The following is a 57671-nucleotide window of genomic DNA, read 5'->3' on the forward strand; positions in this document are numbered from 1 at the left end:
GCAACGGGTGACTGGGGTGGTGGGCTCACCGCCATCGTGTGGCGAGGAATCACGCGCGGCGCGTGGCGCACACGATGGCGGTGAGCCCGGCTCGTGGCAGAGCGGTCATCCCTGCGCGAGCAACCGCGGTCAGACCTGCGCGAGCAGGGCGGCGAGGCGTGCTGCCACGGGTGGGGCGTGCAGGTGGAGGCGGGCCACGTTGATCGCATCGGCGCCGACCACGGAGAGCAGGGCCTGCGGGCCGACGGCGTACACGGAGAAGTAGCCGGCCTGGTTGCGGACGGTGGACTGCTGGAACTCGCCCTGGCCGAGTCGGAGGCTGACCTGCCGGCCGAGGCCGAAGGTCGCCGCCGCCATCGCGGCCAGGTCGTCGGGGTCCAGCGCTGGTGGTACGTCGTGGGTGATGCGCAGACCGTCCACGCCGCCGAGGACGCTTCCCTGCACGCCGGGGATCTGTAGGCGCAGCTCGGCGAGTTCGGTGCCGATGGCCGGGTACGGCAGACGCGGGTTGCCGGCCAGGGACGGCGGGAAGGCGGGCGGTGGTGGGGCGGCCGGGCGTTGCGCGGTGCGGCGGGGCAGGAAGGTCTCGCTCACAGTTCGAGGCGCTCCTCGATGCTGCGCAGCTGGTGCCGGGCGAGAGCCAGGTTCGAGCGGCTCTTGCTCAGCATCAGATAGAGGAACAGGCCCTTGCCGTTCGAGCCGTTCAGCGGCCGGATGATGTGGTACTGACCGCCGAGGGTGATCAGCATGTCCTCGATCTCGTCGTTGAGCTTGAGCATCTCGATGGTCCGCATCTTGGCGCGTACCACGTCGGTGTTGCCGGCGGCGGCGATGGTGAGGTCGATCTCCGGTGTGCCGCCCGCGACGCCGAGTGTCATCCCGCTGGTGTAGTCGACGAGCGCGACGCCGATCGCGCCGTCGATCGTCATGGCATCCTTGAGGGCGGTGTCGAGGTTGGCCATGGTGCCTCCAGGTTCGACTGGCGTCCGAGTCCGCGCCAGCTCGTGGTCTTCACGGGGCCGGGCCCCGGGTGAGCAAATCTCGGACGAGGGTGGCACACGTGACCTGCGGTGTGCACCCGGGGCAGCGCGATCGGACTGAGTGGGCCACGCTGGGTGACCGGCGGGCCGGTGGAGTTCGTCGCTGCGGCTGATGTCTCGCTGCCGATGTGGTCTGCTACTCAGTCTGCGACCTGGGCATCACCGGCCAGCCGACCTCTTTTCGGGGAGGCGGCGGGTACCCGGGGACGAGCAGGGAGTACCCACCGACCGAACCGGGCACCGCATGTCGGTTGCCCGGTGCCGTCGCGCCCATAGTTTGGGTGGCGCAAGGAAGGAGGCACCGGGTGCTGGAGCGACTCAACCAGGCCATGGAGCACATCGAGCGGCATCTCGACCGGCCGGTGGACGCCGGTGAGCTGGCGCGGATCGCGGTGACGTCGGAGTACCACTTCCGGCGGCTGTTCTCCGCGCTGGCCGGTGTCCCGCTCTCCGAGTACGTGCGGCGTCGCCGGCTCACCGTGGCGGGCGCGGAGGTGGTCGCGGGGGAGCGGACGCTGCTCGACATCGCGGTCCGCTGGGGGTACGGCTCGGCCGAGGCGTTCGCCCGCGCGTTCAAGGCGGTGCACGGGGTCGGGCCCGGCGAGGCCCGGCGTACCGGCGCGGTGTTGCGGGCTCAGCCCCGGATGTCCTTCCGACTGACCGTCGAAGGGAGCAGCAGTATGCGATACCGCATCGTGCAGAAGGAGCCGTTCCGGCTCGTCGGTCGCAAGGCCCGGGTGCCGCTGGTGCACGAGGGCATGAACCCGGCCATCGTGGCGTTCGTCAAGAGCATCGAACCGGCGACCCGGGATCGGATCGAGGCGCTGTCCGACCAGGAGCCGGCGGGTGTGGTCAACGTCGGCGACGGCCTCGCCGACAGCCGCGCCGAGGGCACCGAACTGGACTACTGGTACGGCGTGGTCACCGGCGCCGACGTGCCTGACGACCTGGACGCCATGCCGGTGCCGGCGGGGACCTGGGCGGTCTTCGAGACCTCCGGAACCGTTCCGGAGGCGGTGCAGGACCTGTGGCGGGACGTGTTCACGCAGTGGTTTCCGTCCAACCCGTACCGGTCCCGGCCCGGGCCGGAGATCTCCCGTACCCGGATCTCGGCCGACGGCAGCCGTGTCGACGCGGAGCTGTGGATCCCGGTCGAGCCGGTCGCGGCCTGAGCGCTCAGGCCGGCGTACCGGTGAGGTCGGCCAACACCCGGCGTTGGAAGGCGCGGGCCTGTGGGCCGGACGGGGGTGGGCCGCCGTCGCGGGCAGCGATCGACCGGTTCACCAGGGCGGTGGTCGCGGCGTCGACGAGCGGTCCCCCGTACCAGAACAGGCCGTCGGCGGGCGGCCGGTCGGCCGGGCCGTACGACACCCGGAAGTCCAGCCGAGCGGCGCAGACCAGCGCCACGTCCACGTCGCTGCGCCCCGGCTCGTACGCGCCCAAGCCCACCGAGCCCGCCGCGTACGCCCCGCGCAGGTCGTCGCCGAGCACCTCGTGGGCGGCGGCGACCAGGTCGGTCAGGTAGCGCAGCGGCGCGTCAGGCATGTTCGAGTTCGCCCGGCTCGCCCCAGAGCATCCCGGCGGGCAGGAAGAACGCCGACACCTCGGTGCCCAGCGCGTGCCGGATCACCATCCGGGCGTGCTCGTCCAGGTCGGGCAGTCGCCCCGGGGCGAACCACCGCACGTCCGACGACTCGTCGTCGTCGCCCCGCAGGTCGCCGCCGAGCAGACGGCAGCGGAAGCCGAGGTTGAGGTACTCGCAGCGGTCCCCGTTCGGGTACGTGCGTGGATGCGTCACCGTGCTGCTCAGGCGCAGCGGCTCGACCTCCAGGCCGGTCTCCTCCAGCACCGCGCGGACCACCGCGCTGGCCGGCTGCTCCTCCGGTTCGACGAAGCCACTCACCACCGACCATCGTCCGTCGTCGGCGAGTCGGGAGAGCAACAGCTCGCCCGCGTCGCTTCGGACCACCGCGCTGACGCTGGGTAGCCAAATCAGCTCGTGTCCGACGTGTTCACGCATCCGCAGGATGTATTCCGGTACGCCCATCCGGCGACCTTAGCCGGGTGCCGATCGGCCCTCGCATCCGGTCAGGACGAAGCGCCGGATGGCCCGATTCCCCTGGCAGGCATGGATTTCGTGAACGCCGGACGCGCTTGGTGGCCGTACGGTCGCGGGGTGCCGACATCGTGCCGCCGGCGTCCACCTCCGTCGTCGCAGTGACATCCATTCGTGTACGGAGAGTGATAGGGGTGTCGCGACATTCTGTGTTTTTCGCTGTTTTTGCACATAAAGCCACATGCATGTCTACTGTGGAAAAGCCTGGTGACTTGCAGTGTTCCGGCGGCGGGCGGTCGCATCCCGATGCACAGTGATCCCATGAACGACAGCGGACGTGGGCGCTACTACTGGTGTACGCGGCACCACCGGGTCGAGCACGAAGCCGACGTGTGCCCTGCCCGGCACGTCCTCGGCCCGTACGCCTCGGCGCCCGACGCGGAGAACGCCCTGCAGAAAGTGCGGGAGCGCAACGAAGCGTGGGAGGCCGAGGACGCCCGTAGGGCCGAGGAGGACGGGGAGGAGAAGTAGCCCGATGCGGGACGACCTCGCGTCGCGACACCACGTGCGCCGCGAGGGCGGTGGCACGTCCCCAAGGAGGAACCGAGATGGCCGAAGCACGACAGGCCACCCGACCGGCCGCGACGCGTACGCCCGCCCGGCAGACTGCGGCCACGGACCGCACCGCCGGCCTCGCCCGTACGCCGACCACCCGTCGCGCGGACGGCGCCGCCCCGGCCACCCGTACCGCGTCCGGTGGCGCCGGCCGGGCCCCGGCCTCCAAGCGCACCGCCGCCACGACCCCGGCCACCAGGCGCACCACCCCGGCGACCTCGGCCGCGAAGGCGACCGCGTCAGCGATCAGCGCGGCTACCCCCGCGCGCAAGCGCGCCGCCGTGAAGGCCCCCGCGAGCCAGATCACCGCGGCGACCCCGGCGGCTGCCGGTAGGAAGACCGCGCCCGGGGCCGTGAGGAAGACCACCGCCGCGGCTGCGAAGAAGACCGCCGCTGCCGGTGCGGCGAAGAAGACCACGTCGGCGCGGACCGCGTCGAGCGGAGGCCGGACGGCTCCGGCGCGCAAGACGACAGTGGCGAAGCAGGCGCCCGCCAAGAGGGCCACGACAGCGACGGCAACAGCGGCCCGGACCACGGCGGCGCGGAGCCGGAGCACGGCGGCTCGCACCACGGCCGCGAAGGCGTCCGCGAGCGTGGCGACCCCGGCACGCAAGGCCAACCTCGCCAAACGAGCCACGACCAAGAGCGACCGGCAATAGGGCGGTGGAGGCGAGGCGGGTCCTGGCCGACGACGACAACGCCGCCAGCCGACGTGCCAGGGCTCGCCGCAGCCCCGCCAGTCCTATTGCCGGTCGCTCCAAGTAGCCCCGCCCGTCCGCGCCTCCGGGCACTGCCGGTCCGCCCGTCGTACGGGTGGCGGATTCCGGGTGCGGTACGCGATAGCGGACGTGGCCGCGCACGTACGCACGGGTGGTGTGTTGGAGGAGGAGACCTGGCGGCGGGGGCAGACGGTCTACCTGCCCGACGGCAATGTGCCGTTGCATCCGCACAGTCTCGGTGAGGGGGCGGCGAGCCTGCTGCCGGACGTCGACCGGGCGGCGGTGCTGTGGACCATCGACCTGGACGCCGACGGCGCCACCACGGGGGTCTCGCTGGAGCGGGCGCTGGTGCGGAGCCGGGCCCAGTTGGAGTATCCGGGGGTGCAGGCCGACGCGGAAGCGGGCCGGTTGCCGGAGCCGATCGCGCTGTTGCCGGAGATCGGTGCGCTGTTGACCGCCCGGGGTCTGCGCCGGGGCGCGATCAACCTGCCGATACCGGAGCAGGACGTGGAGGCCGACGGCGACGGGTGGCGGCCGCGTACGCGCATGTGACGGCGCCACTGCGCCGGCTGGCCGACCGGTACGCCACGGAGGTCTGCCTGGCCCTGCACGACGGCCGTGCGGTGCCGGACTGGGCTCGGGAGGCGTTGCCCCGGTTGCCGGCGGTGATGTCGGCGACGGACCGCGCCGCGTCGGCGGCCAGCCGGGGTGCGATCGACCTGGCCGAGGCGGTGTTGTTGGCGCATCGGGTGGGGGAGACGTCCGACGCCGCCGTGTGGACGTCGATGCGCCGCCGAACGGCACGGGGCGCGCGAACCGTCCGCCCGGCGGTGCGGTGGCCCTGGACGACCCGCCGGTACGGGCCCGGTGCACCGGCGAGTTGACGCTCGGCACCCGGGTCCGGGTCCGGCTGGTCGCGGCCGACCCGGCCACCCGCACGGTCACCTTCGCCCTCGCCTGAACCGACCCGCCACCCCCACCGAGGCCGCCCAGCGGGATTTGTCACAGCTCAGAGCGCTGATGCGCAGCCGCTGGATTTGCGAGGATGGCGACCATGGCATATGACGCGAGTGACCTGCCCGACGTTTCCGGGCTCACCGTCGGCATCATCGGTGGCACCGGCGACCAGGGCCGGGGACTCGCCTACCGGTTCGCCCGGGCCGGTCAGACGGTGCTCATCGGATCCCGTTCGGCGCAGCGTGCGGCCGAGTCGGCCGCGGAGATCGCCGCCCTGCCCGGAGTGCCGGCCGACGGCAGCGTGACCGGGGCCGACAACGAGGAGGTCGCCCGGCGCAGCGACGTGGTGATCATCGCGGTGCCGTGGGATGGGCACGCCGCCATCGTCGCCGCGCTCGCCGTACCGCTCGCCGGCAAGATCGTGGTCGACTGCGTGAACCCGCTCGGCTTCGACAAGCAGGGGCCGTACGCGCTGCCGGTGCCGGAGGGCAGCGCCGTCCAGCAGGCCGCCGCGCTGCTGCCCGACTCCCGGGTGTGCGGTGCGTTCAATCACGTCAGCGCGCCGCTGCTGGCCGACCCGGAGATCGACCGGATCGAGCTGGACGTGCTGATCTGCACCGAGGAGCGGGAACTGGTCGGCATCGTCGGCGCGCTCGCCGCCCGCATCCCCGGCATGCGGGGCATCTACGCCGGTCGGCTGCGCAACGCGCACCAGATCGAGGCGTTCACCGCCAACCTGATCGCGATCAACAAGCGCTACAAGGCGCACGCGGGCGTCCGCGTCACCGACGTCTGAGCAGCCCGTACGCAGGGTCAGAAGACGACGTCGCCGCCGGCCTTCTCGTCGGCGGCGTCAGGTGGCCGGTGAGGTGTCGCTCGACTGGACCGCCTTCATGAAGTCCGACCGTGGTCGAGGGTGGTACGGCGGTGGTGGAGGGCGGTGCGCGTCACGGCCCGCGAGGGCGCCCCACGGGCCGTGACGGTCCGGTCAGAAGGTGTGTTCGGCGCCGGGGAACTCCCCGCCGCGTACCTCGTCGGCGAAGCGTCGGGTGGCCTCGCCGAGCACGCCCGCGAGGTCGGCGTAACGCTTGACGAACCGGGGGGCCCGGCCGGTGCGCAGCCCCGCCATGTCCTGCCAGACCAGCACCTGGGCGTCGGTTTCCGGGCCGGCGCCGATGCCCACCGTCGGGATGCTCAGCTCGGCGGTGATCCGCTTGGCGACCTCGCCGGGCACCATCTCCAGCACCACCGCGAAGGCGCCCGCCTCGGCCACCGCCCGCGCGTCGGCGAGCACGTCCTCGGCGGTGTCGCCCCGGCCCTGCACCCGGTAGCCGCCGATGGTGTGCTCGCTCTGCGGCGTGAACCCGATGTGCGCCATCACCGGGATGCCGGCGCCGACGATCGCGGCGATCTGGTCGGCGCAGCGCCGGCCGCCCTCCAGCTTGACCGCGTGGCAGCCGCCCTCCTTCATGAACCGGACGGCGGTCCGCAGGGCCTGGGTGGGCCCCTCCTCGTACGAGCCGAACGGCAGGTCGCCGACGACGAGTGCCTGCCGGGTGGCCCGGACGACCGCCCGGACCAGCGGCAGCAGCTCCTCGGCGGTCACCGGCAGGGTCGTCTCGTAGCCGAACACGTTGTTGGCGGCCGAGTCGCCGACCAGCAGCACCGGGATGCCGGCGGCGTCGAAGATCGAGGCACTGTACTGGTCGTACGAGGTGAGCATGGGCCACTTCTCGCCGCGCTCCTTGGCGGCGATCAGGTCGCGGGTGCGGACCCGCCGGGTGGCCGGGCCGCCGTAGAGGGCGGTCACCTCGGCCGGGGTGGATTCCACCATGACTGTCTCCTTCCTCGAGGCCGCGTACGCGGTCCCCGGGCTCTGCCGCGATCGTCGCACCGGCGGCCCCGGTCGCGGCAGAGCGCAGTGGAGGATGTCACTCGGCGGTGGTCAGCCGTCCTCGCGCCACCGGTTGGTGATCGGCAGCCGGCGGTCCCGCCCGAACGCCTTCATCGAGATCTTCGCCCCGGGCGCGGACTGGCGTCGCTTGAACTCGGCGGTATCCACCAGCCGGAGCACCTTGTCCACCACCGCCGGGTCGTGCCCGGAGGACACCAGGCCGTCGCGGCCCAGGTCGCCGTCGATGTAGCCGATCAGGATCGGGTCGAGTACGTCGTAGTCGGGCAGCGCGTCGCTGTCGAGCTGGCCGGGGCTCAGCTCGGCGCTGGGCGGCTTGCCGATCGAGTTCTCCGGGATCGGCGGCGTCCCGCCCCGCCGGGTCGCCTCGGCGTTGCGCCAGGTTGCCAGCCGCCAGACCAGCGTCTTCCAGACGTCCTTGATCGGGTTGAAGCCGCCGACCGAGTCGCCGTAGAGGGTGGAGTAGCCGACCGCCAGTTCGCTCTTGTTGCCGGTGGTGAGCACGAGGTGGCCCTCCTGGTTGGACAGGGCCATCAGGATGACGCCGCGTACCCGGGCCTGGAGGTTCTCCACCGCCACCCCGGACAGCGACATGTTCGCCAGGAAGGTGTCCACCATCGGCTGGATGGGCTCGATCCGGTAGTCCAGGCCGGTGCGCTTGGCCAGGTCGGCGGCGTCGGAGCGGCTGTGCTCGGAGGAGTGCTGGCTGGGCATGGAGAGGGCGACCACCCGGTCGGGACCGAGCGCGTCCACCGCGATGGCGGCCACCACCGCCGAGTCGATGCCGCCGGAGAGCCCGAGCACCACGGAGGGGAAGCCGTTCTTGTCGACGTAGTCGCGCAGGCCCAGCGCCAGGGCCTGCCACACCTCGGCCTCGTCGGCGACCGGCTCGATGATCCCGCCCCGGGCGGGCGGGCCGTCCGGGGCCGGCGGAAGGCCGTCGATCGCGCGTCGCACCATCCGCAGCCCGCCGGTGAGTTCCGCGCCGTCGCGGGCCCCGCCCAGGGTGGCGCCCGGACCGCTGCCCGCCTCCGGCAGTTCCACGTCGTGCACGAGCAGGTGCTCCACGAACTGCGGTGCGCGGGCCAGCAGTGTGCCGTCCGCCGCGACGATCATGGAGTCGCCCTCGAAGACCAGCTCGTCCTGGCCGCCGACCATGTTGACGTACGCGATGGTGGCCTCGGCCTCGGCGGCGCGCCGGCGGACCACCGGCAGCCGCAGGTCGTCCTTGTTCAGCTCGTACGGCGAGCCGTTGATGGTGACCACCAGCCCGACCCCGGCGTCGCGGGCGGCGGCGAACGGGCCGCCGGCCTGCCACAGGTCCTCGCAGATGGTCAGCGCCACGTCCACCTCGCCGAGCCGCACGACGGTCAGTGTGTCGCCGGGCACGAAGTAGCGGTCCTCGTCGAAGACGCCGTAGTTGGGCAGGTGGTGCTTGAAGTAGGTGACCACCACCTCGCCCCGGTGCAGCAGCGCGGCGGCGTTGCGGGCCCCCTTGCCCGGCTCGGCGTCCGGGCTGACCTGGGGCGGGCCGTCGGCGTCGAGGTAGCCCACCACGACCGGCAGGTCACCCAGCCCGTCGGAGGCCAGGTCGGCGGCGAGCCGGTGCAGCGCCGCCTGCGACGCCGCGACGAAGGACCGCCGGAACACCAGGTCCTCGACCGGGTAGCCGGTCAGCGCCAGTTCCGGGAACAGGACGAGTCGGGCGCCGGCGTCGGCGGATCTCCGGGTCCACGAGCGGATCATCCCGGCGTTGGCGGCGATGTCGCCGACCCGGGGGTTGACCTGACACAGAGCGAGACGCAGGGTGGGCATGTCCTCATCTTGCCCACGGCGGGCGGCCTCGACACGTGGTGTAGGCGCAGAGCACGCCACCCGGCGACCGCCGGTCGGGACTGGGCGGGACGCGGTGCCCGCGGGTCGGTTAACGTCTGCGTAATCGGGTCAGTGGAGACTGGTCGGTCAGGTCGGGTAAACACCGTCCGAAGCCGGACATAGCGTGTCGCGGAAGGTTGGGGCAGTGGACCGTCAGCAGGAGTTCGTCCTCCGCACGCTCGAAGAGCGGGACATCCGTTTCGTCCGGCTGTGGTTCACCGACGTGCTCGGCACGCTCAAGAGCGTGTCCGTCGCCCCCGCCGAGCTGGAGGCCGCCTTCGAGGAGGGCATCGGGTTCGACGGCTCGGCGATCGAGGGCTTCGCCCGGGTCTTCGAGTCGGACATGGTCGCCATGCCCGACCCGACCACCTTCCAGGTCTTCCCGTTCGAGGGCGGGGTGAGCGGCGAGAGCGCCCGGATGTTCTGCGACATCCTGCTCCCCGACGGCGGTCCCTCCTGGGCCGATCCGCGGCACGTGCTGCGCCGGGCGCTGTCCCGGGCAGCGGAGAAGGGCTTCACCTTCTACACCCACCCCGAGATCGAGTTCTTCCTGCTGGAGAACGGCCCGATGGACGGCAGCGTGCCGGTGCCGGTGGACAGCGGCGGCTACTTCGAGCACACCACGCACGCGGTGGCCCGCGACTTCCGCCGCCAGGCGGTGCTGTCGCTGGAGCGGATCGGCATCTCGGTCGAGTTCAGCCACCACGAGGTCGCCCCGGGCCAGCAGGAGATCGACCTGCGTTACGCCGACGCGCTGACCACCGCCGACAACATCATGACCTTCCGGCACGTGGTCAAGGAGGTGGCGCTCTCCACCGGCGTGCAGGCCACCTTCATGCCCAAGCCCTTCACCGACCAGCCTGGCAGCGGCATGCACACCCACCTGTCGCTATTCGAGGGGGAGCGCAACGCGTTCCACGACGCGGGTGACCCGATGAAGCTCTCCAAGGTGGCCCGGGCGTTCATCGCCGGGCTGCTGGTGCACGCCCGGGAGTACACCGCGGTCACCAACCAGTGGGTCAACTCCTACAAGCGGCTCTTCCCGCAGGCGCTGCCGGACCGGGTCACCGAGAGCCCGGCGTACGTGTGCTGGGGGCACCTGAACCGGTCCGCGCTGGTCCGCGTCCCGGCGTACGGCAAGCCGAACTCGGCCCGGGTGGAGATCCGCTCGCCCGACTCGGCCGCCAACCCGTACCTCGCCTTCGCGGTGCTGCTCGGTGCCGGGATGAAGGGCATCGAGGAGGGGTACGAGCTGCCGCCGGGCGCCGAGGACGACGTCTGGTCGCTGACCAGCGCCGAACGCCGTGCCATGGGGTACGAGCCGCTGCCGGAGAACCTCGCCGAGGCGATCGACGTGATGGCCGGCTCGGAGCTGGTCGCCGAGGTGCTCGGCGAGCACGTCTTCGACTTCTTCCTGCGCAACAAGCGCGCCGAGTGGGAGCAGTACCGCCGCGAGGTGACCCCGTACGAGCGCCAGCGGTACCTGTCGTTGTAGACCACCGCCCGGGCGGACGTTGCGCGGTGCCGCTATCGTCTCGATCACCGTGCCGGCGCCCGCCGGCCGCAGACGGTGGGGAGGCAGTCGGTGCTGGAGGATCTGCTCAGCGGAGCCTGGCAGAGCGTGGTGTTCGGGGTGGTCGGGGTCGGGCTGATGGCCGCCGGTTTCGTCCTGGTCGACCTGCTGACCCCGGGCAGGCTGCGGGACCTTATCTGGGTACGCCGTAACGCCAACGCCGGCCTGCTGCTCGCCGCCAACCAGCTCGGCGTAGCCGGGATCATCTTCACCGCGATCCTGACCAGCTACAGCGACTTCGCCAAGGGGCTGGCCTCGACGGTCCTGTTCGGACTGATCGGTCTGGGCATCATGGCGCTGGCCTTCTTCGTGCTGGACCTGATCACTCCCGGCAAGCTGGGCGAGGTGATCTGCTCCGACGAGCCGCATCCGGTCGCCAAGGTCAGCGCCGCCACCCACTTCGGCGCCGCGCTGATCGTCTGCGCCTGTATCGCCTGAGCTGACCCTCGCATCACGACCCCGGTCGGGCCCGTTGCCCGGCCGGAGGCGGGCGCGCTGGGGCGTGGTCGCCCTCGTCGCCGGCCTGCTGCCGGTGACCGCGGCCTCGGCCGCCAACACCGTCACGGTCTACTACCAGCCACCGGCGGCCTGGGGCGCGTCGGTCAACATCCACCACGGCGTCGACGGTGCCGCCTGGACCCCGAGCAACAACCGGGGTGGCAGCCAGCACGTCCGCTCGGGCAACGCGGCCAACGACGACCCGATGTTCCGCGGCGACTTCCGGGGGCTCATCGACAAGCTCGACTACGTCAAGGCGCTCAACTTCTCCGCCCTCTGGATCACCCCGGTGGTGCTGAACCGCTCCGACTACGACTTCCACGGTTACCACGGCTGGGACTTCCACGAACGCGCTCGCGAAGGGGCGGACGTACACCGGTGACCTGTGGTCGTCGCAGGCCCCGCCCGGCAACCGCTGCCGCTGGTCAAGCACGTCCAGCGACTCAACCAGATCCGCCGGGCCATCCCGGCGCTGCAGAAGGGACAGAAGGGGCAGTACTCCACCGAGGGGATCAGCGGCAACCAGCTCGCGTACAAGCGCCGGTACACCGGCGGCGGGGTGGACAGCTTCGCGCTGGTCACCGTCTCCGGCGGGGCCACCTTCAGCGGCGTACCCGACGGCACCTGGACCGACGCCGTGACCGGGGACGTCAAGGTCGTCTCCAACGGCACCCTCACCGCGTCGGTCAGCGGCAAGGGCAACCTGCGGGTCTACGTCCTCGACCGGCCCGGCAACCCGGCGCCGGGGAAGATCGGCGACACCGGTCCGTACCTGCGCTGACCGGCGTGCGGGGCGCCGGGCGAACCGGACATGCGGGCGGTTCAGCGGACGGCGGCGTCGACGGTCACCGTGCCGGCGTCGGCGTCGAGGACGGCCCGGGTGCCCACCGGCACGCTGAGCTGACCGGGCCCGTGCCCGATCGGCAGCCCGCCCAGCACCGGTACGCCCAGATCACCGAGGCGTTCGGTGAGCACGTCGGCGACCCCCACCGTCCAGCCGTCCGCGCAGTCGGTGAACTGGCCCACCGCCACCCCGGCCAACCCGTCCAGCGCGCCGGCCCGACGCAACTGGGTCAGCATCCGATCGACCTTGTACGGCGGCTCCTGCATGTCCTCCAGCAACAGCACCGCCCCGGTCAGGTCGGGCATGTCTGGGGTGCCCAGCGAGGCCACCACCAGGCAGAGGTTGCCGCCCAGCAACCGGCCGACGGCCCGACCCCGGGTGCGTACCGGGAAGGTGTCCTCGCGCTCGACCGCGTGCACGGTGACCGGTGCGGTGCTGGTCAGCGCCGCGTGTAGGGACTCGGCGGAGGCCAGCGGGGTGCGCGCGTCCCGCCAGGCCGCCCCCGGCCCGTGCACCCCGGCCAGCCGGGCACCCCGCCACAGCGCCAGTTGCAGGGCGGTGACGTCGGAGAACCCGGCCACCACCTTGGGATCGCGCCGCACCGCCGCCATGTCGATCGCGTCCACCACCCGCTGCGCGCCGTACCCGCCCCGGGTGCAGATCACCCCGCGTACCGCCGGGTCGCCGAAGGCGGTGTTCAGGTCGGCCGCGCGCAGCGCGTCGGTGCCGGCCAGGTAGCCCTGTCGCGCGTACACGTGTGGGGCGGGCACCGCCCGCAGACCCCAACCGGTGAGCAGTTCGATGCCCCGGGCCACCCGTTCCGGACGGGTCGGCCCGGACGGCGAGACCAGCATCACGGTGTCACCGGGACGCAGCGCCGGCGGGCGTACGACGTGATCGGGCGCGGTGTGGTGGGACACAGCGGGAGAGCCTAGTCCCGCGCGCCGGGTCCGTCGGCGAGACCGGATAGCCTCGACGGCGTGGCAACCGCGTTGGTGATCGAGAACGACCCGACCGACGATGCGCGAAGGCTCGGCGAGTGGCTGACCGAGGCCGGTCTGGAGCTGTCGGTGATCCGCCCGCACGCGGGCGACCCGCTCCCCGCCGACCTCGACGGGTACGCCGCACTGGTGGTGCTCGGCGGCGACCAGCAGGCCTTCCCGTACCCGGACGGCAAACCCGGCGCGCCCTGGCTGCCGGCGGTGGAGGGGCTGCTCCGCAAGGCCGTCCGGCACCGCGTCCCGACCCTGGGGGTCTGCCTCGGCGCGCAACTGCTCGCCACCGCGCACGCCGGCACGGTCGAGCGCAGCCCGTCCGGGCCGGAGGTCGGCCCCGCCGTGGTGGGTCGGCGCGACGCCGCCGAGAACGACCCGCTGTTCCGGTACGTCCCGCTGATCCCCGACGTGCTCCAGTGGCACACCGACGGGATCACCGAACTGCCGGCCGGCGCCACGCTGCTGGCCGCCTCCACCCGCTTTCCGCACCAGGCGTTCCGCCTCGGCGACCGGGCCTGGGGTTTGCAGTTCCACATCGAGTGCGACGCCGACATGATCGCGCAGTGGGCGACCGACTCGGCGGTGCTGGCCGAACTCGACTACGACCCGGAGCTGGTCGTCGCCGCCTGCGCCGCGGTGCTGGCCGACATCGAGGACGTCTGGCAGCCCTTCGCCGCCAGGTTCGCCGCTCTGGCCCTGGGTGAACTGGACGACAGCGGGTCGCGCCGAACCCTGCCGCTGCTCGGGCACTGATGGGCCGCCCGACCAACGCCACCGGCCGGCTCGCCCGGTACGGCTTCGGCATCACCGACGACGACGCCGGTGCCCGCGCCGCCGACCTGCTCGGACCGGAGGGGCTCGACCTGTGGCGCCCGCAGACCCAGGAACCCACCGGCGACCAGGCCCGGGAGCTGCTCACCGCGCTGTCCCGGGCCGCCGACCCGGACCTGGCGCTGCGCCAACTGCACCGGATGGTGGAGGCCGAGCGCCGCGTCGCCGCCGCACCGACCGGCAGCCTCGGCGCCGGATCGCAGCTGCTGGTCGCGCTGCACGACGACCCGGGCCTGCGCCGTCGACTGATCGCCGTGCTGGGCGCCTCCTCGGCGCTCGGCGACCACCTCGTCGCCAACCCGGACCAGTGGACGGTGCTGCGCACCGAGTCGGACGGGCTCGCCCCGACCGCCGACGGGCGGCTGGACCTGACCGGCGAGGGCAACCCGGTGGCGGTGCTGCGCCGCGCGTACCGGCTGGCGTTGCTGCGGGTCGCGGCGGCCGATCTGACCGGCGGGCGCGGCCTGGAGCAGACCATGGCGGCGCTCTCCGCGCTGGCCGACGCCACCCTCACCGCCGCGTACGCGATCGCCGTGGCCGAGCTGCCCGAGGGCACCCGGAAGCCCCGCCTGGGTGTGGTGGCGATGGGCAAGTGCGGCGGCGGCGAGCTGAACTACGTCTCGGACGTCGACGTGATCTTCGTGGCCGCCGAGGACGACGACCTGGCCGCGGCCACCACCGTGGCCACCCGTCTGATCCACATCTGCGGGCTGGTCGCCTGGCCGGTCGACGCCGCACTGCGGCCCGAGGGCAACCGGGGGCCGCTGGTGCGTACGCTCGCCAGCCACCTGGCGTACTACCGGCGCTGGGCCCGCACCTGGGAGTTCCAGGCGCTGCTCAAGGCCCGCCCGGCCGCCGGTGACCTGGCGCTCGGCCGGGAGTGGATCGACGAGCTGGCGCCGCTGCTCTGGCACGCCGCCGAGCGGCCCGAGGCGGTCGAGGACGTCCGGGCCATGCGTCGGAAGATCATCGACAACATCCCGGCCAAGGAGCAGGAACGCGAGATCAAGCGCGGCCCCGGCGGCCTGCGCGACATCGAGTTCGCGGTGCAGTTGCTGCAACTGGTGCACGGCCGGGGCGACGAGACGCTGCGCGCACCCGGCACCATCCCCGCCCTGCGGGCGCTGGTCACCGGCGGCTACGTCGGCCGTGCCGACGGGGAGGCGCTGCTGCGCGGCTACCGCTTCCTGCGCGGCGTCGAGCACCGCCTGCAACTCCAGGGCCTACGGCGCACCCACACCGTGCCGACCGAACCGGGTGCGCTGCGTTGGCTCGCCACCGCGCTCGGCTACACCGCCACGCCGGGACGCAGCGCCGTCGAGGAGTTCCGCGCCGAGTGGGTCACCCACGCCACCGAGGTACGCCGACTGCACGCCAAACTGCTCTACCGGCCGCTGCTGGAGTCGGTGGCCCGGGTACCCGCCGACGGCCTGCGGCTGACCCCGGAGGCGGCCCGCAACCGGCTGGAGATCCTCGGTTTCGCCGACCCGGCCGGGGCCCTGCGTCACCTCCAGGCCCTCACCGGCGGGGTGAGCCGCACCGCCGCCATCCAACGCACCCTGCTGCCGGTGCTGCTCAGCGAGTTCGCCGACGCCCCGGAACCTGACCGGGGCCTGCTCAACTACCGCCAGGTCTCCGACTCCCTCGGCAGCACCCCCTGGTATCTGCGGCTGCTGCGCGACTCCGGTCCGGTGGCCCGCCGGCTGGCCCGGGTGCTCTCCTCCTCCCGGTACGTCGCCGACCTGCTGAGCCGGGAACCCGAGTCGCTGCGTCTGCTGGCCGAGGAGAGCGAGCTGACCCCCCGGCCCCGCGAGGTGCTCGGCGACGGGTTCGCCGCCGCGGCCGCCCGCCACACCGACCCGGTCGAGGCGATCCGGGCGGTCCGCGCGCTGCGCCGCCGGGAACTGCTCCGGCTCGCCTGCGCCGACGTGCTCAGCCGCGCCGGTTCGCTGACCCCCACCCGCCCCGACACGGAGCGGTCGACGCTCGGCGACATCACCACCGTTGGCACCGCACTGGCCGCCGTCACCGACGCCACCCTGGCCGCCGCGCTGCGGACCGCCCGCGCCGCCCAGCCCGCCATGCCCGACCTGACGTTCGCGGTGATCGGCATGGGCCGCCTCGGCGGGTACGAGTCGAACTACCTCTCCGACGCCGACGTCCTCTTCGTCTACGAGGCCCCCGAGGGCGTCGCCGAGAGCGCGGCGAGCGCCGCCGCCCACGCCGTCGCCGAGGAACTACGCCGGTTGCTCGGCATGCCGGCGCCCGACCCGCCGCTCGGCGTCGACGCCGACCTGCGCCCCGAGGGACGGCAGGGACCATTGGTCCGCAGCTTCGCCGCGTACCAGCAGTACTACGCCCGTTGGTCGCGGGTGTGGGAGGCGCAGGCCCTGCTCCGGGCCCGCTGCGTCTGCGGCGATGCCGACCTGGGCACCCGGTTCGAGAAGCTGGTCGACCCGGTCCGGTACCCGGCCGACGGCCTCACCCGGGAACAGATCATCGAGATCCGCCGGATCAAGGCGCGGGTGGAGACCGAACGGCTGCCCCGGGGCGCCGACCCGGCCACCCACACCAAACTCGGCCGGGGCGGCCTCGCCGACGTCGAGTGGGCGGTGCAGTTGCTCCAGTTGCGGCACGCCGGTGCACACCCGTACCTGCGGGGCACGCGTACCCTCGACGCGCTCACCGCCGCCCGCAAAGCCGGCCTGATCGACCCGGCGGATGCTGAGGCGATGGCGGCCGGCTGGACCCTGGCCGCACAGGTCCGCAACGCGCTCATGCTGGTCCGTGGCCGGGCCGGCGACCAACTGCCCCGACACGGCGTGGAACTCGCCGGCGTGGTCCGACTGCTCGGCCGCGACGACCCGGGCGAGTTCCTCGACGAGTACCTGCGCACCGGCCGCCGCTCCCGAACCGCCATGGAACGCGTCCTGGAGATGTAAGGAAGGGCACCTTATTAACGCCTGCGGTAGAGCAAGGGCCCCCTGTTAACACCCGACGACCGCAGTGCCCGATCAGCTCCCGAGGGTGTACGTGCCGGCGCGCGGCACCGTGACCGCCGTCCAGTCTCCGTTGGTGGAGACGGTGGCGCCGCCGGACGCGGTCAGCCAGCGGCTGTGCCGCACCCGGACCGGCACCGTGCCCGCGTCCGAGGTGCGGAAGGTGACCGAGGCGCCGCCCGCCCGGACCAGTTCGGCCGGGGCACCGACCAGGGGAGTCGGGTCGGTCACCGCGTACAGCCGCCAGTCGGGGTCGGACCAGACCTCGTTCAGGTACGGCAGGCCGTCCGTGATCAGTTCGGCTTCGGCCCGGCCGACCCAGGACAGTGGTGCGTCGGGTACCGCGACGTACTGCACGGCGTACTCGTCGAGCCAGGCCCGGTAGCTGTCGGCGGTCAGCGGTACGCCGGTGCCGGCGGCCCCGGGCACGGTGGTGAAGAAGATCGGGTTGCGGTCGATGTCCGCCTGCCGCAGCCAGCCCCGGGCCAGCGGCACGTCACCCATCCGGGCCGCCTCCCAGTAGTTGCGGGTCGGCGGCACCTCCACCCGCCCGGTCAGCCCGCGCCGGTCGAGTTCGGCGCGCAGTGGCGCGTAGTAGCTCGGCTGGCTGGTCGGGTCACCGATGCTGCGTAGGTCGGCGGAGACCACCGGTGGCTGCCACCACCACACCGCCGCCAGCAGCACGGCGAGCGCCGCCGCCGCCATGCCCCGCCGCTTCGGCCGCGCCGCCGCCTCGGGCCGCCCGGTGACCTCGGGCCCGTCGGTGACGTCGGGTCGCCTGCTGACGTCGGGTCGGACGGCGGTGTCGGGTCGCGGCGTGACGGTGAGGTGTCGTGCCGATCGGACCAGCCAGGCGGGGGGACGGGCGGCGGCGGCCAGGACGGGCAGGGCGAACATGGTCGCCAGGCGGGTGGCGTTCAGCCCGACCGGGGTGTGCACCAGCGCCGCCGCTACCACCCCGCCCGCGGCCAGCAACGCACCCGACCGGACCGGGCGGTAGCCGACCAGCACGGCCACCAGCAGGGCGGTCACCGTCGCCCGGATGGTGTCGGTCCGGCTGATGTTCATCCAGCCGCCGTCGCCGAACAGCAACGCGGTCACGCCCAGCGGCACCGCCGCCGCGACCGCGACGGTCAACCCGTCGGCGTACCGGCCGGACAGCAGCACGGCCACCCCGGCGAGGCCGACGAAGAGCCCGGCCACCGGACTGGCCGCCGACGCCAGCAGCGCCGCCGCCCCGGCCACCACGAGCGGTCGCCACGAGCTGCGGCGCCAGGTGAGGGCGAGTATGGCGGCGAGGCCGAAGGCCACCCCGAGGCCGTACGTCACCCGGCCGGAGACCAGGTTCCCGGCGATGGTGACCACCCCGACCAGGCTGCCGAGCAGCGGCCGGGGCACCCCGGTCCGTACCAGCAGCGCGGCGAAGTGGGCCGCCGCCGCGACCACCGCGATCACGCCGGTGAGGCGTACCCCGAGCAGGGCCATCACCGGCTGCGCGAGCAGGCTGTAGCCGAACTGCTGGACCCCGGCGTACCAGCGCAGATCGACCGGGGTCGCGCCGTGGGCGGCGAAGAAGTCGGCCCGGGCCACCTGCGCGGCCAGGTCCGAACCCATCGCCGGAAGAATGAGGTACGCCACACCGAGCGCCCCGGCGCACGCGGCGGCCACCGCCACCACTCGACTGCCCCGCATGCCCACCTCCGTACCGCGCTCACGGTACTGGCAGCATGTCGGACGTGCCCCATCACCTCGTGCGCTGGACCGGACTGGCCGGATCGATCATGCTTGCCGTGGCGGCCTTCCTCGGGGGCGCCCTGCCCGGCGGCGATCTCCGGCCCACTCCGGTGCGGATCTGGCAGGGGCCGGACGGGCCGCTGATCATCGCGTTGTGGCTGTTCGGTACGGCCGCCATGGCGGCCGCCTGGTGGACGCTGCGGGACCGGGTGCCGTCGGTCCGCTGGGCGCTGGTCACCGCCGGGCTGTGGATCGTGCCGTTCCTGTTCACGCCGCCGCTGGGCAGCCGGGACGCCTACGCGTACGCCTGTCAGGGGGCGAGCTTCGCCAACGGCATCAGCCCGTACGAGTACGGCGTCTCCACGTTGCCGTGTCCGTGGCTGGACACCATGTCCTTCATCTGGCGGGACACCCCGGCACCCTACGGGCCGCTGTTCGTGGTGCTCTCCGGCGCGATCGTCGCCGCGACCGGCTCGCTGATCGCCAGCATCGCGCTGTTCCGGGTACTCGCGGTGGCCGGTGTGCTGTTGACGGCGGTCAGCCTGCCGGTGCTGGCCCGCCACTGCGGGGTGCCGGTCGGCCGGGCGCTCTGGCTGGCGCTGGCCGGGCCGCTGGTGGGCGTACACCTGATCTCCGGGGTGCACAACGACGCGTTGATGATCGGGTTGATGGTGGCCGGTCTGGCGATCGTGGTCAGCCGGCCCACCCGGCCGTGGCCGCTGCTGGCCGGCGGGGTCGTGCTCGGCATGGCCGCCGGGATCAAGGTGACCGCGCTGGTGGTGGTCCCGTTCGCGGCGCTGCTCGCGATCGGCGGTGGGTTCTCGCTGCGGGGGCTGCTGCGCCACGGCACCCCGGTGGTGGGCGGCGCGGTGGCGACCCTGGTCGGGGTGACCCTCGGCGCCGGGCTGAACCTCGGCTGGATCACCGGCCTGTCGCACGGCAACGAGGTGGTCGCCTGGACCTCGCCGCCGACCGCCGTCGGGCAGACCGTCGGATACCTGCTGCTGCCGTTCGGCCTGCACGTCGACGCGCTGCCGGTGACCCGGGGGATCGGCATGGTCGTGCTGGCGGCGCTGCTGGTGTGGCTGTGGTTCCGGGCACGTCACCGGGAGCCGCTCTGGCACGCCGCGCTGGCGCTGACCGCCACGGTCGCGCTGGCCCCGCTGTTCCACCCCTGGTACTGGTTCTGGCCGCTGGCGCTGCTCGCCGCCACCGCCCACCGCACCTGGTGGTTCAGCGCGGTGACGGTGTTCGCCGCGTTCCAGGTGATGGCCGACGGCACCGGCCTGCCCCGATACACCAAGACGGTCGGGGCGCCGCTGATGACGCTGTTCGTGATCTGGGTGGCGGTCCGCTTGATACGGTCGGCTCGGGCGGCCCGCCGCCCGGTTCCCGTCGACTGAGGAGAGGCACGCCGGTGACCGAGACCGGCGTCCGACCCACTTCCACCCGGGACCGCCGCGTACGGTACGTCGGCCTGCTGGGGGCGGTGGCCCTCACCATCTCCGCCTACACCGGTGGTGCCCTGCCCGACGCCACCACCAACCGGGTCTGGCACTCCGAGGGCGGGCCGCTGACCGTGCTGCTGTGGCTGCTCGGCACCACCGCCATGGTGGGTGCCTGGTGGGCGTTGCGCGGTGGCGCCCCGTCGACCGGGTGGGCGGCGCGCACCGCCGCCCTGTGGACGGTGCCGCTGCTGTTCAGCGCACCGCTGGGCAGCCGGGACGTCTACTCGTACGCCTGCCAGGGCTGGGTGTACGCCGACGGCGGCGACCCGTACGCCACCGGTGTGGCCGAGGCCGGCTGTCCGTGGCTGGACGCGGTCGCCCCGGTGTGGCGGGACACCGCCGCACCGTACGGCCCGTTCTTCGTGCTCCTCGCCGCGCTCGCCGTGGTCCTCGGCGGCGGCCTGGCCGGCACACTGGTGTTGCTGCGGATACTGGCGTTGGCGGGGCTGCTGCTGGCCGCGCTCTGCCTGCCCGGCCTGGCGCGGGCGGCAGGGGTGCCGCCCGCGCGGGCGACCGGGCTGCTGCTCGCCTGCCCGCTGGTCGGGGTGCACCTGGTGTCCGGTGCGCACAACGACGCGGTGATGCTCGGTCTGCTCCTGCTCGGTCTGCTCCTACTCGTCCGACGCCCCGACCGGTCCGTCGGACCGCTGCCAGGCGCCGCAGGGTCGTCGGTGGTCGGGGCGGGGCCGGGTGCTGCTGGGTTGCCGGTGGTCGGAGTACTGCTGGTCGCCGGGGTGTTGCTCGGTCTGGCGGTCTCGGTGAAGGCGACCGCGGTGGTGGTGCTGCCGTTCGCGGCGCTGGCGGCGGTCCGTGGCCGGTACACGGTGTCGGCGTTGCTGCGCGACGGCGGCACGCTCGCCGCCGGTGTGCTGGGCGCGTTGCTGGTGTCCTCGCTGGTGTCCGGTCTCGGGCTGGGCTGGATCGGTGGGCTGGGCAGCAGCGGCGACTCCGTGCAGTGGACCTCACCGCCGACCGCCGTCGGCATGATCGTCGACTATCTCGGTGGACCGGTGGGTCTGCCGCCCGTCGGTGTGCCGGTGGCGCGGGTGGTGGCGCTGGTGCTGCTGGCCGTCCTGTTGGTGCTGCTCTGGTGGCACACCTGGTCGGCCCTGCGCCGCTCCGGTGACACCGCACTGTCCGGCCTGCCTGGCGCCGGCGCGCTCGGTGTCGGCTCGTCCAGTGTCGGCCTGCCCGCTGAGGCCGGTGCCGGTGCGATCGGTGTGGGGGAGGGCCGACACCGGGTGGTGTTGCTCGGTGCGGGGCTGGCGCTGGCCTTCACCGTCGTCCTCGCGCCGGTGTTCCACCCCTGGTACGCGACCTGGCCGCTGGCGGTGCTCGCGGTGGCAGCGACCCGGACCACCTGGTTCGTGGTGCCGAGCGCGCTGGCGTCCTTCCTCGCCCTGCCGGACGGTACCAACCTGGCCCGGTTGGTGAAGGCGCCTGGCGCGGTGGCGATGACCCTGCTGGTGGTCGTCCTGGCGGTCCGGTTCCTGCCCCGGTTGCGCCGGGCCCGCCAGTCGCGCTGAGCCCTCGTCGCCGCGAAGCTGGCCGCACGCCCCGGGCGAGTCGCCTGGCCGGAGTTGGTGAGTGGAATGGTCACACCCTATTGCTTAATGAAAACCATTTCTATTACGATCGGTGGCGCTCTGATGCTCCTCTGCATTGGCTTGATATGTCCAGAAAGGTGCTTTGATGTCACGTACCTGGCACAGAGTTAGGCGCCCACTTGTGGTGGGGGGTGGCGAGGGTAGACGGGGTTCTGGCCGCCGCCGTCGCTTGACTCGTCTCGCAGCGACGACGCTGGCGTTGAGCATGGTGGCGCTGGCGGTTGGACCGTCGGTGGGGACCACCGGGGCGCAGGCTGCCGAGGGACCGGCCCCTGAGCCTCGCGAATACGTCGTGGTGAGGGGGACGCACGCCGACGCGATCGCGACCTTCCTCGGCAATCCGGACTTCAACGACGGCGCGTTCGCGCTGGAGTCGAAGTACGACACTTCCGAGCAGACCGGCATCCCGATCACGGCAGAGAACGCGTGGTTCGTGGTGGACGACGGTCTGAAGCAGAACGTTCCTGCGGGCTACGAGTTCATCGGCGAGGTGGGCACCAGTATCTGGCTCGCTCCCGAGGTCCGCTCGGGAGAATCGCTGTGGCCCGGCTTCTCGACCGAGTCGGTGCCCAACAACGCCATCGACGGCAACACCACAAAGCTCACGCTCGTGGACGTCGACGGGCCGGAGGGCGCTAACTTCGAGCTGTGGGCGTCGTCGAGCAACCTCGGTGCGCCGATCGACCGGCTCTGGTCCGCCAGCGACGAGGACTTCAAGTCCTGGACGCTGGGTCGGGTACACAAGCACGCCAGCTGGGCGTTCACCAAGGCCGGACGCTATGACCTGACCGTCGAGGCCGAGGTCGCCATCGACGGGCAGAAGGTGACCGACACGGCGGTGTACACCTTCTTCGTGGGTGACGACTCTCTGCCGGCCGCGCAGGAGACGCAGACGTCGACGGCCCGGTCCGACACGACTGCGGCCGTGCTCGGCGAGCCGGTGCAGTTCAGCGCGTCGGTGCTTCCGAGAACGGCCCAGGGGTGGGTCGAGTTCGTGGACACGACCGGCGGCGAGGAGACCGTACTCGGCCACGCCGAGATCGACAACGGGGACGCGTCGATGACGGTGTCGAGTCTCGAACTCGGCACCCGTGACGTGATCGCCCGCTTCGTGCCCGAGGTCGTCAACTACTTCACCCCGTCTACGGCTTCGGCGCCGCTGCGCGTCACCGTCACTGCCGAAGCGGGCGGCGACGAACTCGGCATCTACCCGAACAAGCAGGTCTACGAGCCCGGTGACGAGATCGTCCTCGAGGTACGCGGCATGCCGCTACAGGGGCGTGAAACGATCTGGTGGCGCATGTGGACCGGCAACCAGCCGGATGGCTCGTACATTCTGATCTGCGGTTACAACAACCCGTGCCGAGGGACCACGGTCAGTCTCGGCCCGGCCAGTGCCACCCTCGACGGCGCCCGTGTACAGGTACTCGCGATGGCCGGCTTCTCGTTCCTGGACGCGAGGGTCAGGACCGACATCGTGCTTCAGGTGTCGGACGGCACCTGGACGGGCGAGCAGATCACCTTCGATGGCCTTGAGGATGAGTACTACAGCGGCGATCCCGCCAACGTGACGGTCGATCATCGCGATCTCGAAGACGGGGAGTCCGCTCGCTGGGTGCGGCGTGCCGTGCGAGCCACGGACTGGAGCCCGGTCGAGGTGGTCCAGAACGACGGCGTCTACAGCATCCCGACCACCTCCGGCGGGTTCCTCGACCGTGAGTACGCCTACCAGATCCTCGGTGCCGACCAGAACGTCATCGGTCAGTCCGCCGCCATCCAGCCGCGGGTGCTCGCGCGCGACGTGACCATCGTCGATCTGGCCGGCGTCTACCGCGACGGCCAGCCGATCAACGCCAGAGCGAACGTCTACCCAGCACTCGAAGGCGTCACCTACCAGTGGGGAGTCAACACCAACCCCAACCCGAACAACTTCGGTGCCATCGCAGGTGCGACCGACGTGACGTTCGGCCTGGACGCGCGTCTGTCGTGGAACCGTGGCACCCTCAAGGTCCGGGCGTTCGACCCGCTCAACGGGGCGCAGATCGCCCAGGGCCAGCAGGAGTTGCTCGTCGTGGAGGACAACCCCGCGAACCCGCTCGTGGTGATCGGAACCCTCAACACCCACGGCGATCACCTCCACTCGACCGACCCCCTGAGGTTCCGGGCATCGGCTGTGCCGGAGCCGGCGAGCAACGACCGGTTCCAGTGGTACTGGAAGCTGCCCGGTGAGGACGAGTTCGCCGAGATGCCCCGTGGGAACCAGGCGAACGTCGACGGCTACTACGGTGAACAGGGACTCAGCAACACCCAAGTCTACGTCGTGCACCGCAAGGAGAACGGCGAGGAGATCGCCCGGAGTACGACCACGAGTTTCATCGTCTACGATCACGGATCGCCTCCCCCGCAGCGAGTCTCCGTGAAGGGGGCTGCGCCTGCCGTCAGCGTCGGTGACGAAGTCACGCTGACCGCAGAGGTGACGCTGGACGCAGCGCCACAGGGATATCAGGGGCCCGCCACGCACTTCGAAGGCCGGCAGTGGTTCGTGAAGCTGCCAGGTCAGGCCACGGCCGAACCGATCGAGGGCGCGACGGACGGTACGTACACCTTCGTCGCCTCGCAGGATTGGGACGGCGCGCAGATCACTGCGGCGGTGGTCCGCGGCGACGGCAGGGTCCTGTACGGACCGTCGCAACCGGTCACCGTCCACGTCGATGACGAGGCCGTTCCCGGTGACGGGGGAGCCGCCCAGACGATCACCGCCGAGCTCGACGCCCGAGATGGCGCGTTGGTGATCTCGGTCGATCCTGACGACCGCGTCCTCAACCTGCCGACACTCGAACTCTCTGCCGACGGCAAGTCGTGGGGGACCACCGGTGAACTGCGTCCGGTCACGGTCACCGACACCCGTCCGGGGACTCCGGGCTGGAGCGCATCGGGCCAGGTCGGTGATTTCACGTCAGCCAACGCGAGCTTCGATGGCGCTTACCTGGGTTGGGGCCCGAAGGTGCTGAACCAGGCCGCTGGTCAGGGTGTGAACGTCGGAGATGTCGTGGCGCCGGGCTTCCCGGACGGCGATGGACTGTCGGCCGCACGCACGCTCGCATCTGCCGACACCGGTAAGGGGAAGGGAACCGCACGCCTCGGTGCCGACCTTGAGCTGCGCGTCCCGACGGACACGCCGCCAGGTCTCTACCAGGCGATCCTGACCTTCACCGCAATCTAGAAGAACCAGCAGGCGGCTGCGGTCTCGTGATCCACGCGAGGCCGCAGCCGCCAACTACGAGACGGCGGTGTCCGCCGCAGGTCGGGCAGGGTGCGGCAGGCTCGGGGGCACGACGGCGGCGCAGGTGAACGGCAGGAGTTGCTCGGCGGTCCAGCCGTACCAGCCCCAGTACGACTGCCCGATCGGGAAGGTCGGTTCACGTAGCGGTGTGTCCATGCCCGCTGTATATCGGACGCGAAGGTATACGGTGGCCCCTGACGCGCGCGGGCCGGCTCCGCGGATGCGGAGCCGGCCCGAACGGCGCTGATCGTGATCAGCAGTCGAAGTACATGGCGAATTCGTGCGGGGTCGGACGCAGGCGGACCGGGTCGACCTCGTTGCTCCGCTTCCAGTCGATCCAGGTCGAGATCAGGTCGGGGGTGAAGACGCCGCCGTCGAGCAGGTAGTCGTGGTCGGCCTCGAGCGAGTCGAGAACGGCGGGTAGGGAGCCGGGGACCTGCTTGACGTCACCCCACTCCTCCGGCGGGAGGTCGTAGAGGTCCTTGTCGATCGGCGCCGGCGGCTCGGTCTTGTTCTTGATGCCGTCCAGACCGGCCATGAGCATGGCGGAGAAGGCGAGGTACACGTTCGCCGACGGGTCCGGCACCCGGAACTCGACGCGCTTGGCCTTCGGGTTGCTGCCGGTGACCGGGATGCGGGTGCAGGCGGAGCGGTTGCGCTGGGAGTAGACCAGGTTCACCGGTGCCTCGTAGCCGGGCACCAGCCGGCGGTAGGAGTTCACCGTGGGGTTGGTGAACGCCAGTAGGGACGGAGCGTGGTGCAGGAGGCCGCCGATGTACCAGCGGGCGGTGTCGGACAGGCCGGCGTAGCCGGTCTCGTCGTAGAACAGCGGTTCGCCGCCGCGCCAGAGGCTCTGGTGGGTGTGCATACCGGAGCCGTTGTCGCCGAAGAGGGGCTTGGGCATGAACGTGGCGGTCTTGCCGGCGGCCCAGGCGGTGTTCTTCACGATGTACTTGAACAGCTGCAGCTGGTCACCGGCGTGCAGGAGGGTGGAGAACTTGTAGTTGATCTCCGCCTGGCCGGCGGTGCCGACCTCGTGGTGCGACCGCTCCACCGTGAAGCCGGTGTCGATCAGCTGGCGGACGATCTGGTCCCGCAGGTCGGCGTAGTGGTCGACCGGCGGCACCGGGAAGTAGCCGCCCTTGTAGGGGGTCTTGTAGCCACGGTTGCCGCCGGGCTCCTCACGGCCGGTGTTCCAGGCGCCCTCGATCGAGTCGATGTAGTAGTACGCCTGGTGGGCGGAGGTTTCGTGGCGGATCGAGTCGAAGATGTAGAACTCGGCTTCGGGGCCGAAGTAGGCGGTGTCGGCGATCCCCGACGCAGCCAGGTAGGCCTCGGCCTTCTTGGCGACGTTGCGGGGGTCGCGGGAGTAGGCCTCGCGGGTGAACGGGTCGTGGATGAAGAAGTTCAACGCAAGGGTCTTCTGTGCCCGGAACGGGTCGATGAAGGCGGTGGCGACGTCCGGGAGCAGGAGCATGTCCGACTCGTGGATCGCCTGGAAGCCCCGGATCGACGACCCGTCGAACGCGAGACCATCAGTGAAGAAGTTGTCGTCGACGGACTCCACCGGCAGATTGAAGTGCTGCATCACGCCGGGCAGGTCACAAAAGCGTACGTCGACGAACTTCACGTCCTCGTTCTTGAGGTAACGCAGGAGTTCCTCGGGATTGGCGAACACTCGTCCTCCTGGCACGTCCACGGGGTAGCTAGGCTCCTGGCGACGCTATGGCCGTGCGGTTGCCCGGCCATGTCTCCAGTGTTTCTGCCGTGTTACGTCCCTCGCGTTGTGTCATGTTCCCAGGTGGGAACGGACGCGATACGCGACGGACTGGCCCGGCTGTGCCAGTGTAGTGAAGATTGCTGCTATCGACCCTTTTTGCGGCTACCTGCCGGACCTGCGTAGGGCCCGCACCGCCGCGCTGGCTAGTCTTGTCCGCTGTGACCACCGAGCCACACCGCCCGCCGCCGCCCGCCACCGACCCCACCTTCGTCCCAGCCGACCTGGGACGCCGGTTCGGGGCACTGGTCATCGACTGGGTGCTCTGCCTGCTCGCGTCGGGCCTGTTCGCCAGCCCCACCGGCGACCCCTGGGCGCCGGTCGTCGTGCTGATCGTGATGTACGGCTTCTTCCTCGGCCTGTTCGCGCAGACCCCCGGCATGTACCTGACCCGGATCCGCTGCGTCGCCTGGGCCGACGGCGGACGGATCGGCCTGGTCCGGGCCCTGCTGCGCGGCGTGCTGCTGGCGCTGGTCGTCCCGGCGCTGGTGATGGACCAGCACCGTCGGGGCCTGCACGACCGCGCCAGCGGCGCGGTCGTCGTCCCGGCCGTACGCGCCGCGCGCTGACCGCCCGCCCCGGCCTCAGCGGCCCCGGCTCTGCCGGAACGCACCGCGCGGCGGGCGCAGGTTCTTGGGGATGGCGCCCTTGGGCATCTGCGGCCGGGCGGTGAGCGCCTTGAGGCGCTTGTCCAGCGAGTTGACGTCCTTGCCGCTGAGGTTGCGCGGCAGCCGCATCAGCGTCATCCGCAGCTTGCGGATCGGCAGCTCGCCCTCGTCCTTGCCGATCACGTAGTCGTACAGTGGGGCGTTGCCGATCACCTTCGCCAGTCGACGCTTCTCCTGGCCGAGCAGCCCGCGTACCCGCTGCGGGTTGCCCTCCGCCAACAGGATCACGCCCGGCTTGCCGATCACCAGGTGGACCATGTCCATCTGGGTGGTCGAGCTGACCGCGGGGGAGACCCGCCAGTCACCACGCATGCTCTCCATGATCTGCGCAGCGGCACCCGGCTGCCCCTCGGCGGCGTTCATCATCGCCCGGTTCGACCGCAGGTTGAGCACGATCAGCAGGGCGAGCAGGGCGAAGAGGATGCCCAGCGGCAACCACAACCAACCCCAGATCATGACCGCGACCACGGTCAGCGCGAGCGGAATCAGCACCGCGCCGGCCGCCAGTGGCGCGAACCACTTGTCCTGCTTGGCGGTGAACCGGAACACCAACCCGATCTGCTTCAGCCGCTGGCCGAACGAGACCTTCTCCTGGGGCTTTGCCATGGGATCGAGTCTAGTGGTCGCCCGCCGTGCGGTTGATCCCCGTCCGGTCCTGCCCGTCGAGCGCTGCCCGCCGAGCCGTCCTGACCTCGGTTCGTGCGGTCGGCCGCCGGCTCAGCTCGCGACGGCGACGCTTTCCCGGGCGGCCAGGGCCTGTTGGTAGAGGCGGCCGGCGCGGTAGGACGAGCGCACCAGCGGGCCGCTCATCACGCCGGCGAAGCCGATCTCCTCGGCCTCCTGGCTCAGCTCGACGAACTCCTCCGGCTTGACCCAGCGCTCCACCGGGTGGTGCCGGGGGGAGGGGCGAAGGTACTGCGTGATGGTGATCAGCTCGCAGCCGGCGGAGTGCAGGTCGCGCAGCGCCTGGGAGATCTCGGCGCGCTCCTCGCCCAGGCCCAGGATCAGGTTGCTCTTGGTGACCAGGCCGGCGGCGCGGGCCTGGCTGATGACGTCCAGCGAGCGCTCGTAGCGGAACGCCGGCCGGATCCGCTTGAAGATCCGTGGCACCGTCTCGACGTTGTGCGCCAGCACCTCGGGCCGAGCGCCGAACACCTCGGCGAGCTGTTCGGGGACCGCGTTGAAGTCGGGGATCAGCAGCTCGACGCCGCAGCCCTGTTGCAGGGTGTGGATCTGCCGGACGGTCTCCGCGTACAGCCAGGCGCCGCCGTCGGGCAGGTCGTCGCGGGCGACGCCGGTGATGGTCGCGTACCGCAGGCCCATCGAGACCACCGACTCGGCGACCCGGCGCGGCTCGTCGGCGTCGAACTCGGCCGGCTTGCCGGTGTCGATCTGGCAGAAGTCGCAACGGCGGGTGCACTGGTCACCGCCGATGAGGAAGGTGGCCTCGCGGTCCTCCCAGCATTCGTAGATGTTGGGGCAGCCGGCCTCCTGGCACACGGTGTGCAGCCCCTCGCGCGAGACCAGCCCGCGCAACTGGGTGTACTCCGGGCCCATCTTGGCCTTGACCTTGATCCACGGTGGTTTGCGCTCGATCGGCGTCTCGGCGTTACGTGCCTCGATCCGCAGCAGTCGCCGCCCCTCGGGGGCGGGCGTCGCGGTACGCGCGGCCTGGCCGGTCGTCGGCGCGGAGTGCTCGATCGTCACAAAACGAGCCTACGCCGGATGGTGGCCGTCGATGAACTGCGGGCGACCGCCGTCACCTGGGAAATCCTGTGACGCCGGACACCGGGGGCGGAAATTACGCGTCACAGGACGGCCACATCGAGTGCTAGCGTTGCCGTTCGAGAGCGACGACGGAGCCGAGTAGTGCCCCGATCCGCCAGTTGAAGAGAGCCGCCGGTTGCTGTGAGGCGGTCTGGCACCGGGCCGTGAAGACCCTCCCGAGCTGCGGGAAGAACAGCGTGTGATGTGTGACGAATGAGGCTCCCGTCCCGACGGGGGCGAAGGTGTGGTGGCACCGCGAGGCTCCCGCTCGCCCACACCTCCCGGGGATCGCGTTGCGATTGATCGAGGAGGTAGCCGTGCAACGCATCCTGACCGACCGACTCACCCCGCACACCGGCCGTACCGTCCGGATCGCCGGCTGGGTCCACCGCCGCCGACTGCTCAAGTCGGTGGCCTTCCTGATCGTCCGGGACGCCGCCGGTCTCACCCAGGTGGTGGTCACCGACCCGGCGGTCCGCGCCGAGATCGAGGCGCTGCCGAGGAGAGCGTCGTCTCCGTCGACGGCACGGTGGTCGCCAACACCACCGCGCCCGCCGGGGTCGAGCTGACCGACCCGGTGGTACGCCCGCTCGCGCCGCCCGCCGTACCGCCGCCGTTCGACCTGTACCGGCCCACACTCACCGCCACCCTGCCTACCCAACTGGACCACGCGCCCGTCGCACTGCGCCACCCGAGCCGCTCGGCAGCGCTGCGCATCTCGGCGGCGGCGGTCGCCGGCTTCCGGGCCACGCTGGACGCCCGGCGGTTCGTCGAGATCCACACCCCGAAGGTCGTCGGCTCGTCCACCGAGAGCGGGGCGAACGTCTTCGCGCTGGACTGGTTCGGTCGGCCGGCGTACCTGGCCCAGTCACCGCAGTTCTACAAGCAGCTCATGGTCGGTGTCTTCGAACGGGTCTACGAGGTCGGGCCGGTGTTCCGGGCCGAACCGCCATCACGGCCGGGATCCGGCCCGCGGCACCGGCCGCCGCGGTGACCGTGACCACCGCGAGCAGCCGGAGGGCGACGTCGCGGACCGCGTTGGCGCGGGCGCGTTCCGGTGGTACGCCCGTGCTCAGCCAGAGCCGCAGCCGATCGAACGACCACGCGGTGGCCCAGCCGAACAGCGGCCGGAAGGCGAGGTCGGCGAGCCGGCCCAGGAGACCCCAGCGCGGGGTGTACGAGTAGCCGGTGAGGAACCGGACGCCGTGCGGCCCGGGCAGGTAGCGCCAGTGGCCGGAGCCTGCGGCGACCAGTGAACGCCGATCGTCCGAGCCGAACCGCAGCGCCGAGGTGCGGGTGCCGTCGGGCCGCCGACGTTCACCGGCGTGTACGCCCCAACCGCGCACGACGAGTCCGGGGCGAATCGCTCAAGAGGTGGCTGGGCCGGTCAGCGGGATCCCGGTGGCGGTGGATGGCCGTCCGGGCGGGCGGCGAGGGAGATCCGGCGGTGTGGCGACCGTCCGGATGCGCGAAGAGTGGGCGGGCGGCGGGACCGCCGGGCGGTCAGGCCGCGACGATGGTCGGCAGGTGACGCTCGACGACGGGGAGCACCTCGGCCACGGTGACCGGGCGCCCCAGTTCGGCGGAGAGCGAGGTGACCGCGGCGTCCCGGATGCCGCACGGCACGATCCGGTCGAAGTACGTCAGGTCGCAGTCGCAGTTGATCGAGAAACCGTGCAGGGTGACGCCCCGGGCGACCCGGATGCCGATGGCGGCCACCTTGCGGTCCGGTCCCCGCTCGTCGGCCGGTACCCAGACGCCGCTGCGTCCGTCGACCCGGCCTGCGGTCAGGCCGAACTCGGCGCACACGTCGATGAGGAACTGCTCGACCCGCCGGACGTACGCGACCACGTCGACCGGGTCGGGCAGGCGCAGGATCGGGTAGCCCACCAGTTGCCCCGGACCGTGCCAGGTGATCTTGCCGCCGCGATCCACGTCCACCACGGGGGTGCCGTCCAGCGGACGGTCCCACGGCTCGGTGCGCTTGCCGGCGGTGTAGACACTCGGGTGCTCCAGCAGCAGCACCGTGTCGCCCTGTTCCCCGGAGACCACGGTCTCGTGCAGCCGGCGCTGCTCGTCCCAGGCGGCGGTGTAGTCGAGGACGCCGGCACGTACGGCCGTCAGGCCGGAGGTCGTCGCGGTCACGCGTACCAGCCTAGACCCGTACCCGCTGGTCACCTTGGGTGAGCCGGCTCACGGGAGGCTCACCGCTGCCCGACCCGCCACAGCCAGACGTCCTCGACCCGTTCCGGCTCGCCGAACAGCATGGTCAACGTCCGGCGTACCGCCTCCTCGTCGACCGGCCACTTGGCGCCGTGCACCTCGTCGGGGAGCACCACCGTCTCGATCCGCCAGTGCTCCAGGTCGGCGCGTACCTCCTCGCGGGTGCCCTCGGTGACGATCGGCGGCAGGCCGCTGCGCGCGGCCTGGTCGAGCAGCGCGCTGAACGGGCGCGGCACCGGCCCGATCCGGCCCCGGCCGTCGGGCCCGCCGGGGCCGAGGAAGAAACCGGACGGGATGGCGAACTCGCCCTGCCGGTTCGCCAACGCGTACGCCTGCCAGCGCTGGCCGTCCGGATAGACGTCGAGGGCCAGCGGCGCCGGGGTGAGCACCCCGCCCGGGGAGACGTAGTCGCGCCACGCGCCCGAGGTGATGAAGCGGGGGATCGGCTCCCGCACGGTGGTGAGCAGCGGCGTCGGGAACAGCGGCACCAACGCCACCGTGAAGGCGGCCGTCCAGGCCACCGCTGCCGCCCGGCGCGGCCGGTGGTGGCGGAGATGGTCCACGGCGAACGCCAGCAGCAGCCCGATCACCGGCGTCACCACCAGCGCGAGCCGGGCTGGCAGCGCGGCGTTCACCACCGGCAGATGCCCGAGCAGGTCGAACGGCATGGGCAGGTCGGTGCGGTGCCCGTTGATCTTCGCCACCGGCCCGAAGGAGAGCGTGGTGAAGGCGACCGCGAGCACACCCAGCCCCCACAGGGTCGCCCGGCGCCGTGGTGTGGCCGACCGCCACAGCAGCACGAAGCAGGCGACCGTGAGCAGCAGCAGGGGCAGCCCGAAGAAGGAGTTCTCCTCGGTCGGGTTCGGCGCCAGCGAGGTACCCAGTCCGGCCTCGCCGGCCAGCGAGCGACGCGGGTAGGCGGCGTACGCGGCGATGTCCTCGGAGTGGATCACCGAGTCGAATCCGGTGCCGTGGAACCGCTGCGGCCCGGCGAAGTGCAGCCAGAGCGGGTACGCCAGCAGCACCCCGGCGACCACGGTGGTCACCGCGAGGCCGCGCAGGAACGACGGCAGAACGGCCCGTGCCTCGACCCGGTTGGCCGGGTGCAGCGCCCAGACGGCGACGAACAGGCCGAGCGCCAGCGCGGTGAAGAACAACCCCTCGGCGGCGATGGAGAAGGCGATCGCGACGAGCACGCCGAGGATCGCCCCGTCGCGCAGCGGGTGCGCCGACCGGCGCAGCACGAAGACCCGCCAGACCAGCAGCGGTACCAGCCAGCCGGCCGTCCAGTTCAGGTGGGCGTTGGCGTGCGAGACCATGCCGGGGGAGAAGCCGATGAACAGCCCGCCGACGGCGGCGGCGAGCGAAGTGCGGACCAGGTGCCGGGAGAGCAGCCAGTACCAGGCGACGGCGGTCGCGGCCAGGTTCAGCGTGAGGATCACCAGGAAGGTGGCCGGCGGCCCGATCAGGTACGTCAGCGGGGCGAAGACCACCGCGTACACGGTGATCGAGGTGTTGACCGCGAGGTTGACGCCGTCCGGAACGTTGATCAGGTACGTGAAGAGCGGGTTCTCCCCGTGGCTGACCGTGTGGCCGCCGAAGGCCAGCAGCCACTCGAACAGCGCCTGGTCGCTGGAGTTGACCGTGATCGCCCGGCCGTTCGGGTCCCGCCACAGCCCGCTGGTCACCCAGACGGCGAGCGCCAGCGCGATCAGCGCCACGATCAGGTCGGCGTGGCGGTCACGCGTGACGCGCGGCGGTGCGGTGGTCACGGACGCCGAGGACGGGGAGCTGGGCACCTAGCGGACGTTACCAACCGCACCGGACACCTCAGGTCAGACCCGTCGTTTGTAAGCAAGGGACCCCTGCTAACGCCTGGTGTAGATAAAGGGACCCTTCCTAACATCTGCGCGGACCGGGCCGACGGTCAGTCGTGCAGGGCGGCGTGCAGAGCCGTGGGCAGGTCAGGGAGGCGGAAGGAGAAGGCGGCCCGGTTGAGTACGCCGGGCAGGACCCGCGTGCTGGTCAGCGCCTCCTGGGCGAAGCCGCCGAGGACCGCCTTCAGGGCCAGCCCCGGGATCGGAATGATCGCCGGACGGCGCAACTGGCGGGCCAGCTCCCGGGTGAACTCGGCGTTGGTGACCGGTGCCGGGCCGACCAGGTTCACCGGGCCGCTCAGGTCGGCGCGGGCGAGCAGGAACATGACCGCTCTGAGCCAGTCGCTCATCGAGATCCACGGGATCCACTGGCGGCCGCTGCCGAGTCGACCGGCGATACCCAGCTTGAACGGCAGCAGTTGCGGCTTGAGCAACCCGCCGTCGCGGTGCAGCGGCAGCCCGGTACGCAGCCGCACCACCCGTACCCCGGCGTCCTCGGCCGGGCGGGTGGCCGCCTCCCAGACGCGGGCCACGTCGGCCAGGAAGCCCTCGCCGGGCGGCGCATCCTCCTCGACCACGCGGTCTCCGGTGTTGCCGTACCAACCGATTGCCGAGGCGTTCAGCAGCACCTCGGGCCGGTCGGCCTCGGACAGACCGGCGATGGTGATGGCCAGGGTGCTGGTGGCGTCCACCCGGCTGGAGCGGATGAGCTGCTTGTACTGGTCGGTCCAGCGGCGGTCACCCACCCCGGCGCCGGCCAGGTTGACCACCGCGTCCGCCTCCGCGACCAGCGCCGGGTCGAGCTGCGCCGCCGACGGGGTCCACTGCCGCTCGTGGGGCCCGCGCGGTGGCCGCCGGACCAGCCGGGTGACCTGGTGCCCGTCGGCCACGAGCAGGTCGACCAGTCGGGTGCCGAGGAAGCCGGACACGCCGGCCATCAGGATGCGCATACATACATCTTCGGGTACGCGCGGCTGCCCGGCTGGGTCGAGTCGGTCACGCCGATGTCTCGGTGCAGATCGCCGGGCGTGGTGTCAGGGGCAGCGCACGCGCCGGACGTCGACCAGTTCCGTCAGGTCGGCGAAGTCGTTCGGGTTGGTCGTGTAGAGCGGTAGCAGGCCACGCGCCGACTCTAGCCGCGAAGTGCGACAACTCGTCACGGATGCGAGTCGGGTGGGTTCTCGTGCCAGCGGGCGCGGTAGGCGGCCTCGGCCGCCTCGTGGGCGGTGCGTTCCTCGAAGACCGCCGCGCGCAACGCGTGCCGGCCCTCGGACATCACCACCACCTCGATGACGATCATCCCGACCAGGATCACGGCGAGCACGCCGAGCGCGAGCAGTCCGGGCAGCGGCATGGCGATCGGGATGCCGAGCCCGAGCAGGACCACGGTGCCCAGGCGTAGCCAGGACAGCGTGCGCAGGGTGCGCCACTGGAACAGCATGTTCCCGGCCAGGTAGCAGAGCACCCCGGAGAACAGCAGCGGCACGTCCGGCCCGTACGCCGGCTTGCTGATCGGGACGCCGGGCTGGGCGATGTCGTGCACGATGCCCTCGGCGCCGAGCGCGAACAGCAGGATGCCGGCGATCATCGGAAGATAGAGGTAGGCGTACGCGTCTCGGGCCATCAGGACCCGGGGGCGGCCCTGGCTGGCGTGCAGCGCGATCCGCGCGGCCGGGCCGATCACGTCGTAGTGGATCCACCACATGGCGGCGCTGAAGACGATCCCGAGCACCGCGGCGGTCACCCCCGGCAGGGTGGGCGGCTGGCCGAGCAGGTTGCTGCCCAGGCCGATGGAGATCACCGACTCACCGAGCGCGATGATCAGGATCAGGTCGTACCGTTCGGTCCAGTGTTCGGCGGAGGTAACCCCCCAGCCCCAGGTGCGGGCCAGCAGCCCGGTGCCGTACTGGAGCAGGACGACGCTGATCCAGAGCCCGTCCCGGACCATCGCCGCCATGTGGTCGGGTAGGTAGCCGGGTAACAGGGCGGCGACGAGCAGCAGGGCGGTGCTCAGGGACATCTCGGGGGCGTACCGCAGCAACTGGCGGCGTTCCACCGGGTCGTCGCGGACGGCGTGCAGGAACAACGCCAGGTGCACGGCCCGGATTACCACATAGCTGATCGCCACCACGACCGGCCCGGCCTCGGTGCCGCCCGAGTTCATGAACGCCTGGGGCAGGGCGAGCGCGAAACAGAACAGCGCGGCCATCCCGGCGATCATCAGGACGGGTACGAAGCCCTCGCCGATGCGTACCCGGGTGGCCACCACGGTGTGCGCCACCCAGCACCACCACAGCACGGCGAGGACCAGCAGGGCGTGCAGCAGCTGCCGGTCGCCGATGTTGGCGGCGGTGGCCCGGGCGATGTTGAAGAACGAGAAGACGAAGACCAGGTCGAAGAAGATCTCGAACTTGTCGACCCGGGCGCCCGGCGCGATTCCGACGGCCGGTCCCAGCCGCCCGCGCCAGCCCCTGTCACTCACCGCCTGAGTTTCGCAGCGCCGCACGGAGCCCGGGCGCGATTCGGCAGGTCAGCGAGCGGGCCCCGGCGGGCTGACTCCGGACGCGTGACGCGCGAGGGCGCCCCGTCGTCGTGCCCGGGGCACCCTCGCGCGTGCTGCCAGGGGTTACAGGCCCAGCTCGGCCTCGAAGTTGCCGGCCTCCAGCCGCTCCTTGACCGCGACCAGGAAGCGGGCCGCGTCGGCACCGTCGATCAGCCGGTGGTCGTAGGACAGGGCCAGGTAGATCATCGACCGGACCGCGACGACCTCGCCCAGCTCCGCGTCGTTGACCACGACCGGACGCTTGACCACGGCACCCGTGCCGAGCATCGCCGACTGCGGCGACGGCACGATCGGGGTGTCGAACAGCGCGCCCCGGCTGCCGGTGTTGGTCAGCGTGAAGGTCGCACCGGCGATCTCGTCCGGGCTGATCTTGTTGGTCCGGGTGCGCTCGGCCAGGTCGGCGACCCGCTTGGCGATGCCGCCCAGGTTGAGGTCACCGGCGTTGTGGATGACCGGCACCAGCAGGCCACGCTCGGTGTCCACGGCGATGCCGAGGTTCTCGGCGTCCGGGTAGGTGATCGTCCCGCCGTCGAGGTCCATCCGGGCGTTGACGATCGGGTACGTCTGGAGCGCCTCGATCGCGGCGAGGGCGAAGAACGGCAGGAACGACAGCTTGACGCCGTGCCGTGCCAGGAACGAGTCCTTGGCCTGCGACCGCAGCTTGGCGATCTTGGTGACGTCCACCTCGATCACGGTGGTGAGCTGCGCCATCTCGTGCAGCGACTGCTGCATCCGCTTGGCGATCGCGGAACGGATGCGGGGCAGCTTCTCGGTGGTGCCGCGCTTGGCGCTCGGCTGCGGCTTGGCGGCCGGCTTGGCGCCAGGCGCGGCGGCGGTCGGCTGCGCCGGGGCGGGCGCGGCCTTGGCAGCCTTGGCCTTCTCGGCCGCGTCCAGCACGTCCTGCTTGCGGATCCGCCCGCCGACACCGGTGCCGTTGACCGAGGCGAGGTCCACGCCGTGCTCGCCGGCCAGCTTGCGGACCAGCGGCGTCACGTACCCGGCAGCCTGCTCGCCGCCGTTGGACGGCGCCGCCGCGCGCTGCGGGGCGGGGGCCGCCGGCTGAGCGGCCTGCTCGGCCTTGGCCGGCTCCGGGGCCTGCTCGGCCTCCGGCACCGGCTCGTTGTACGACGCACCCGGCGTCGGCTCGGCGACCTGCGGCTCCGGCTTGGCCTCGGGCTTCGGCTCCGGCTTGGCCTCGGCCTTCGGCTCCGCCTTGGGCTCGGGCTTCGGCTCCGGCTTGGGCTCGGGCTTCGGCTCCGGCTTGGACTCGGCCGGGGCGGCACCGGCCGCACCGACGACGGCCAGCGTGGCACCGACCTCGGCGGTCTCGTCCTCGGGGACCTTGATCTCCAGGACGGTGCCGGCGACCGGGGAGGGGATCTCGGTGTCGACCTTGTCGGTGGAGACCTCCAGCAGCGGCTCGTCCACCTCGACGGTCTCGCCGACCTGCTTGAGCCAGCGGGTGACCGTACCCTCGGTGACGCTCTCGCCCAGGGCCGGCATCTGCACCGGGGTGCCCTCGCCCGACGGCGCGGATGCCTGGGCCGGCTGCTCGGCCGGCTCCTCGACGGCCGACTGCTCCGCCTCGGCCTGCGGCTCCTCGGCCGCCTCGGCGGCCTGCTCGGCGGGGGCCTCCTGCTGCTGCGGGGCGGCCGCTCCGCCGGTCGACTCGCCCTCGCCGGAGATCACCGCCAGCTCGCTGCCGACCTCGGCCGTCTCGTCCTCGCCCACCACGATCCGGGTCAGCACGCCGGCCGCGGGGGACGGGATCTCGGTGTCGACCTTGTCGGTGGAAACCTCGAGCAGGGGCTCGTCGACCTCGACGGTCTCACCCTCCTGCTTGAGCCAGCGCGTGACGGTGCCCTCGGTGACGCTCTCGCCGAGCCGGGGCATGGTGACCGATACCGGCATGTTCTCCAGACTCCTTCATTTCCCTGGTGGGGGGATCATCGCCCGTCGCCGGACGCCGCGGGTTGTCGTGGTCAGGCGTGCGCGTGCAGCGGCTTGCCGGCGAGGGCCAGGTGCGCCTCGCCCAGGGCTTCGTTCTGCGTCGGGTGGGCGTGCACGAGCTGCGCCACCTCGCCCGGGTACGCCTCCCAGTTGTAGATCAGCTGCGCCTCGCCGACCAGCTCACCGACCCGAGCGCCGACCATGTGCACGCCGACCACCGGGCCGTCGTCGACCCGGACGAGCTTCACGAAGCCGGCCGTCTTGAGGATCTGGCTCTTGCCGTTGCCGCCGAGGTTGTAGTTGTAGGTCTTGATCTTGTCGGCGCCGTACTGCTCCTTGGCCTTGGCCTCGGTGAGGCCGACCGAGGCCAGCTCCGGCTCGGAGTAGGTGACCCGGGGGATGCCCGCCTCGTCGATCACGGCCGGGTTCTGGCCGGCGATCTCCTCGGCGACGAAGATGCCCTGCTGGAAGCCGCGGTGGGCGAGCTGGAGGCCGGGCACGATGTCGCCGACCGCGTACACGTTCGGCACGCTGGTGCGCAGCCGCTCGTCGGTCAACACGTACCCACGGTCGGTCTTGACGCCCTGCTCCTCGTAGCCGAGGTCGGCGGTGTTCGGGCCGCGACCGACGGCGACCAGCAGCAGCTCGGCCTCGACCGTGTCGCCGCCGGCGATGGTCACCTTGACGCCGTTGTCGGTCTTCTCGACCTTCTCGAACGGCTTGCCGACCTTGAAGTTGATCTTCCGTTTGCGGAACGCCCGCTCCAGCGCCTTCGACGACTCCTCGTCCTCGGCGGCGACCAGGCGGGGCAGCGCCTCGATGATGGTCACGTCCACCCCGAAGGACTTCCACACGCTGGCGAACTCGACGCCGATCACGCCGCCGCCGAGCACGATCGCCGAACTCGGGACCCGGTCCAGGGTCAGGGCGTGGTCGCTGGTGATGACCCGCTCGCCGTCGACCTCCAGGCCCGGCAGGCTCTTGGCGTACGAGCCGGAGGCCAGTACCACGTTGCGGCCGGTGTACCGCTTGCCGTCCACCTCGACCGCGTTCGGGGCGACCAGCTTGCCGGCCCCTGCCACGAAGGTGATGTTCTTGGTGCCGCCGACCAGGCCCTGGAGGCCCTTGTAGAGGCGGGAGATGACGCCGTCCTTGTACGCGTTCACCCCGGCCATGTCGATGCCGACCAGCTCGGCCTTGATGCCGAACTGCTCCGACTCGCGGGTCTGGTCGGCGATCTCGGCGGCGTGCAGCAGCGCCTTGGTCGGGATGCAGCCGTTGTGCAGGCAGGTGCCGCCGAGCTTGCCCTTCTCGATCAGCGCGACGTTCAGGCCCAGCTGGGCGGCGCGCAGGGCGGTCGCGTAGCCGCCACTGCCACCTCCGAGGATGACGATGTCGAAGGTTGCGTCGTTCGGCTCGCTCACGTCCAACTCCCAGGTCGCGTCGCTGCATCGGGGGTCACGGCGGGGTAACAGGGACACACCCCACCTCGGCCATCTTGTCACCACCGTGCGGAAGCTGCGTACCGAGGTGCCCAACGACACGTGGTCGCCACGTACCCTTGGCACTGCCTTCGACGACGAACGCGTGGGGAGACGGCTCGGTGGGACTGTTCCGGCGACGCAAGCAGGCACGCGCGGTTGACTCCGACCGTACGGCTAATCGCGCCGATCTGGAGCACTTGGAAAACTTTGTCCGGACCCGCAAGGGTGTCGAGGCGTTCATCGAACCCCGCACCACCGTCACCGAGACCACCGTCATCCTGATCGCCGACGACGGCGAGTGGACCCGGCGCCGCATCGACGGGCCGGACGGGGCGCGACGCTTCGCGTACCGGGTCAGCATCCCGGTCTACGACATCGCCCTGATGGGCTACCCGCAGCGGATGCGTGACTACAACGAGCGCCGCAAGCGCCGCCCCGAGCAGTACTGACCCGTCCCGGCCGCACCCCCGCCGCATCGCACCGTGCGCCGCACCCTGCCGCAGTGGCGCGGCTCGGCCTGGATGTTAGGAAGGGTCCCCTGCTATGCGCCAGGCGTTAGCAGGGGACCCTTCCTTACACGCACACGTCAGCCGTTCGCGGTGACGTCGTCGATCAGGTGCAGGAGGGTACGGACCGGTACGCCGGTGCCGCCCTTGGTCCAGTAGCCGGTCGGTTCGCCCGAGTGGTACGACGGTCCTGCGATGTCGATGTGCGCCCAGGGGACGTCGTCGGTGACGAACTCGCGCAGGAACACACCGCCCTGCAACATGTGACCGGCCCGGTCCATGCCGGCGTTGACCTGCGAGATGTCGGCCACGTCCGAGTCCATGCCCTTGCGCACGTCGTCCGGCAGCGGCATCGGCCAGGCCGGCTCGCCGACCGCGTCACCGGCGTCGCGGACCCGCTCGCACAGCTCGGCGGTGCCCATCACGCCGGAGATCCGCTTGCCCAGCGCGACCACCTGCCCGCCGGTGAGGGTGGAGGTCTCGAAGAGGTAGTCGCAGCCGTCCGCGCAGGCCCGGGCCATCGCGTCACCGAGGATCAGCCGGCCCTCGGCGTCGGTGTTGAGCACCTCGACCTTCTTACCGTTGAACATGGTGATCACGTCGCCCGGCCGGTACGACGTCCCGGACGGCATGTTCTCCGCCATCGGCACGTACGCGGTCACCGTCACCGGCGGCTTCAGCTCCGCGACGGCCAGCATGGTGGCGGCCACGGCCGCCGCCCCGGCCATGTCGGACTTCATCTCCCACATGCCCTGCGCCGGCTTGATCGAGACGCCACCGGTGTCGAAGGTGATGCCCTTGCCGACCAGAGCGATCCGCTTGCCGCTGCCGCCGCCGTCCGGGGTCCAGGTCAGCTTGACCAGCCGCGGCGGGGCCTCCGAACCCTGACCGACCGCGATGATGCCGCCGTAGCCGCCCGCACGCAGAGCGACCTCGTCGAGCACCTCGACCTCGAGGCCCGCCGCCCGGCCGGCCTCGGCGACCGCGTCGGCGAAGACCGGCGGACGCAGCTCGTTCGGCGCGACGTTGACCCAGTCGCGAGCCCGCCGGACTGCGGCGGCCACCGTCCGGGCCCGGGTCACCTCGGCCTGCGTACCGGCGTCCGCGGCGTCCGGCACCGCGACCAGCACCTCGGCCACCGGCTCGCGCCGGCTCGGCTGCGGACGGGTCTTGTAGCCGGCGAACCGGTACCCGCCGAGCAGCGCTCCCTCGGCGACCGCGCGCAGCGCGGCGGGGCCGTCGGCGTCGTCCGGCAGCGGCAGCGCGAGCGCCACCCGGGACGCGCCGGCCAGCGCCCGTACGGCGGCCCCCGCCGCCCGCCGCAGGGTCTCCGGGGCGGGTGCCGCACCGGTGGGCTCCGGTCCGAGCCCGACGGCGGCGACCACCGGGGCGGTGACGGTGCCCAGGGTGGCCAGTTTGATCACCTCGCCCGGGCCGCCGGTCGCGCCGAGCAACGCCAGCGTCTCGGTCAGCTTGCCGTCGAAGGCGGCGGCGATGCTCTCGGCGCCGCTGGCGAGCAGCAGGGTGCCGGCGAGGCCGCTGGTGGCGTCCTGCTCACCGGTCGTACTGTGCACGCCGATCACGATCGCGTCGACGGCGAGTTCGGCGGGGTCGGTGTCGACCAGGCTCAGGGTGGTGCTGGGCGATGTCACGGAAGCTGCTCCCGGGCGGGCCGGGCCGGCCGCGTGTGGCGTACCGGCGGTTCGGTTGGTGCCGGCGGATGAGGTACCCGTCGGACGTCGGTGCTGCCCCGCCGGTTACTCCGGCGGGTCCCGCCGATGCTAACCAGACCGGTCCGCCCCGGTAAGTTCCCTCCCATGACCGACGTGACCACCGACGCCGCCGAAACCCGGCTGCGCCGCTCTCCGCTGGCCGAGCGACACTCCGTACTCGGCGCCAAGTTCGCCCCGTTCGGTGGCTGGGAGATGCCGCTGGAGTACGCCGGCGGCGGGGTGCTGCGGGAACACACCGCGGTGCGTACCGAGGTCGGCGTGTTCGACGTCTCGCACCTGGGCAAGGTGCGGGTGACCGGGCCGGGCGCGGCGGCGTTCGTCAACGCCTGCCTCAGCAACGACCTGGGGCGGATCGGTCCCGGCCGGGCGCAGTACACGCTCTGCTGCGACGAGGCCACCGGCGGCGTGGTGGACGACATCATCGCCTACCTGTACGCCGACGACCACGTCTTCCTGATCCCGAACGCCGCGAACACCGCCGAGGTGGTGCGCCGGCTGCGCGCCGCCGCGCCGGAGCAGGTCACGGTCACCGACGAGCACGAGGCGTACACGGTGCTGGCGGTGCAGGGACCGCGTTCGGCGGCGCTGCTGGCCGGGCTGGGCCTGCCCACCGACCACGGCTACATGAGCTTCTCGCCGGCCACCCTCGACGGCGTCGCGCTGACCGTGTGCCGCACCGGCTACACCGGTGAGCTGGGCTTCGAACTGGTCGTCCCGGCGGCCGACGCGGTGACCGTCTGGGACGCGCTGTTCGCCGCCGAGCCCGCGCCGCGCGCCTGTGGGCTGGCCGCCCGGGACACCCTGCGCACCGAGATGGGGTACCCGCTGCACGGGCAGGACCTGTCGCTTCAGATCAGCCCGGTGCAGGCCCGGTCCGGCTGGGCGGTGGGCTGGGACAAGCCGGCCTTCTGGGGCCGCGACGCGCTGCTCGCGGAGAAGATCGCCGGTCCGGCGCGTACGCTGCGCGGCCTGGAGGCCGTCGACCGGGCCATCCCGCGCCCCGGCATGGCGGTGTTCCACGGCGACACCCGGGTCGGCACGGTCACCAGCGGCACGTTCAGCCCGACCCGCAAGCAGGGCATCGCCCTCGCGCTGGTCGACACCGCCCCGGCCCTGCCGGACGGCACCGAACTGCACGTCGACGTCCGTGGTCGCCGCCTGCCGGTCCGGCTGACCCGACCGCCCTTCGTCGACCCGTCGGTGAAGTGACTCTGTCGGTGAGGTGACTCAGGAGCGGGGCGGTTCGCCGGCGTCCAGGACGGCCTGGGTCCAGCCGCCCTCGACGACGCCGGAGGTGTCCAGCACGGCCCAGTCGACGACGTCGGCGGCCTCGACCACCACCGGCGAGCCGATGCGGACCGACGGGTCGGTGTTGGCGTCGCTGGCGCTGGCGCCGACGATCCGTTCCGGTGTGTCCCACGAGGTCACCCCGGCCCACACGTACTCCGGACCGTCGTCACCGGGCAGCCCGTACTTGACCACGAGCTGAGTCTGCGGCGGGAGCTGGCCGGCGCGGAAACGGGCCCGGATGTCGCCCAGCCCGGCGCGGGCGGTGGCGACCGCCCGGCTCATCGCGTCACCCGATCGCGCGTACCGCACGTCGGGCTGGATGCCGGCGAACAGGGTGCCGCAGGCAGCGGCGAAGTAGCGCCCGTCCGGGCCGGGGTGCCCGGCCGGTGGGCGCAGGCTGAGGAACGAGTCGGCGTCCGGGTCGGTGGCCGGGTCCAACTCCAGCCGTAGGAGCACCGGCGCGGTCGCCCCGTGCTGCTCCGGATTGCCGTAGGCGACTGCGATGTCGTGCCCGGTGACCGTGGCCAGCACCGGCAGCGGCACGAACGCCGGCACCTCCTCGCCGGCCAGCCCGTCGGTCCAGTTCCGCAGCAGCCGGCGCGCGGCGCCGGTCATCACCGCGCCCCAGGCCCGGGTGAGGTGGTCCGGCACGCCCTGGGTCTGCAACTCCAGCAGGCCGAAGCGGCGCAACCCCTTGGTGGTGAACCAGAGCCCCTCGGCGTCCGAGGAGTACGGCACCAGCACCCAGTCGACCAGCCGGACCCGGCCCTCGGCGTCCGGCAGCGACCGCAGGGCCGCCGCCGGGTCCAGGAACTGCAACCCGAACACGTCGACCACGTCGCCGCCGACCTCCTCGGCCACCGCGGCGGCCACCGCCCGGGCCGCCCACTCGTGGGCCGGCGGCCAGCCCGGCCGGTACTCGGCCTGCACCACCACCAGGTGACTCGCGGCGGCCAGCCGGTCGAGCTGCGCCTCGGTGGCCCCGAACGCGGTGAGCAGGTCCGGCGGCAGCTCGGGGAACTCGCCGATCGGGCGGATGTCGACGCTCATCAGCGGGCTGTCCAGCATCTGCACGGCCAGCCCGTGCACCGGCTCGGCCAACCGACCGGCCAGCCCGCGAACCGCCGTGCGGGCGGTCACCGACGGCAGCCCCACCGTCGGCGCCAGGTACGTCGCGGTGAGCGACTCCGGGACCGGTACGGGCAGGAAGTCGTCGGTGATGAGCATGTCGTCCCCAGGGTGGCCGCGCTGGTGCTGTCGACAAGGAACGCTACCCGCCACCGGCCGCATGGCTCAGCCGGACAGCACCAGACCCAGGTAGACCAGCGTGGTGACCAGCTCGACGGTGGCACCGAGCACGTCGCCGGTGATGCCGCCGAGACGGCGTACCACGTGCCGCAGCAGCCCGGCCGCGACGGCCAGCGCGGCGAGCACGACAAGCGGCCCCTGCCAGGGGCGATCCGGCACGGCGGGGATCGCCGTCAGCGTCACGGCGACCGTCGCCACGGCCAGCGCGACCGGCCCGACGGTGCCGGCGACCAACGCGCCGAGCCCGTCCGGGCGGGCCGCCGGGACACCCCGCCGGCAGGCCAGCGAGACCCCGAGCCGACCGGCCGCGACTGCCACCAGCACCGCCGTGAACGCCGCCGACCGGGACCGGCCGGCCAGCTCCGCCAGCGCCGCGGCCTGCACCAGAAGGACGAGCACCAGCGCGACTACGCCGAACGGCCCGACGTCCGGCTTTTTCATGATCTCCAGCGCGGCCGGTCCCCGCCGGTACGACCCGAGCGCGTCCACCGTGTCGGCCAGCCCGTCCAGGTGCAGCCCCCGGGTGAGCAGAGCACCCGCCGCGACGGTCACCCCGGCGGCGACCAGCGGTGCGGTGACTGCGTCGAGCAGCAGCAGGAGACCGCCGAGCGGGACGGCCAGCAGGGCGCCGACCACCGGGGCGAGCGCCATCGCCGTACCGGCCGTGGTCCGGTCGATCCGGCCGGTGCGTACCGGCAGGATGGTGAAGGTGGTCAGGGCCAGCCGCGCCCCGTCGCCGAGCCGGGGCTCAGCCGGCACGCGCGCCCGGCTCCGCCGGTTCGGTGCTGGTCGGTCCGGGCGGTTCGGTTTCGGTGCTGGTCGGTCCCGGGCCCGCCGGCTCGGGCTCACGGAAGTCCGGCTCGTCCTGTTCGACCGGCTCCGGCTCGTCGGCGTCGTCGGCCGCCTCGCCCGACGGGCGCGGCGGCAGCGCGGCGGCCAGCGCCAGCACCGAGCGCAACAGCGGCAGCACGGTCAGCGCGTTGGCGCCCTCGCCGAGGTCCAGCCGCAGTTCCGTGAGCGGGCTCAGGCCGAGCACGTCGGCGGCCAGCTTGACGGCCGGGTGCCCACCGTGGTCGGCCAGCATGCACCAGTGCCGCGCCTGCCCGGCGAGGTCCCGGCTGACCAGGCCGGCGGCCACGCCGACCGGCCCGTCCAGCAGCACCGGCGTGCGGCGCGCGGTCGCGCCCAGCAGGATTCCGGTGGCCACGGCGATATCCCCACCACCGAGCTGGGCCAGCACGTCCTTGGCGTCCCGGGAGGCCCGGCGGGTGCGGTGCAGGGCGTCCCGGACGGCCGCGCAGCGGGCCATCCAGGCCACGTCGTCGATCTCGCCGTCGGGGGTGACCACCCGTCCGAGCACGGCGGGCGCCTCGGCACCGGCCGTCGCGGCCAGCACCGCTGCCGCAGCCGCCTCGGTGCCGGCACCGCACGCCGCCACCACCAGCAGGTGTACGCCGGAGTCCACGGCCTCCGCGGCCAGCCGCCAGCCGTACCGCAGCGCGGCGTCGACCTGCTCGGCGGTGAGCGCCGGCCCGTCCTCGATGGCGGCGGCGGTGGGCGCCGTCACCACCTGCAGGCTCGCCCCGCTCTCGGCGGCCAGCCGGGCGAGCACGCCCTGGCCGGCGCGGGCCGACTCGGCGCGCCGTGCCGACTCCCCGTCCGGAGTGCCGGCGGCACTCCCGCCGTCGTGGTCGCCGTGCAGCAGCAGCACCCGGACCGACTGCCAGGGTATCGGGGTCGGGGTGCCCTGGGTGGCGGCGGCGAACGACACCACCTGCTCCAGGACGCCGAGCCCGGTGCCCGGCACGTCCAGCGTGGCGAGCCGCTCCACCGCCTGCGGACCGGTGTGGTCGTCGGGCATGGGCAGTTCCATGCCCGGTTGGATGACCAGGCCGGTGTCGGCGACCGGCAGCGTCATCGCGGGTGGCGTCCGCCCGGTCCCGTCCGCGGCCGGGACCGGTGCGGCTGCGGCCGGTACCTCCGGGGTGGTCACCGGGGGCGACGCCGGCAGCGCCGCGGCGTCGTCGGCCGGTCGCGCGTCGCTCGGGCCGGCCTGTGCGGGCACCGCCGTGCCGTTGACGGGGGACCGGCCCGGCGAGGGCTCGGCGGCCGGTGCCGGTTCGGGCGTGGCCGGCTTCAGCCGGACCGGCTGGCCGGCGACCACCAGGACCACCGCGTCGCAGGCGTCGGCGACGGCCCGGTTGACCGCGCCGAGCGCGTCGGTGAAGGCCCGGCCCAGCGGTGTGGTCGGCACCAGGGAGAGCCCGACCTCGGGACTGACCAGCACCAGCCGTGCCGGGCAGTCCCGGACGGCGGCGGCGAGTTCGGCGACGGTGACGGTGTCGTCGGCCGGCTGGTGGGCGGGGTCGAGCAGCACGGTGACCCAGCCGCCGAGGTCGTCGACGAGCAACGTCTCCTCGGGCCGGGCGGCGGCGATCACGTCGGCCAGCCGACGCGGATCGTCCGCCGTCTCCTCGGTGTTCCAGGTCGCCGGCCGGCGCTCCCGGTGCGCGGCGATCCGCGCCGCCCACTCCGCGTCGTCGTCGCCTCCGCCGGCGGCGGTGGCCACGTACCGGACCGTGGCCGCGTCGGCCACCAGGGACTCGGCGAACTCCGACTTGCCGGAGCGGATGCCGCCGAGCACCAGGAGCGTGTTCCACCCGTCTAGGGACATGGCTCGTACCTTAACGGCCGGCCGGGCGGGAGCGGCATCGCAGGGCCACGCTCCCGCGCCAGCTCACCGAGGCTCGGGGGACTGGTACATGTAGTCGTTGGGGTTGACGTCCGCCGGCTTCGGGTCCTCCTGCCAGGCGCCCTCGCCGGGTCGGGCGACCAGGGCGTCGATCAGTTCCTCCCGGTCCATCTCCCGTGCCCCCTGGATACCGCCGTTGACCGCGATGTCGCGAATTTCCGCCGTGTCCATCTCCGGAATGGGTTTCGTCATCGTCGCCTCCTGTGAAGATCCGTTCCCCCGGACATACCCGGCCCGGGCACGGTCAACCGCCGGGGGTACGCCCTCGATCGACGACCGTGGCCGGGCGGTCGGCGGTGCGGTACGACTACGCTGGCGCCAGGTCCGTCCCAGCGGGACATCAGCGGCGAGGGGAGACGCGCACATGGCGTGGAGCTGGCGGTACGAGGGCGCGAACGGCGAGTCGGTCGACGGGCCGGGGGAGTCGTTCGGTAGCCAGGCCGACGCCGAGTCCTGGATCGGCCAGACCTGGCGGGAGCTCGCGGCGTCCGGCGTCACCTCGGTCACGCTGCTGGAGGACGACCGGGTGGACTACCGGATGAGCCTGCAACCCCCGGCGGAGTGATGCCGCCCCGGGACTCCGAGCCGCTGGTGCTGGGGTACCCCGGGCCGCGTTCCGGCCCAGTCCGGTGTTCCTCGCCCTGGTCGCGTACCACGTCCCCGGCCGGCCTGAACGTGCCCGGCCGGGGACGGGCCGGGTCAGCGACGCTCGGCCGGCGACTCGGTACGCGCCGGATCCCGCTCGGTCACCGGCTCGACGACCTCGTCGATCGCCTTGAGTAGACCGGCGTCGAGCTTGACCCCGGCCGCCTTCACGTTGTCGTGCACCTGCTCGGGGCGGGACGCGCCGATGATCGCCGACGAGACGTTCGGGTTCTGCAGCACCCACGCGACGGCGAGCTGGGCCATGGTCAGCCCGGCCTGGTCGGCCAGCGGCCGGAGCTGCTGCACCCGGGTCAGCACGTCGTCGGTGAGCCACTTGGCGATGAAGCCGGCACCGGACTTCTCGTCGGTGGCCCGGGAACCGGCCGGCGGCGGCTGGCCGGGCTGGTACTTGCCGGTGAGGACGCCCTGCGCCATCGGTGACCAGACGATCTGACCGATTCCCAGTTCCTCACTGGTGGGTACGACCTCGCTCTCGATGACCCGCCAGAGCATCGAGTACTGCGGCTGGCTGGAGACCAGCGGGATGCGCAACTCCCGGGCGAGGGCGTGGGCCTCGCGGATCTGCGACGCCTTCCACTCGGAGACTCCGATGTAGTGCGCCTTGCCGGAGTGCACGACGTCGGCGAAAGCCTCCATCGTCTCCTCCAGCGGCGTGCTGTAGTCGTACCGGTGGGCCTGGTACAGGTCGACGTAGTCGGTCCGCAGCCGGCGCAGCGACCCGTTGATCGACTCCATGATGTGCTTGCGGGACAGGCCCCGGTCGTTGCGACCCGGACCGGTGGGCCAGTACACCTTGGTGAAGATCTCCAGGCCCTCGCGCCGCTCCTGCTCCAGCGCTCGGCCGAGGACGTCCTCGGCGCGGGTGCCGGCGTACACGTCGGCGGTGTCGAAGGTGGTGATGCCGGCGTCCAGGGCGGCTCGGACGCAGGCGAACGCGGCGTCCTGGTCGACCTGCGAGCCATGGGTGATCCAGTTGCCGTACGAGATCTCGCTGACCATCAGGCCGGAACGGCCCAGGTGTCGGAATTCCATGCCCTGACCCTAGCCCCACCGGAGGTACGAACGGCCAGGGCGATTCTCGACGCATCGGCTTGCGTGGCCGCCAGATGTGGTTGTCGCCACAGGCCGCGAGCGGGACCGCCCGCACCTCGGCCGCGACGACCGGACCGTCCAGGTCAGAGCATCGGGGTGGCGTCGCTGAGCAGTCCCTCGATCTCCGCGACGACCTCGTCCGGGTTGCGGAACACCGGGTCGATCAGCGACCCGCCGCGCCGGTCCAGTGCGCCCCACTGCCCGACGCCGTTGGTGGCCAGGAAGGCCACCGGATGGATCAGCAGCACCGGGTGGGCCGGAGCCACGAGCACCTGACCGGTCCGGTCCACCACACCCTTGCGCCCGGCCAGGTCGACCACGGCCAGCCCCTCGTCGGTGAAGCCGTCAACGTACCGGCCGTCGGCGAGCGTGGTGTGGAAACCGTGGTAGCGGGTCGGCACCACGATCTGCCCGCTGCGGTCCACGGCACCCCACCCCTCCCGGCGGACCGCCGCCACACCCCGGCGGAACGGCCGCACCTCGGCGAAACCGGGCGGCACCGCCACCGCACCCGCGGTGTCCACCGCCAGCCAGCCGCTGTCGTCCCGCACCACCCAGGCCAGCCCGTCGGAGAAGGGGCGCACCGCGAGGTAGGTCGGCTCGACCACCGTCTCACCGGTCAGGTCGATCAACGACCACCGGTCGCTCTGCGGGCCGCGTACCCAGGCCAGACCCTCCCGGAACGGCTGGGCCTCGGCGTACCGGGCCGGCACGGTCAGGTCACCAACGGCGTCGGCGTACCCCCACAGGCCCTCGTCGCCGTCGCGGGCGGGCACCGGGGCCCGCTCCCGCTCCAACACCTCGTCCCAACTACGCGGGTACGGCCCGAAGCCGCTCGCCCCGGCGCGCGCCGCGATCGCGTCCAGCCCGACGCGTACCCGGGCCAGCAACTCGGCGTCCCCCTCGCCGCGCAGGTCGAGAGCGCGCTCGAAGTGGTGGCACGCCTCCATCAACCGGCCCTGGTCGTAGCAGGAGCGGGCGGCGTGCTCGTGCAGGGCGGCGCGCAACCGGTCCGGCAGCTCCGCCGAGTTGGCCTCCGCGAACATCCGGTCCGCCTCGGCGAACTCGCCCCGCCAGCGCAACACGTGCGCCAACCGGGCCTGTGCCAGCGCGGACCGCCGCAGTTCCCCGGTCGCCTCCGCGTAGGTCAGGGCCATCCGGCCGTCGTCCAACGCGTCGTCGAGATCGCCGAGTACGCGCGAGGCCACCGCCCGCAGGCTCAGCAGCCGGGCCCGGGAACGGTTGTCCAGGGCGGAGGCGAGTTTGTCGGTGAGCCCCTGCCGGAGCTCGCGCAGGTCCTCCGGATCGTCGACCAGTTCGCGCAGCGTCGTCGGGTCGAGCCGCCAGCGGTAGTGCGCCAGCAACCGCTCGGGGTCGGCCGGTGCCTCGGGCTCGTCCTCCTGCTCCGGCTCGGCCTCGTACTCGTCGTCCGGCGGCCCCGTCGCCGCCGAGTCGGCGTCCGAGAACGCGGTGTCGGTGTCGGTTTCCGAGGGCGCGGTGTCGGTGTCGCTGTCTGGGCGTGCGGCGTCGGAGTGTGCGGTGTCGGTAACCGGCGGCGTGGTGTCGATGTCCGGTGGTGTGGTGCTGGTGTCGGATGGTGTGCTGTCGGATGGTGTGGTGTCGGCCGGGGGTGCGGCGGTGGTGTCCGACGGCGCAGCCTCGATGTACGGCGGTGCGGCCCCGGCGTGCGGTGGCGCGGACACCGGAGGGGCGGTCGTCGGCAAGGCGTCCACCTCCGGGAAGGGCCCGGACTCCGGCAAGGTGCCCGGGTCCGTCCCGGTCCGCCGATCCGGCGAGGTGGCGGGCACGGCGGAGACCGGTACGGCGGGCGGTGCGGAGACCGGCACCGACACGTCGGGAACCGGTGGTGTGGAGACCGGGCGTGTCGGGGCACCCGCATCGGCGCGGAGCGACGGCGTCGCAAGGGGTGGCGCCGGCGGTCCCGAAACCGGTCGGTCGGCCTCGGTCGACCCGGTGCTGAACCAGGAAGGCTCCACCGGTGCCCCGGGGGGACCGTGGCGGGCGGGTCGGTCGGGGGTGACCGCCGGAGCGGAACTGGCAGCCCCGAACCATCCCGGCCCGCTCTCCGACGGTGCCGGGGACGGCGAGTGTGCGGCCGGCTCGGCCGGCGGTGGGAGAAACCGGGTCGGCTTCGGAGCGGCGGGCTGGGACTCCGGCGTCTCCGAGACCGGTCGTTTGACCGCTGGCCGTTTGACCGCTGGCCGGTCAAACGGTGGGCGGTCAAGAGGCGGGTGTGTCGGCCCGGCGGCCGCAGGCGCGTGCATGGGCGGCGCGGAGACCGGTCGGTGGCTCGGTGGCGCGGAGACGGGTCGCTGACTCGGCGGCGCGCTGCCCGGCGGTGGAGCCGCGACCGGCCGCTGGCTCGGTGGTGCGGAGACCGGCGGTGGCGGCGCGGAGTTCGGTGACGTCGGAACGGCGCGGTGCGTGGGCGGTGGGGGCGTGGGCGGTGCGGAGACCGGGCGGGTCGGGGACGGGCCGGCGGCGGGTGGTACCGCTGCGACCGAGGGCGCCGGGGCTGGTGGTGGCGTGGCGACGACCGGTTGGTCGTGCAGGGGAGCGGGCCGCACCTGGTGCTCGTGCAGCGGTGCGGGGCGTACCTCGTGCTGGTGCAGCGGTGCCAGCCGAACGGTGTCCCCGGCGGGTGCCCGGTTCCCGGCTGCTGCGGGGGGCCGGTCCCGGTCCGGGCGGTCGAGACGATCCCGGTCGGGGCGAGCGGTGGCCCGGTCGCGGTCGGTGTCGTCGGTCCGGTCCGGGACTGCGGCGAGCGGCCGGTCCCGGTGCGTGACGTCGGGTCGGCCGCGCTCCGGCGCGGGGGAGACGGGACGGGCGCGGCCGGCGGCGGGCGACACCGGGCGGTCCGAGTCCGGCGCGGGAGAGACCGGTCGGTCGGGGACCACTGACAGGTGTGGACGGCCGGACCGGAGTACGTCGTCGTCGGGTGCGGGGGAGACGGGCCGGTCGAGGTCGGGACGCTGGGCGGCCGGTCGGTCGGTGTCGAACCGTTCGGGCCGGGCCGGGTCCGGGACGCCGGGGCGGCGGTGCTCGTCGGGCCGGTGCCGGTCGGCACCGGGTCCGGGTGCCGCCGGTCGCTGGTACTCGCGGTGGTCCCGCCCGGTGCTCGGGCGCAGCGGCCCGGGCGCGGGCCACGGCAGGTCTCCGCGTGCGGGCGCCGGCGCCCGCGCCGGTGGCTCGGGGCGTTCCCACTCGCCCCGCGTGGCGCGGATCGGCTCCTCGTCGACGTAGCCGTCCGGGTACGGAGCGCTGTCCGGGTCGCCCACGCTGACGTCGTCGCGGTAGTCGTACCGTTCCACCGCCGGGCGGTCGTCGACCGACGGCTCGCCGGGGTGGCTGCTCCATTGGTAGCGGGGTCGCGGGGAGGGGTCACCTGTCGACCGGCGGTCGACATCATCGGCCGGTCGACGCGCGGCGGGCAGCCGACGCCGGTCGTCGTCCGGCTCCGGCACCCAGCCGGGTTCCGGGCGCCCGGCGGGGGAGAACGGCGCGTTCCGGTCCCAGCGACCGTCGCGTCCGGTCGGCTCGGGCCGGCGTGGGCGCTCGGGATAGCGGTCCGGGTCGCGCTCGTCCCGACGGTCCGGGCCACGTCGGGCGTAGCGGTCCGGGTCGCGCTCGTCGCGGCGGTTCGGGTCACGTCGGGCGTGCCGGTCGAGGTCGCGGTCGTCGCGGCGGTCCGGGTCACGTCGGGCGTAGCGGTCCGGATCACGGCCGTCGGTGTCGCGGTCGTACCAGTCGGCGTCGCGGCGATCGGGGGCGTCCCAGCCGTAGCGGTCCGGGTCCCGCCGGTCCGGGTCCCGCCGGGCGTAGCGGGCGGTGTCGCGTCGGTCGTCCTCCGGCCGGGTGCGTCGGTCGTTGTCGCGTCGGTCGTAGCGGTCGGGTTCCCGCCGGTCGGTGTCGCGGCGGGCGTATCGGTCCGGCTCTCGCTGGTCGCGCCGGTCCAGGTCGGGTGGGGCGTACCGGTCGCGACGGTCCGGGTCCCTCGGCGGGTACCGGTCGGTGTCGCGCTGGTCGCGTCGGGGCGGTGCACCGGTGGCGCCCTGGGGACCCATCTCGGACCAGGTGATCCCGTCCCGTCCGCGCTCGGACCATCGGCCTTCGGCACCGGATCGCTCGGGACGCGTATCGGCGAACGACCGGTCGTACGACTGGGCGCCGGTGGCCCCGTCATGGCGTCGAGGATCCGGGACCTCCTGCCGCCCAGGCCGGCCGTCCGGCTCGTCGTCCCAGGAACGGCCCACGTACGTGCCGTCCGGGCGGGTCGGCGCGAGCGGCGGTACCTCGGCGCGGCCGACCGCGCTGGACCGGCTACGGCCGGGAGGCGGCTGACGGTCGACGCCGATGTCTCCCGGGTATCGCTGGCCCGGGAACTGGGGATGCCACTCGGCCGTCGGTTCGACGACCCAGGACGGATCGGCGGGGCCGGGCCACCGGTCGGCGTAGCCGCGACTCATCCGCCGGGCCCGTCGCTGCGGCCGGGACGTCGCCGGGTGGCGGCACCGGTCGCGGCACGGTGGTCGGCTCGCGTCCGCTCGCTCACGCCGATGTCACCTCGTCGGAAATGGTCGCGCTGGGCCCCCTGCGGGCCGGTTAAGTCGCTCGATCCCGGCACCGAATGGCTGCGCATGGAGGGTAGCGGCGCGGGCTCGTTCACCGCCACTGCGGCACCCTCGTCGAACCTAAACGTTATCCTATTGATCAGGACATTTAGGTCTTTGGTCGGGTCGGACTTCGGGCGATCCGCCACCCTTGGTCAACTCGCCGTCGCGGCACCCGCAGCGGGTCAGGGGTGCTCCATCACCAGCATCGCGAAGGTACCCGGCGCGAGGGCCTCGTAGCGGTGCGGGGCGTCGCCCGGGAAGGTCGCGTAGTCCCCCGGACCGTGGTCGCCCGTGGCTCGACCGACCGGCTGAACGGCACGTCGAGCGCCACCCCACGTCGAGCGCCACCCCGAGCTCCCACAGTGTCTCCACGCTGGGGTTACCGACACCGGACTCCAGCTGCGACAGGGCCGACCTGGCGATGCCGGCCCGCCGGGCTAGCTCGGTGAGGGAGATGTCCACCCGCCGCTCGTAGCGGAGGGCGGCGGCGATGGTGGCCAACGGGGGAGTGGGTTCGGGGGCCATGGTTCGCTCCGTCGGTCATGCTGTTCAAATTGACGAACGGCAGGGGCGTGTTCATCATGATGAACAATGCGTACGCCAGAACGAACGCCGGAGGCGGGCGTGCTCCGTGACGTCGCCGCCATCGGTGCGGCGATGGTCGCCGTGGGCGTCTCGTTCGGTGCGGTCGCCGTCGCGGCCGGAATCCCCGGCTGGGCCGCCGTGACCATGTCGGTGGTGGTGTACGCCGGAGGCGCGCAGTTCATGGCGGTCGGGTTGCTGGCCGCCGGTAGTCCGGTCGCCGCCGTCCTCGCCGGGCTGCTGCTCAACGCCCGGCACCTTCCGTTCGGGCTGACCCTCGGTGAAACGATCGGCCGTCGGCTGCGGGACCGCCTGCTCGGCAGTCACCTGATGACCGACGAGGCGACGGCGTTCACCCTGGCCCGGCCGCCCGGCGCCGACCGCCGCCGGGCGTTCTGGCTCGCCGGTGTGCTGCTCTTCCTGGCCTGGAACGTCGGCACCGTGCTCGGCGTGCTGGTCGGCGGGGTGGCCGGTGACCCGGCGGCACTCGGGTTGGACGCGGCCTTCCCGGCCGGTCTGATCGCCCTGCTGCTGCCCAGCCTGCGCGACCCCGAGACCCGGCGGGTGGCGCTGGCCGGTGCCGTGGTGGCGGTACTCACCACACCGCTGCTCCCGGCCGGTCTGCCGGTCCTGCTCGCGCTGGCCGGACCGGGGCTGCTGGCCGTCCAGCGGATCCGGGCCCGCTCCGCGCCGGCCGGCACGCCGGAGGCCGCTGCGCATGGTGGCACGCTGAAGACCTCCGCGCCGGGCGGTCTGCCGCAGATCGTTGCGCCGGGGAGCGGGCCGGTGCCCGTCGACGTGCACGACGTGCCGAGAGCCGACGCGCCGGGGACCGGGCCGGTGCCGGCGGGGCGAGGGGAGAAGGAGCCGTGCTGATCGCGGCGATCGTGGCGCTGGCCGTCGGGACGTACGCCTTTCGGGTGGCCGGGGTGCTGTTGCGTGACCGGCTCGACATGCCGGCGGGGGCGCGGCAGTTGCTGCCGGTCGGCGCGGCGGCCCTGCTGGCGGCGCTGGCGGCCACCGCGGCGCTGACCGAGGCGGGCGGGTTCGCGGGCTGGGCCCGCCCGACGGGAGTGCTGGTCGGGGTGGCGCTGGCGTGGCGGCGCGCGCCGTTCGTGGTGGTGGTCCTCGCCGCCGCCGGCACCGCCGCGGTGCTGCGCCTGCTCGGCGTGCCGTGACCGGTGCCGGTCGAAGACCGACGGGTCAGACCGGGTCGCCGAGGGCGACCCGGGGCTCCGGGGTACGCAGCTTGCGGAAGGTGATCGACCGCATGATCGCGTAGAAGTAGAGCGAACCCATCCGCTGGTCGGTCCGCGGGAAGCGTTCCCGGACCAGCTTCTTGATCTTGCGCGAGATGAGCACGGAGTCGATCACCACGCCCAGCGCCAGCGCGCCCCAGAGCAGGTTGGAGGCGAGCCGGACCACCGGGGGCATCGCTTGGTTGGAGCCGATCAGCACGACCAGCGCGCCGCCGAAGAACCAGGTGCCGACGGTACGCCGGGAGTCGACCACGTTGCGGGCGAGCAGCCGCTCCGGTCCCCGGTCGCGGGGGCCGCCCTCGCGCCGGAACTCCGCCGACGCCTCGGCCCGCCGCTGGCGACGCAGCGCCTTGGCCTCTTCCTTGCTCAGCGCCTTGGTCGCGCCGGCCGGCCGACGGCCGGTGGCCGGCCGCTTGGGCGTCTCCCGTCCCTTGCTCGGCGTGTAGCCACGCACACGGGTCGACTCCGCCTCCTCCTCGGCCGGGGTTTCCGGCTCGGTGACGGGATCGGCGAGGTCGGCGGACTTACGACGAAACAGCGACGGCACGCGGCAAGGGTAGCCAACGCCAAGAGCCCGGTGCACATCGCGGGTGCACCGGACCCGTGCGGGAGCGGTCGGGGCCGCCGGCCGGGATCAGGGTCGCTCGACGTGCGCGCCGAGGTCGGCGAGCTTCGCCTCGAAGTCCTCGTAGCCCCGGTTGATCAGGTCGACGCCGTACACCCGGGAGGTGCCCTCGGCGGCCAGCGCGGCGATCAGGTGGCTGAAACCGGCCCGCAGGTCGGGGATGACCAGGTCGGCGGCGTGCAGTTTGCTCGGCCCGGCGATCACCGCGGAGTGCTTGAAGTTGCGCCGGCCGAAGCGGCACGGGGTGCCGCCCAGGCAGTCCCGGTAGACCTGGATGTTCGCGCCCATCGTGTTGAGCGCCTCAGTGTAGCCCAGCCGCTGCTCGTAGACCGTCTCGTGGACGATCGATAAGCCCCGCGCCTGGGTCAGCGCCACCACCAGGGGCTGCTGCCAGTCGGTCATGAAGCCCGGGTGCACGTCGGTCTCCAGGGCCACCGCGTTAAGTTCGCCGCCCGGGTGCCAGAACCGGATGCCGCCCTCCTGGCCCGGGTGCCCCAGCTTCGGTGGGCGGGCGTCGGTCACCTCGTACTCGCCGCCGACCGAGCGGAAGACGTTCAGGAAGGTCATCATGTCGGCCTGCTCGGCGCCGAGCACCTCGACGTGGCCCCGGGTGGCCAGGGCCGCCGCGGCCCAGCTCGCCGCCTCGATCCGGTCCGGGATCGGCCGGTGGGTGTAGCCGTGCAGGCGGGGCACACCCTGGATCTCGATGACCCGGTCGGTGTGCACCTTGATGATCGCGCCCATCTTCTGCAGGATGCAGATCAGGTCGATGATCTCCGGCTCCACGGCGGCGTTGCGTAGCTCGGTGACCCCCTCGGCCATCACGGCGGTGAGCAGCACCTGCTCGGTCGCGCCCACACTCGGGTAGGGCAGCGAGAACTTGGTGCCGTGCAGGCCGTTCGGGGCGGACAGGTGCAGCCCCTCGGGGGTCTTCTCGACCGTGGCGCCGAACTCCCGCAGCGCCTGGAGGTGGAAGTCGATCGGCCGGGGCCCGATGTGGCAGCCGCCCAGGTCGGGGATGAAGGCGTGCCCGAGGCGGTGCAACAGCGGTCCGCAGAACAGGATCGGGATCCGGCTGGACCCGGCGTGCACGTTGATCTGGTCGGTGCTGGCGCTCTCCACGTTGGCCGGGTCGAAGACCAGCTCACCGTCCTCGACGCCATCGGTCACCTTGACGCCGTGCAGCCCGAGCAGGCCCCGGACCACCTCCACGTCGCGAATCCTGGGTACGTCGAACAGCCGGCTCGGGCTGTCGCCGAGCAGGGCGGCGACCATCGCCTTGGAAACCAGGTTCTTCGCACCGCGCACGCGGATCCGCCCTTGAAGCGGGGTGCCTCCGTGTACGACCAGGACGTCGTCGGTCAACGCAACCTCCAGCGCGTGCGTGCTGCCGTGTCGATGTGGGCCACCGTGGATCGCTACCCACGGCGCGGTCGCGGCCAAACGCACGCGCCCGCGTTCTCGTCCGCCCGGCAGCATAGCCCTCTGTGATGAGAATGGATTCGGTCACACTACCCCTGGGGGCATTTATCGGTGATCCGGCACTTTTGCGTACGGCAATGGTTACCGAGGGTGATCAGGCACCGGGCAGTGCGAGCATCTGGTCCAGCGCCACCCGCGCGTGGTGCGCGGTGTCGGCGTCGACGGTGATCCGGTTGACCACCCGGCCGGCGACCAGCTCCTCCAGGGCCCACACCAGGTGCGGCAGATCGATGCGGTTCATCGTCGAGCAGTAGCAGACCGCCTTGTCCAGGAACATGATCTGCTTGTCCGGGTGCGCCAGCGCGAGCCGGCGGACCAGGTTCAGCTCGGTGCCGACCGCCCACGCCGAACCGGCCGGAGCCGCCTCGATCGTACGGATGATGTACT

The 57671-nt window shown here is 72.5% G+C and carries 49 protein-coding genes and 3 pseudogenes (1 of these 52 cut by a window edge); 22 read left to right on the forward strand and 30 right to left on the reverse strand.

Going from position 1 to position 57671, the window contains the following annotated elements:
- Positions 1-129: 129 nt before the first annotated feature.
- Positions 130-594, reverse strand: coding sequence for a roadblock/LC7 domain-containing protein (locus ID554_RS23190; RefSeq protein ID WP_117228351.1), 465 nt, complete (start codon positions 592-594; stop codon positions 130-132).
- A complete protein-coding gene (locus ID554_RS23195; protein ID WP_117228352.1) occupies positions 591-962 on the reverse strand; it encodes a roadblock/LC7 domain-containing protein in 372 nt (123 codons plus the stop codon). Before ID554_RS23195 ends, ID554_RS23190 begins: the two co-directional genes overlap by 4 nt.
- Before the next feature lie 383 nt (positions 963-1345).
- On the opposite strand from ID554_RS23195, the gene ID554_RS23200 reads away from it, so the two are divergent.
- A complete protein-coding gene (locus tag ID554_RS23200; protein ID WP_117228353.1) occupies positions 1346-2212 on the forward strand; it encodes an AraC family transcriptional regulator in 867 nt (288 codons plus the stop codon).
- Positions 2213-2216: 4 nt separating this feature from the next.
- On the opposite strand, the gene ID554_RS23205 is transcribed toward ID554_RS23200, so the two are convergent.
- Positions 2217-2585 carry a hypothetical protein gene (locus ID554_RS23205; protein ID WP_117228354.1) on the reverse strand — a complete coding sequence of 123 codons (369 nt, stop codon included), beginning with the start codon at positions 2583-2585 and terminating at the stop codon, positions 2217-2219.
- Positions 2578-3087 (reverse strand): NUDIX hydrolase, encoded by a 510-nt coding sequence (locus ID554_RS23210; protein WP_117228355.1) that lies wholly within the window; start codon positions 3085-3087, stop codon positions 2578-2580. The genes ID554_RS23205 and ID554_RS23210 overlap by 8 nt, the downstream gene beginning before the upstream one ends.
- Before the next feature lie 330 nt (positions 3088-3417).
- Between ID554_RS23210 and ID554_RS23215 the strand changes: the two genes are divergently transcribed.
- The 4 genes and pseudogenes from ID554_RS23215 (at position 3418) to npdG (ending at position 6183) form a co-directional block, all read left to right on the forward strand.
- On the forward strand, positions 3418-3627 hold the full coding sequence (locus ID554_RS23215) for a hypothetical protein (RefSeq protein WP_191088614.1): 210 nt from the start codon (positions 3418-3420) through the stop codon (positions 3625-3627).
- 77 nt (positions 3628-3704) lie between these two features.
- Positions 3705-4370, forward strand: coding sequence for a histone (locus ID554_RS23220; protein ID WP_117228356.1), 666 nt, complete (start codon positions 3705-3707; stop codon positions 4368-4370).
- A gap of 144 nt (positions 4371-4514) precedes the next feature.
- A pseudogene (locus tag ID554_RS23225) lies at positions 4515-5391 on the forward strand (RNB domain-containing ribonuclease); the annotation flags it as partial.
- A 93-nt stretch (positions 5392-5484) separates the two neighbouring features.
- Positions 5485-6183, forward strand: a complete 699-nt coding sequence (gene npdG, locus ID554_RS23230; protein ID WP_117228453.1) for an NADPH-dependent F420 reductase — start codon at positions 5485-5487, stop codon at positions 6181-6183.
- Between the two features lie 192 nt (positions 6184-6375).
- Here npdG and panB read toward each other — a convergent pair whose 3' ends face one another.
- Entirely contained in the window at positions 6376-7221 is an 846-nt protein-coding gene (panB, locus tag ID554_RS23235; protein WP_117228357.1) for a 3-methyl-2-oxobutanoate hydroxymethyltransferase, read from the reverse strand.
- Positions 7222-7332: 111 nt separating this feature from the next.
- Positions 7333-9114: an NAD+ synthase gene (locus tag ID554_RS23240; protein WP_117228358.1), complete on the reverse strand. Its 1782-nt coding sequence runs from the start codon at positions 9112-9114 to the stop codon at positions 7333-7335.
- A 205-nt stretch (positions 9115-9319) separates the two neighbouring features.
- Here ID554_RS23240 and glnA (ID554_RS23245) point away from each other — a divergent pair, with 205 nt between their 5' ends.
- From glnA (ID554_RS23245) to ID554_RS23260, 4 genes are all read left to right on the forward strand, one after another.
- A complete protein-coding gene (gene glnA / locus ID554_RS23245; RefSeq protein ID WP_117228359.1) occupies positions 9320-10669 on the forward strand; it encodes a type I glutamate--ammonia ligase in 1350 nt (449 codons plus the stop codon).
- Positions 10670-10759: 90 nt separating this feature from the next.
- Positions 10760-11185, forward strand: a complete 426-nt coding sequence (locus ID554_RS23250; RefSeq protein ID WP_117228360.1) for a DUF350 domain-containing protein — start codon at positions 10760-10762, stop codon at positions 11183-11185.
- 34 nt (positions 11186-11219) lie between these two features.
- The gene (locus ID554_RS31880; RefSeq protein ID WP_199489195.1) at positions 11220-11627 is read left to right on the forward strand and encodes an alpha-amylase family glycosyl hydrolase; all 408 of its coding nucleotides are present in this window, start codon (positions 11220-11222) and stop codon (positions 11625-11627) included.
- A gap of 3 nt (positions 11628-11630) precedes the next feature.
- Complete coding sequence (locus ID554_RS23260) at positions 11631-12026, forward strand: hypothetical protein (RefSeq protein ID WP_223884214.1); 396 nt, start codon at positions 11631-11633, stop codon at positions 12024-12026.
- A 41-nt stretch (positions 12027-12067) separates the two neighbouring features.
- Here the strand turns inward: ID554_RS23260 and ID554_RS23265 are convergent, their stop codons facing one another.
- A complete protein-coding gene (locus ID554_RS23265) occupies positions 12068-12943 on the reverse strand; it encodes a S66 peptidase family protein (protein ID WP_117228455.1) in 876 nt (291 codons plus the stop codon).
- 126 nt (positions 12944-13069) lie between these two features.
- Between ID554_RS23265 and ID554_RS23270 the strand changes: the two genes are divergently transcribed.
- On the forward strand, positions 13070-13837 hold the full coding sequence (locus tag ID554_RS23270; protein WP_117228361.1) for a type 1 glutamine amidotransferase: 768 nt from the start codon (positions 13070-13072) through the stop codon (positions 13835-13837).
- Positions 13837-16857, forward strand: a complete 3021-nt coding sequence (locus tag ID554_RS23275; protein ID WP_117228362.1) for a bifunctional [glutamine synthetase] adenylyltransferase/[glutamine synthetase]-adenylyl-L-tyrosine phosphorylase — start codon at positions 13837-13839, stop codon at positions 16855-16857. Before ID554_RS23270 ends, ID554_RS23275 begins: the two co-directional genes overlap by 1 nt.
- Before the next feature lie 72 nt (positions 16858-16929).
- Here ID554_RS23275 and ID554_RS23280 read toward each other — a convergent pair whose 3' ends face one another.
- Complete coding sequence (locus ID554_RS23280; RefSeq protein ID WP_117228456.1) at positions 16930-18606, reverse strand: hypothetical protein; 1677 nt, start codon at positions 18604-18606, stop codon at positions 16930-16932.
- A gap of 44 nt (positions 18607-18650) precedes the next feature.
- Here ID554_RS23280 and mptB (ID554_RS23285) point away from each other — a divergent pair, with 44 nt between their 5' ends.
- The 3 genes from mptB (ID554_RS23285) to ID554_RS23295 all read left to right on the forward strand — a co-directional run bounded on the left by mptB (ID554_RS23285) (position 18651) and on the right by ID554_RS23295 (position 24986).
- Positions 18651-20051, forward strand: coding sequence for a polyprenol phosphomannose-dependent alpha 1,6 mannosyltransferase MptB (mptB, locus tag ID554_RS23285; protein WP_191088615.1), 1401 nt, complete (start codon positions 18651-18653; stop codon positions 20049-20051).
- A gap of 14 nt (positions 20052-20065) precedes the next feature.
- Positions 20066-21682 (forward strand): polyprenol phosphomannose-dependent alpha 1,6 mannosyltransferase MptB, encoded by a 1617-nt coding sequence (gene mptB / locus ID554_RS23290; RefSeq protein ID WP_117228364.1) that lies wholly within the window; start codon positions 20066-20068, stop codon positions 21680-21682.
- A gap of 166 nt (positions 21683-21848) precedes the next feature.
- Positions 21849-24986 carry a choice-of-anchor M domain-containing protein gene (locus ID554_RS23295; protein WP_117228365.1) on the forward strand — a complete coding sequence of 1046 codons (3138 nt, stop codon included), beginning with the start codon at positions 21849-21851 and terminating at the stop codon, positions 24984-24986.
- Between the two features lie 54 nt (positions 24987-25040).
- Here the strand turns inward: ID554_RS23295 and ID554_RS23300 are convergent, their stop codons facing one another.
- A complete protein-coding gene (locus ID554_RS23300) occupies positions 25041-25202 on the reverse strand; it encodes a hypothetical protein (protein WP_158573735.1) in 162 nt (53 codons plus the stop codon).
- A 97-nt stretch (positions 25203-25299) separates the two neighbouring features.
- Positions 25300-26724: a type I glutamate--ammonia ligase gene (gene glnA, locus ID554_RS23305; RefSeq protein ID WP_117228366.1), complete on the reverse strand. Its 1425-nt coding sequence runs from the start codon at positions 26722-26724 to the stop codon at positions 25300-25302.
- Between the two features lie 260 nt (positions 26725-26984).
- Between glnA (ID554_RS23305) and ID554_RS23310 the strand changes: the two genes are divergently transcribed.
- Complete coding sequence (locus tag ID554_RS23310; protein ID WP_117228367.1) at positions 26985-27392, forward strand: RDD family protein; 408 nt, start codon at positions 26985-26987, stop codon at positions 27390-27392.
- A 15-nt stretch (positions 27393-27407) separates the two neighbouring features.
- On the opposite strand, the gene ID554_RS23315 is transcribed toward ID554_RS23310, so the two are convergent.
- Positions 27408-28097 (reverse strand): DUF4191 domain-containing protein, encoded by a 690-nt coding sequence (locus ID554_RS23315; protein WP_117228368.1) that lies wholly within the window; start codon positions 28095-28097, stop codon positions 27408-27410.
- A 111-nt stretch (positions 28098-28208) separates the two neighbouring features.
- Positions 28209-29198: a lipoyl synthase gene (gene lipA, locus ID554_RS23320; RefSeq protein ID WP_117228369.1), complete on the reverse strand. Its 990-nt coding sequence runs from the start codon at positions 29196-29198 to the stop codon at positions 28209-28211.
- Between the two features lie 377 nt (positions 29199-29575).
- On the opposite strand from lipA, the pseudogene ID554_RS32820 reads away from it, so the two are divergent.
- Positions 29576-30207 (forward strand): annotated as a pseudogene (locus ID554_RS32820) (amino acid--tRNA ligase-related protein); the annotation flags it as partial.
- Here ID554_RS32820 and ID554_RS32825 read toward each other — a convergent pair.
- The 7 genes from ID554_RS32825 to lpdA form a co-directional block, all read right to left on the reverse strand.
- A complete protein-coding gene (locus tag ID554_RS32825; RefSeq protein ID WP_191088616.1) occupies positions 30149-30604 on the reverse strand; it encodes a hypothetical protein in 456 nt (151 codons plus the stop codon). The pseudogene ID554_RS32820 and the gene ID554_RS32825 sit on opposite strands and share 59 nt — an antisense overlap.
- Before the next feature lie 157 nt (positions 30605-30761).
- The gene (lipB, locus tag ID554_RS23335) at positions 30762-31403 is read right to left on the reverse strand and encodes a lipoyl(octanoyl) transferase LipB (protein ID WP_117228370.1); all 642 of its coding nucleotides are present in this window, start codon (positions 31401-31403) and stop codon (positions 30762-30764) included.
- Between the two features lie 59 nt (positions 31404-31462).
- Positions 31463-33280, reverse strand: coding sequence for a DUF2079 domain-containing protein (locus ID554_RS23340; protein WP_117228371.1), 1818 nt, complete (start codon positions 33278-33280; stop codon positions 31463-31465).
- A gap of 128 nt (positions 33281-33408) precedes the next feature.
- A complete protein-coding gene (locus ID554_RS23345; protein WP_117228372.1) occupies positions 33409-34308 on the reverse strand; it encodes a TIGR01777 family oxidoreductase in 900 nt (299 codons plus the stop codon).
- Positions 34309-34514: 206 nt separating this feature from the next.
- The gene (locus ID554_RS23350; protein ID WP_117228373.1) at positions 34515-35840 is read right to left on the reverse strand and encodes a low temperature requirement protein A; all 1326 of its coding nucleotides are present in this window, start codon (positions 35838-35840) and stop codon (positions 34515-34517) included.
- 144 nt (positions 35841-35984) lie between these two features.
- Positions 35985-37832 (reverse strand): 2-oxoglutarate dehydrogenase, E2 component, dihydrolipoamide succinyltransferase, encoded by a 1848-nt coding sequence (gene sucB / locus ID554_RS23355; protein WP_117228374.1) that lies wholly within the window; start codon positions 37830-37832, stop codon positions 35985-35987.
- Between the two features lie 71 nt (positions 37833-37903).
- A complete protein-coding gene (gene lpdA / locus ID554_RS23360; RefSeq protein ID WP_117228375.1) occupies positions 37904-39295 on the reverse strand; it encodes a dihydrolipoyl dehydrogenase in 1392 nt (463 codons plus the stop codon).
- Positions 39296-39474: 179 nt separating this feature from the next.
- On the opposite strand from lpdA, the gene ID554_RS23365 reads away from it, so the two are divergent.
- A complete protein-coding gene (locus ID554_RS23365) occupies positions 39475-39804 on the forward strand; it encodes a hypothetical protein (RefSeq protein ID WP_117228376.1) in 330 nt (109 codons plus the stop codon).
- Positions 39805-39941: 137 nt separating this feature from the next.
- Here ID554_RS23365 and ID554_RS23370 read toward each other — a convergent pair whose 3' ends face one another.
- Positions 39942-41513, reverse strand: coding sequence for a leucyl aminopeptidase (locus ID554_RS23370; protein WP_117228377.1), 1572 nt, complete (start codon positions 41511-41513; stop codon positions 39942-39944).
- A 165-nt stretch (positions 41514-41678) separates the two neighbouring features.
- Here ID554_RS23370 and gcvT point away from each other — a divergent pair, with 165 nt between their 5' ends.
- Positions 41679-42803: a glycine cleavage system aminomethyltransferase GcvT gene (gene gcvT / locus ID554_RS23375; protein ID WP_117228378.1), complete on the forward strand. Its 1125-nt coding sequence runs from the start codon at positions 41679-41681 to the stop codon at positions 42801-42803.
- A gap of 18 nt (positions 42804-42821) precedes the next feature.
- Here gcvT and ID554_RS23380 read toward each other — a convergent pair whose 3' ends face one another.
- From ID554_RS23380 to ID554_RS23395, 4 genes are all read right to left on the reverse strand, one after another.
- Complete coding sequence (locus tag ID554_RS23380) at positions 42822-44111, reverse strand: DUF2314 domain-containing protein (protein ID WP_117228379.1); 1290 nt, start codon at positions 44109-44111, stop codon at positions 42822-42824.
- A gap of 66 nt (positions 44112-44177) precedes the next feature.
- Positions 44178-44951, reverse strand: coding sequence for an adenosylcobinamide-GDP ribazoletransferase (locus ID554_RS23385; protein ID WP_117228380.1), 774 nt, complete (start codon positions 44949-44951; stop codon positions 44178-44180).
- Positions 44941-46866 carry a bifunctional adenosylcobinamide kinase/adenosylcobinamide-phosphate guanylyltransferase gene (gene cobU, locus ID554_RS23390; RefSeq protein WP_117228381.1) on the reverse strand — a complete coding sequence of 642 codons (1926 nt, stop codon included), beginning with the start codon at positions 46864-46866 and terminating at the stop codon, positions 44941-44943. Before cobU ends, ID554_RS23385 begins: the two co-directional genes overlap by 11 nt.
- 63 nt (positions 46867-46929) lie before the next feature.
- Entirely contained in the window at positions 46930-47136 is a 207-nt protein-coding gene (locus tag ID554_RS23395) for a hypothetical protein (RefSeq protein ID WP_117228382.1), read from the reverse strand.
- Positions 47137-47308: 172 nt separating this feature from the next.
- On the opposite strand from ID554_RS23395, the gene ID554_RS23400 reads away from it, so the two are divergent.
- Together ID554_RS23400 and ID554_RS33205 are read left to right on the forward strand one after the other, a co-directional pair.
- Complete coding sequence (locus ID554_RS23400) at positions 47309-47509, forward strand: hypothetical protein (protein WP_117228383.1); 201 nt, start codon at positions 47309-47311, stop codon at positions 47507-47509.
- Positions 47510-47519: 10 nt separating this feature from the next.
- Positions 47520-47603: pseudogene (locus ID554_RS33205) on the forward strand (site-2 protease family protein); the annotation flags it as partial.
- A 40-nt stretch (positions 47604-47643) separates the two neighbouring features.
- Here the strand turns inward: ID554_RS33205 and ID554_RS23405 are convergent.
- From ID554_RS23405 to ID554_RS23415, 3 genes are all read right to left on the reverse strand, one after another.
- Positions 47644-48642, reverse strand: a complete 999-nt coding sequence (locus tag ID554_RS23405; RefSeq protein ID WP_117228384.1) for an aldo/keto reductase family protein — start codon at positions 48640-48642, stop codon at positions 47644-47646.
- A 143-nt stretch (positions 48643-48785) separates the two neighbouring features.
- Entirely contained in the window at positions 48786-53189 is a 4404-nt protein-coding gene (locus ID554_RS31895; protein ID WP_223884217.1) for a WG repeat-containing protein, read from the reverse strand.
- Between the two features lie 237 nt (positions 53190-53426).
- Positions 53427-53861: a helix-turn-helix domain-containing protein gene (locus ID554_RS23415; protein ID WP_223884218.1), complete on the reverse strand. Its 435-nt coding sequence runs from the start codon at positions 53859-53861 to the stop codon at positions 53427-53429.
- A 66-nt stretch (positions 53862-53927) separates the two neighbouring features.
- Between ID554_RS23415 and ID554_RS23420 the strand changes: the two genes are divergently transcribed.
- Positions 53928-54794 carry an AzlC family ABC transporter permease gene (locus ID554_RS23420; RefSeq protein WP_117228385.1) on the forward strand — a complete coding sequence of 289 codons (867 nt, stop codon included), beginning with the start codon at positions 53928-53930 and terminating at the stop codon, positions 54792-54794.
- The gene (locus tag ID554_RS23425) at positions 54788-55096 is read left to right on the forward strand and encodes an AzlD domain-containing protein (protein ID WP_117228386.1); all 309 of its coding nucleotides are present in this window, start codon (positions 54788-54790) and stop codon (positions 55094-55096) included. Before ID554_RS23420 ends, ID554_RS23425 begins: the two co-directional genes overlap by 7 nt.
- A 25-nt stretch (positions 55097-55121) precedes the next feature.
- Here ID554_RS23425 and ID554_RS23430 read toward each other — a convergent pair whose 3' ends face one another.
- From ID554_RS23430 to nadA, 3 genes are all read right to left on the reverse strand, one after another.
- Positions 55122-55724, reverse strand: coding sequence for a DUF3043 domain-containing protein (locus ID554_RS23430; protein WP_117228387.1), 603 nt, complete (start codon positions 55722-55724; stop codon positions 55122-55124).
- An 87-nt stretch (positions 55725-55811) separates the two neighbouring features.
- Complete coding sequence (gene murA, locus ID554_RS23435) at positions 55812-57167, reverse strand: UDP-N-acetylglucosamine 1-carboxyvinyltransferase (RefSeq protein ID WP_117228388.1); 1356 nt, start codon at positions 57165-57167, stop codon at positions 55812-55814.
- 211 nt (positions 57168-57378) lie between these two features.
- Positions 57379-57671 carry the 3' end of a quinolinate synthase NadA gene (nadA, locus tag ID554_RS23440; protein WP_117228458.1) on the reverse strand. Its footprint extends 883 nt past the window's final position, so the window shows 293 of its 1176 coding nt (coding positions 884-1176); the start codon falls outside the window, past its right edge; its stop codon occupies positions 57379-57381.

This window comes from Micromonospora craniellae (assembly GCF_014764405.1).
Lineage (GTDB): Bacteria > Actinomycetota > Actinomycetes > Mycobacteriales > Micromonosporaceae > Micromonospora > Micromonospora craniellae.

Coding starts and splice junctions, on each gene's coding strand:
- ID554_RS23195 (WP_117228352.1), bottom strand. CDS start 962: ATGGCCAACCTCGACACCGCCCTCAAGGATGCCATGACGATCGACGGC.
- ID554_RS23205 (WP_117228354.1), bottom strand. CDS start 2,585: ATGCCTGACGCGCCGCTGCGCTACCTGACCGACCTGGTCGCCGCCGCC.
- ID554_RS23210 (WP_117228355.1), bottom strand. CDS start 3,087: ATGGGCGTACCGGAATACATCCTGCGGATGCGTGAACACGTCGGACAC.
- ID554_RS23215 (WP_191088614.1), top strand. CDS start 3,418: ATGAACGACAGCGGACGTGGGCGCTACTACTGGTGTACGCGGCACCAC.
- ID554_RS23220 (WP_117228356.1), top strand. CDS start 3,705: ATGGCCGAAGCACGACAGGCCACCCGACCGGCCGCGACGCGTACGCCC.
- npdG (WP_117228453.1), top strand. CDS start 5,485: ATGGCATATGACGCGAGTGACCTGCCCGACGTTTCCGGGCTCACCGTC.
- panB (WP_117228357.1), bottom strand. CDS start 7,221: ATGGTGGAATCCACCCCGGCCGAGGTGACCGCCCTCTACGGCGGCCCG.
- ID554_RS23240 (WP_117228358.1), bottom strand. CDS start 9,114: ATGCCCACCCTGCGTCTCGCTCTGTGTCAGGTCAACCCCCGGGTCGGC.
- ID554_RS23265 (WP_117228455.1), bottom strand. CDS start 12,943: ATGCTGGTCTCGCCGTCCGGGCCGACCCGTCCGGAACGGGTGGCCCGG.
- ID554_RS23275 (WP_117228362.1), top strand. CDS start 13,837: ATGGGCCGCCCGACCAACGCCACCGGCCGGCTCGCCCGGTACGGCTTC.
- ID554_RS23280 (WP_117228456.1), bottom strand. CDS start 18,606: ATGCGGGGCAGTCGAGTGGTGGCGGTGGCCGCCGCGTGCGCCGGGGCG.
- ID554_RS23295 (WP_117228365.1), top strand. CDS start 21,849: ATGTCACGTACCTGGCACAGAGTTAGGCGCCCACTTGTGGTGGGGGGT.
- ID554_RS23300 (WP_158573735.1), bottom strand. CDS start 25,202: ATGGACACACCGCTACGTGAACCGACCTTCCCGATCGGGCAGTCGTAC.
- ID554_RS23315 (WP_117228368.1), bottom strand. CDS start 28,097: ATGGCAAAGCCCCAGGAGAAGGTCTCGTTCGGCCAGCGGCTGAAGCAG.
- ID554_RS23345 (WP_117228372.1), bottom strand. CDS start 34,308: ATGCGCATCCTGATGGCCGGCGTGTCCGGCTTCCTCGGCACCCGACTG.
- sucB (WP_117228374.1), bottom strand. CDS start 37,832: ATGCCGGTATCGGTCACCATGCCCCGGCTCGGCGAGAGCGTCACCGAG.
- gcvT (WP_117228378.1), top strand. CDS start 41,679: ATGACCGACGTGACCACCGACGCCGCCGAAACCCGGCTGCGCCGCTCT.
- ID554_RS23380 (WP_117228379.1), bottom strand. CDS start 44,111: ATGCTCATCACCGACGACTTCCTGCCCGTACCGGTCCCGGAGTCGCTC.
- cobU (WP_117228381.1), bottom strand. CDS start 46,866: ATGTCCCTAGACGGGTGGAACACGCTCCTGGTGCTCGGCGGCATCCGC.
- ID554_RS23395 (WP_117228382.1), bottom strand. CDS start 47,136: ATGACGAAACCCATTCCGGAGATGGACACGGCGGAAATTCGCGACATC.
- ID554_RS23400 (WP_117228383.1), top strand. CDS start 47,309: ATGGCGTGGAGCTGGCGGTACGAGGGCGCGAACGGCGAGTCGGTCGAC.
- ID554_RS23405 (WP_117228384.1), bottom strand. CDS start 48,642: ATGGAATTCCGACACCTGGGCCGTTCCGGCCTGATGGTCAGCGAGATC.
- ID554_RS31895 (WP_223884217.1), bottom strand. CDS start 53,189: ATGAGTCGCGGCTACGCCGACCGGTGGCCCGGCCCCGCCGATCCGTCC.
- ID554_RS23415 (WP_223884218.1), bottom strand. CDS start 53,861: ATGGCCCCCGAACCCACTCCCCCGTTGGCCACCATCGCCGCCGCCCTC.
- ID554_RS23420 (WP_117228385.1), top strand. CDS start 53,928: ATGCGTACGCCAGAACGAACGCCGGAGGCGGGCGTGCTCCGTGACGTC.